The following is a 57,671-nucleotide window of genomic DNA, read 5'->3' on the forward strand; positions in this document are numbered from 1 at the left end:
AAACCCAGATCTCAAAGGTCTCGGCCCAGAAGCCCGCGCCGTACCGCCTAAGCGGTCGGCGTCGGGAGTACGTCACAGAGGGATTCTCGTTCTCGGGCGAGCCGGGTTGAATCCAAAATGGTATACTTTATTAATTTTTATACTTAATGCGAGAGAGGAGATTTTATACATAAACCGCTAGGGTGGGCAACTTGTTGCCCACCCTACGCGGCTTGCGGGGGAGGCGGAGCCTCGGGATATGCGTTCCCAGGCTGAGCCTGGGAACGAGTTTGAACGAGTTTGACGAGTTTGACGAGTTTGATTATATGCAAAGTATCAACATCAAAACCTTGTGCAAACCAAGCCGGTGGGGGAGGGGGCGAGAAACGTGGGGGATGGAAATAGCGAAGAGGCTTTTCGCGGGTCTGCTGATGGGGGCGGAGGGGTTGGGCGAGGATGCCTGGGGAGAGGATAGAAGGCATCGCCTAGGGGATCCTGCCAGGGAGGGGGTGGCGGCGGGATGCCGGAGAGGGCAGGTTGCGGATGGCCCACCCCGGGGAGAAACGGCGTCACCGTGCAACATCAACTTGCCCGGATGCGGGGCATTTCCCCTGGCAATTTTTTGTAGCAGCGGGGTGCAAAACCGCAACCGATCGCCCATCAAACTGCCCGGATAGGCTGCGCCGACAGTACCGGACCGAGGGGGTGGCAGAAAAATCATCCCCCTCCCGAGGATTTTGCATGAGCGGGCAATGGGTTAAGATATCAAGGCACAAGTGAACCGTAACGGTGCGGGGAAACGCCGGTGCAAGTCCGGGGCTGTGCGGCAACTGTAAACCCCGGGAAGAGGGGAGAAGTTCGAGCCGGTGGGATTTTCCCAGTGGCAACTGGACGCTCGAACTGCGCCACTCTCAACCGAGGTCAGCCAGAATGCCCCTCCGTTACTCGCTCACGATATTCCTGCCTTGCACGGGAAAGGAGCTCCATAGTTAAGAATGCATAACCTAAACACAACCAACTCGATCGCCGTGACATCTCAAACCCGAGACATCCAGTCTGTAAAACTGCCCCCTTTGCCGATGAAGCGTCCCCTGTTGCTCATCGGTCACGGTACGCGAAACGCCCAAGGGCGGCAGACGTTTTTGGATTTTGCTACGGCGTATGAAGCTTTAGATCCGTCGCGCCCGGTGGTGCCTTGTTTTCTCGAACTCACTGGCCCGACGATTCAGGAAGGGGTCGATCGCTGCATCGAACAGGGCTATACCGAACTGTCTGCTCTGCCGGTGCTGTTATTTGCCGCGCGCCACAACAAGTTCGATATTACCAACGAATTAGACCGGGCCAGAGAGCGCCATCCGCAGCTTAAATTTCACTACGGGCGTCATTTTGGCATTGCGCCGTCGATTTTGCAGATGTGGCGATCGCGTTTGGCGCAACTCGATAGCGGCGATCGCAATCCGCAGCAAATCGAGCGCTCGGACACTGTGGTGCTGTTTGTGGGACGCGGGTCTAGCGATCCCGATGCCAATGGCGATGTTTATAAAATGGCCCGGATGCTCTGGGAAGGCAGCGGGTATAAAAATGTGGAAGTCTGCTTTATCGGCATTACTCACCCCCGCCTGGAAGAAGGATTCGATCGCGCCCGCTTGTTCCAGCCCAAACGGATTATCGTTTTACCCTATTTCTTGTTTACCGGGGTATTAGTGGAGAAGATTTTCCACATCAGCGCCGCACAACAAGCGCAATATCCGGATATTTCAATTACCTGTTTGCCGGAAATGGGCATCCAGCCGGAATTGCTACAATTGATGCGCGATCGCGAAATCGAAACCCAACTGGGTGAAGTGCAGATGAACTGCGAAGCCTGCAAGTTCCGTCTGGCTGCAGTGGGCAACGGCAACGGTCACGCCCATCACCATCACGGCCACGACCATAGCCACGGACATAGCCACGGGCATGACCACGGACATAGCCACGGGCATGACCACGGACATAGCCACGGCAGCGAAGACCCCTATGCGGATCTCAGCGCCTACCACGATCGCATTTGGCAAACCCCCTAATCTCTCCCCATGTGAGTTTGCGTCTCTGTGCAAGTGAGGCGTAGGGCGCGATTCCCCGATTCCGGTAGGCAATTCTCCCACAGGCGGGTTCGGGGGACGCGCAGGCAACCCGTGGGGGTGGGGCGGGTTTCGCCCTAGAAGCGGGCGATCGACAGGGTGACGGTAAAGGTGCTGCCTTCGTTCAGGTGACTTTCCACTTCGATGGTTCCGCCATGCGCTTCCACGCATTTTTGCACGATCGCCAACCCCAAACCGCTTCCCCCAATTCCGCCTACATTGGCGGCGCGATGAAAGGGTTCGAAAACATGGGGTAAATCATCCTCGGGAATGCCGCGCCCCTCATCTTTCACGGTCAACATGACGTTATTCTTGTTACAATTTAAGGTAAAATAAATAAAGCGTTCTGATGGGGTATATTTTAAAGCATTGCACAATAAATTTTCCACAATATGTTTTAAAAGTTTGGCATCCAAACAGACGCTTTGGCACTCATTGCAAGGCACAAAATCAATGGCGCGATCGCTTCTTGAATGAAGAAACAGTTGTTCTCGAATCACATGGGCGCAAAACTCATTTAAATCCAATTGTGCCGGTTTAAATTCCAGTTGCTGCCTTTCTCCTTTGTCGAACAATAACGCATCTTCGAGCAAGCTGGTCATGTTGCGAATCCCGAGGCGAATTTTGTCAAACAAAGGAGTCGTTTTGTCTCTTGCGATTCCCTCATAGTAGCGTTCCAACATTTGGCACGAGAGATAAATGAGGTTGAGCGGCGTGCGAAACTCGTGGGAAAGGGTACAAATGATCCGGGATTTGAACTGGCTGACTTTGGTTTGGGTTTCTAACTGGATGCGAAAGTCTTCCAATTTTTGGCGGTCCGTGAGGTCGCGGATCGACCAGCGAAAGCCGGTTAATTCTCGCTGAGAATCGAGCATTGCAGAAATCGAAATAGAGCTGAGAAACCCTTGTTTATTGTGCGGTTGCAGCCACACTTCCCAGTCCCTTACCGCTGGGTTTTCTTGCAGGGCATGAAGTTGACGGCGAAAAATTTGGCGGTGGGATTGGGCGACGAACACGGTAAGGGGTTTTCCGCGCATAAACCTGGGGTCTGCATTCAAAAGCCCTGCTGCGGCGCGGTTGGCTTCCTGAATCTTGCCCCGAGTATCGGTGACGAGATAGCCATCTGGCGCTTGTTCGAATAACTCCCAATAGCGCGATCGCTCCACTTCCACTTGTTCCCGGGCGATCGCTAATTCTTGATTTTGCTGATGCATCTCTTCTGCCGCAACGTGCAACTCTTCTAACGCAACGGACAATTCGCTCACCACAGTTGCAATGACTTCTGGGGGCTGATTGTTTATCACGACGACAGATTTTTGAAGGGTCTCTAAGCGATTTTGGGCAGATTCGAGTTCTTCTGTAAAGTTATGAAAATCCATGAAGCCATCCGTAAGGGTGTAACTACTTTTGACATAAGCAAGGGTGCAAAATATGCATGCACATTTATTGGGGGGGAGGCGGTAGCCTCGGGAGGGACGTTCCCAGCATGGGCGGGGAACGAGTTAAGGAGTTAACGAGTTGTTAAAGTTGGACTGGGGTTGAAAGAGAATTAAATGCAGGCTTTATAAAATAAAATAAACCGGGGAAAATTGTCGCTACAATGGCCTTTGGTGCTTTCCATTCACAGCCGAGTGGGGAATGGTTTTCGCAAAGCGAAGGTTAAATCTGGTTCTGGAAGAACGCCGGGGATTTGCTGCTACAAATTGAGAAAATTGTACGCCTCAATCATTATAATCGAAAAATCCCCCAGAACTCGCCTCTGTGCTTTCCGGGGGTAGGGGTGAGGGCGAGGCGGGTACCGGGGAGAAACACACCGAGGGACGGGGCAAATACAAGGATTCACCGGCAGCGAACCGCATTCCACCCGGGAGAATCCACACCCCACAGGAGATTGTCAAAATTATCCCTCCCGGTTGTCATGGTTTTGTGACTGATGGTCTGAGGACGAGTCATCGGCGATCTGTTTTGATTTTTTTAGCTGCACTTCGGCGCGTTCTGCCAATTTCTCGCTAATGTCCCTGTGGATGCGAACCGCCTCAGAATGTGCCTCTACAGCGGCTTCATAGGCTTTATTTCCCGGTTCGCCGGCTTGTTCGGCTTTTTTGCCGTATTCCTCGGACTTTTTGGCCAGTCGGTGGATTTCCCGTGCCCCTGCCTCGATTTCTTTCCCCACCTCGGGCGATCGCGCGTCACCCTCTTGCAAAGACTGGCCGATTTGCTCTAAATGCTTGGCGTGCTTTTGCGATTGGCGCGCGTGTTGTTGGGCGGCTTTAGCGTTGCGTTGTGATGTTTCATGTTCCATAAAAAATCACCCCTGTGGGTTAAAATTGCATGTTTGCTTTCACGATAAACAAACCATCGGGGTTTTTGGCACTATCAGAAGGTAGAATTTATCGATCGCTCAGGGGATGAATTACATCTGCTCCATCATCAAAATTACCCCTTGGCATTCTCTGTTGTGGTCTCGCAGGGGATTGAAGCTGACGCAACACTGAATCGATCGCCCTCGGCGATTCACGGCATCCACGATCATTTGCGGACGTTCCTGTTCCCCGGCGAGGCATTGGCGCATGGGTTCTCGCAGGCGGTCCACGGGCAAACCGATATCCAAGCTAAAAATCGAGCGCTCTTCCACCTCATCGGCGCGCAATCCCCACAGGTCTTCTGCGGCTTCGTTCCAACTGGTAATGTTAAATTCGCGATTGACCACCACCACCCCGTTTTGCAAACTGGTGAGGATGGAATATAAAAATGCATTGGCTTGATTCAGGTCATTGGTCCGCAACCGCAACTCGTCATTAATGGTTTGCAATTCTTCGTTAGTTGAGTGCAGTTCTTCATTCATGGTTTCGAGTTCTTCGTTGGTGGATTGCAGTTCCTCGTTGGTGGTTTCGAGTTCTTCGTTGGTGGATTGCAGTTCCTCGTTGGTGGTCTCCAATTCTTCGTTGCTCGATTGCAGTTCTTCATTTGCGGTTTCCAATTCTTGGGTGGAAGAGTGCAGTTGTTCTTGCAGGTCGTGATAGCGAGTCACGTCCATAAAGGTAATGCTGGCGCCAAACAAGTCACTGCCATTTTCTTCCAACACGGCGAGTTCCACATCCAGGTATTGGACGGCATTTTCTGGCAAATGGCGAACCACATCTTTTTCCATCACGGAGGTGCGATCGCGGTAAACCCGCTCGATGCGCGATCGCAACTCCAGGGGGCGGTAGGAAATTTCCAAATCCTGCAAGGGTTTGCCGATATCCTGGAGGTCGAGGCGGAACATGGAGCGCGCCTGCTGATTGGCCAAAACCAGGATGCCGTTGAAGTCTACCACCACTTGAGCTATCGGCAGCTTGTTAAACGCCGCTTCGCGCAACAGCACGTTTGGCGAACTACGGTAGCTGACATCTTCGTCCGTCCCCTGGGCTAACACCATCAGGCGATCGCGCAGCTCGAGTTGCGCCACTTTCGTAAAGATGCGGTGTTGCAAACTCAGCGGGGTAAACAGGTTCGTGTGAGTGAGCAGCATTTCCGCCTTGCCCAGAAACAAGGCCCCGCGCTCTTTCAAGGCAAAGTGAAAGCGAGCCAAAATCCGCGATTGAGTTTCGGCATTAAAATACATCAAGGTGTTGCGACACACCAGCAAGTCCAGGCGAGAAATCGGCGCATGCTGCACCAGGTCGTGACAGCCGAAAATCACCCCCCGGCGCAGGTCGGAGTCAACCACCCACCGCTCTCCCACGGGCTGGAAGTATTTCTCTCGCAATTCGTTGGGCAGCACTTCGAGCTGTTGAGGGTGATAGGTTCCCTGACGGGCCTGCACCAAGGCATCGCGGTCCATATCCGTGGCATAGATTTTGACGCGCTGACGAAACTGCTCTACCCCGATCGCTTCGGCCAAAATCATCGCCAGGGTGTAGGGTTCTTCTCCCGAAGCGCAGCCGGCACTCCAAATGCGGATCTTTTCTTGCGGAGGTTTGGCGTTGAGAAGATTTTGCAGGGTATGACGCTCAAAATACTCCCAGGCACTGGCATCGCGGAAGAAGCTGGTGACGTTGATTAAAATAGTGTTAAATAGGGGAGAGAACTCTTCGGGATGGACTTCCAGGTAATCTAAGTAATCGCTAAAGTTGTCGATGTTGTGCGAGTGCATTTGCTTTCTCACCCGGCGCTTCAGGGTGGAGCGCTTGTAGCCGGTGAAGTCAAAGCCGCGCGATTGCCGCAAAAAGTCGAGGAGGGCTTCAAATACTCTATCGTCGTTGCTATTCATGGGGTTCGGGTGTCTACCTACCGGATCGCGGAGTGCTTGCGATCTCGATTTTACCACCAATCCTCATCCGTCGGCGGCGCTTGAATGGTAGCGCTTGTGCAGGGATAAAGACATGGGAAAAACAAGTCGGCGCGATCGGTGTGGGAGTCAGGGAAAAAAGCCGATCGCCTGCCGGCGGGATGAGCGGTGAAGAATTTGGCAGCTAGGGGATGTCAGTTGCCCAGGGTTGTTTCCGCATCCCAGGATCCCTGGGAGTTCGTCAATTTCACCAGAGTGGCAGCTACTTCCGACAAGGGCACGATCGCGTCTACTAGGCCGGTGGCGATCGCGGCTCCAGGCATGCCAAAATGTTCCGCAGTGGCTTGGTTTTGCGCGATGACGGTGCCGCCATTGCGTTTGATGGCTTCTATGCCTTTTGCCCCATCGTGACCCATGCCGGTGAGGATGGCAACCAGCGCCCGGTCTTTGTAGCGCGTGGCGATCGACTCGAAGAGGATGTCGGCGGAGGGTCGCACGAAGTTAACGCGCTCGGTTTGCGTCAGGTGAAAGGTCCCATTCTCGGCGATCGACAGATGGTAATTCGCCGGCGCAAGGTACAAGCAGCCGTCAGAAAGAGCCTGCCCTTCCTCTACGGGGTAGATCGATAAGGCGATCCGCTTCGCGAGAATCTCCCCCATCATCGAAGGATGGCGGGGATCGAGATGTTGCACCACCACCAGGGGCAGGGGAAAATCTTCCGGTAAATGCCCGAGCACTTCAATCAAGGCTTGGACGCCCCCCGCCGAGGTGGCGATCGCCACAATTTCAAATCGACGCTTAGCGGCGGATCCGGCGCGATCGTCCGTTTTGTTGTCTTCTGTTTTTGAAGAATTGTTTATCATATCATAACCTCTTTTATTAGTTCTCTACTCACTGATATATTTTTTTAAAAATTCTGTTTTTTACTATTGTCTTAAACTGTAGCATAAATAATTTTTGTTTTGTAGCCGGGAGATTGTAGTAATTTACCCTCAACTTGTAAAATACAAGGGATAGACCTGAGAAGTGTTCATCACCAGAGCAATGTCCAAAGAATTTACGATTGGGGATAAAGTCCGGGTGGTGGCTTTGCCCGCTTATGTGAAGACCGCCGAATCCATGCCGATGCTGCGTCCGCCGAATGTGATTAAGATAGGAGAAGAAGGGACTATCCTCGATCGCCAACCGGGCGGATATTGGAGCGTGCGCTTTACCAACGGAGCGTTTCTGCTCGAAAGCCAGTATATCGAATCGGCGAGGGAGGAGCAACCCCCACCGGAAACCGAATCCGATACCGGGCCAGACCCCCTGGCACCTGAAGAAAACTGATGAAAACTCATACTGCTTGCTTGATTTTTAATCCCGTGGCGGGGAAAGGAAATGCCGACGCCGAGTTAAGAACCATTTTCCAGCTTTTGTCACCGCAGATAAAGCTCGATATTCGCTATACCCAGCCGGATGTCAGCGCCACCGAGTTGGCAAAAGCAGCGATCGCCGATGGCGTGGATTTGGTGATTGCTTCTGGCGGGGATGGCACCATTTCCGCCGCCGCCAAAGCCTTAGTTCACACGGAAATTCCCTTGGGTATTATTCCCCGAGGAACCGCCAATGCGTTCGCCGCCGCTTTGGGAATTTCCGATAAGATTCCCGAAGCTTGTGACGCGATTTTAAACGGCGTGACCCGGGTTATCGATGCGGCATCTTGCAACGACCAACCCACGATTTTGCTCACCGGAATGGGATGGGAAGCCGAAGCGGTAGAAAATGCCGATCGCGAGGCAAAAAACTGGTTTGGTTTTCTTGCTTACGTGCTCTCCGGATTTGAAAAATTATGGGATATGCACTCGTTTACTGCCCAGATCGAAATCGAAGGAGAAGTCACGGAAATTAAAGCCCTTGCCGTGACAATTGCCAATGCAGCGCCGCCGAGTTCTGTCTTGGCCCAAGGGCCTGCCGGCGTGCTTGTGGATGACGGAAAATTGGATGTGACGATTATTTCCACCGCCAACGAAATCGGGGCGTTGCAAGCAGTATCGAGTTTGATGGGAGGGGCATTACTCGGCACTGCAGCGAACCGGGAAGATATCGTTTACCTGCGGGCAAAAGACATAAAAATTACCGCCACGCCGCCACAAAAAGTGGCGATCGATGGCGAGTTGAAAGATGAAATTCCCTGTTTGAACTTTCGCTGTCTTCCCCTGGCATTGCAGGTGGTGGTTCCCCAGGTTTAAGGGCGATCGCCGGTGGATTTCGCCACCGCAAAATCCACAATAATCGGCAGATGATCCGAACCAACATTTGGTCCGATTCGCATGTGGATAATTTTAATTTCTGGAGAAACCAAACAATGATCGATGGGGATATAAAATAAAGGCTTGTGGGTGGGCCAAGTGGGCATGACGCCAAATCCCTGACGGCTATTTTGCAAGTTGGCAGTTTTCACCATAACTTGATAGTAAGGCGACCACATGGTGGTGTTTAAATCTCCCACTACCATCGCCGGGGTTTTCAGGTCAGAAACATATTCGGCGATCGCGGCTAACTGTCGGTTTCGCGCTTTAAACAATTGGCGGCGAGTGGGAATATGCGGATGAGTCGCCACCAGGGATAATTCTTGTCCGTTTAAGGTGACTCGTGCTAAAATAGCCGGACGATTTTTCACCACTTGTTGGATGCTGACATCTTCGAGGGATTTCTTGCTGTACACTGTCACGCCCCCCGCCCGCACCACATAGGGAAATTCATCCTGCAAAACCGCTAATTTATCCGCCCAAGTCCCGTTAGATTCCAGGAAAACGGCAAAGTCCGGTTGTTCGTTTCGCACCAAAGAAATCGCGCGATCGTACTGTTCGTTCCTCCCCAAAACATTGGATATCAACACCCGATGCGGTGGGGAAAATTCCACCCGATCCGGGAAAGATTGCGCCGGAAAATACCACGGGAGAATCGCCCATAAATTAATCAGCAGACAAACTCCACTGAATAACAGCCAAAATCCCTGGCGCGTCAGCGCGAAATAAATCGCCGGAAAAATCGCTAAAATCAGATATTGCAGTTTGAAATGAGACAGCAGTTCAAATCCTTGATGAAAGCCTCCCAAATAGCCGGCAATGGAAGGACCCATTACCCCCAAGGTGAACAGAATAAATCCTCGGGTAAAAAACCGCTTCCACTGCGGATACCAGCGAATCGGGCGATGAAGCACTCCCCATTTCAGTTTGACTTTCAAATCAGCAGAAATAGGGAGTTTGTTGATTTCTTCTACCAGTTGTTCTATCGGTTGGGTTTTGCTGCGCTTTTTATACAGTTCGATGGCGATTCCATCCACCACCAACTTGCTCGCAAAATTCGCCAGCAATCCGATAAGGGTTAAAATGAATAATCCGCCAAATAATCCCAACGGTCCTCCCAGACTTTTTAGGGCAGATAACACCTCGTCATTCCCAATTCCCCCCCGGGCATTTACCCTCAGAAATAAATACAAGGTGGGAATGCCAATTGATGTGGCTTTGATGAAGATTTCATCCATTGTTGGTTTCCTCTAGGGTCAGCATTTTTTTGCTGGATTGGGTTAAAAAAAGCCTTATAGCTAAAGTTGGTTATAAACCGACTAGGAACTTTACATTAAAAGCATTTTAGTCGGTTTTAACCCACATCTTGCACCATTCTCAATAACCCTTTGTCACCCGACGATCCGGCGGGGATTTTAATCCCCCTCGGGTGTCGCTTTAAAATGAGAGGTTAATTCCCACAATAAGTGGAATTGTCCTAAGTAGTCGGCGAGGGAAAAGAAAGTCAGCAAAACAATACCCACTTTCAGTCCCAGCAGCAGGATGGACTGGAGTGGCCCGAGTCCTAAAAAAAGCATCGAACTTTTGCATCCGCCTAACCTCACTAAAGTGATTCGAGAAGAAAAGAAGAAGAAGAGAAGAGTTGAAAAAATTCGCCCCCCGAGGAGGGTGAAGGTAGAGACAGGTTGCGGGGAACCAAACCGAAGAGATCCGCCGCCAGAGTGGGGAAAAAGCGCCCAATGCATACGATAAATGAGGGAAATAGCAAATGGAGGGGCGATCGCGCAGCCAGTTGCGATTTGCGTCAGACCCGGTTTCGCGCTAAGTTATCAATACAGTCCCCATAGCTCATCTGAGATTTCTGAATACGTCAGCACCCCGCTCGTGCATAGGCGGGGCTTCAAGCCTCGATATGAACGGTAGCTGACCAGCTATCCCATGAACGAGGGCTGCGTTATCGGCAAGAGTTAAAATACCTACTTTGGGATGCCACGCCAGTCCCGAGCGGCTAGAACCGAGGCGAATTGAGCGAGCGAAAACTGCACCTCTTTTCGCTCTCCCCAGTGGGGGACGGCGGCTCAAGCCGCTCGTGTCGTTTTTCCTCCGCGCTCTTGCATAGGCGCGGCTTCCAAACTACCGGAGTTTTTTCGTGATTGCAATCTATCCGGGCAGCTTCGATCCGATCACCCTAGGGCACCTCGACATCATAGAGCGAGGCTGCAAGCTGTTCGATCGCGTCATTGTGGCGGTGTTAAGGAATCCGAACAAAACGCCCCTGTTTACCGTAGAAAAGCGGTTAGAGCAGATTCGCCACTGCACCGCTCATCTGTCTAACCTAGAAGTAGACAGTTTTGAAGGGCTAACGGTGAACTATGCCAAAATACGGGGAGCTGCGGTCCTCTTGCGAGGGCTGCGAGTTCTCTCGGATTTCGAGCTAGAACTCCAGATGGCTCATACAAACCAAACTCTTGCTTCCGAGATCGAAACCGTTTTTCTGGCATCTTCGAACGAATACAGCTTTTTAAGCAGTAGCGTCGTGAAAGAAATTGCCAGATTCGGCGGGCCGCTCGATCGCCTTGTTCCCCAATACGTTGCGCTCGATATCTACCGATGTTACGCCAAGACTCAGCCAGGATTGACCCCGAAGACCGATCCAGCATCCCCGAAGAATCCTCCGACACCGGAGCTGGATCCCTAGATATCCAGCGGGAACTGAACCGACTCGAAGAGATGATCCTCGATAGTCCCCGCATTCCCTTAACCGGACGTACTCTCGTAGACGAAGAACAGTTGCTCGAGCACTTAGACCTGCTGCGGCTGAATTTGCCTGGTGCGTTTCAGGAAGTGGAAGAAATTATCCGCCACAAAGACGAGATTATCGTGCAAGCGGAACAATACGCCCAGGAAATCCTCGATGCAGCGGAGCAAAGAGCAAACCAGATTCTCGATGAAATGGGCATTGTCCGCCAAGCGAAGCTAGAAGCGGACCGCCTCAGACAGCAGGTGCAGCTCGACTGCGAAGCGGCCCAGGAACAGACCATATCCGAAATTGAAAACTTGCGGCGACAGGCGCAACAGGAGCTTGACGAAATGCGCGCAAGGGCGATCGCTCAAGCAGAAGGCATCGAACGCGGAGCGGACGAATACGCCGACAGCGTGCTGCAAAACCTCGAGAGCCAACTCGGCGAGATGCTGCGGGTAATCCAAAACGGGAGAGCGCAACTCGATCGCAACCCGGGCGGCGGGTCCGCGCCACCGAGTTCCGGATCTTATCCAGAGCGATGAGAAAGACAAAAGATTGGAATTAAAGGAAGAATTTGGAATGGCAAATCGAGAGGTTCTCAGCTAAAAATTCTTCCGTATTTTTGTTTTAATTTTTAATGGTTTGCTCTGGCTTGATGGGTTCAGAAAAGTTTCGCCGTCAGTTACGAGAGTGCGCTCGCCAGTGGCGGGCAGAAGGGGAAATTTCCGAGGAACAGTACCAACACTTTGCGGCGCGATATCAGTTTGACAGCCTGGAGACGAGTACCCGAAATCGCCTGATTGCCATTTTAATTGGGTTGGGGGCGATTCTGGTGGGCATCGGCGCGATCGCCTTAGTGGAAGCGAATTGGCAAGTGTGGTCGCGATCGCTGAAGATTTCCCTGCTCATGGGGCTATTTGTAGGGATGAACGCGATCGGGTTTTACTTGTGGCGCGTGCCCGGGAAGGCATCGGAGCTAACCTGGGATTGGCAACATCGGGTGGGACAGGGATTGCTGCTATTCGGATCCGTGATTATGGGAGCCAACATGGTGCTGATCCGGGAAATGTTCCTCCTGCATGGGGCGCGCGCCGAGTGGTTTTTGATCTGGGGCCTGGGAGTGCTGGGGATGGCCTATAGCCTGCGGTTGAAGTCTGCCGGCATGGTGGCGACGGCATTAATTGGCCTGAGTTATTGGCCCGGATTGGCAGAGGTTTATTCCACAGATGGGATATCTTGGCTCAGGCCGATCGTGCAGCACATGCCCTTGATGTCGGCGTTTCTGCTGTTACCGTTGGCTTATTGGTGCCGATCGCGCTTCATTTTCTTGGGGGCGGCGATTCTGCTGATGGTGTCTCTGGAAGTGAATTTGCTGGTGGGGATGAGCCTTTTAAACCTGCCTAACCCTTGGATGCTGGCGATCGCCTATGCCTTGCCCCCCACCCTGCTGTGGAGCTACGATGACAATCGCTGGCAGTTAACCTCTCTGTTCGATAAATTCGACCCGGGGATTCGGTTTCGCCCGTTGGCGCGGACTTTGGCCCTGGTGTTTCTGACCGTGACGTTTTATTTTATGTCGTTTCATTGGTTTTGGTCGTCTCGGGTGCAGAATTTGGCGATCGCGGGAGAATTGGAAAGCTGGATGTGGACCGGTCCAGTGGCGGCGGCGCAGGTTCGTCACGGGTTGTCTTATCTGGTGGATGTGGCGATCGTGCTCGGGAGTTGGGTGGCGTTAGAGTGGAATACTCGCTTCCCCGCGTCGCCGGGGCGATGGAAGTTTGAGATCGAAGCGGTGGTGGGGAATGGGTTGGGGTGCGCGATCGCGATCGCCTCGGGGGTGCTGTTTTGGCATGTGGCGATCGAACCTCTGCTGGGAATTGGGGCATTTGTGTTTAATCTGCTGCTGTTTTTCTTGGGGTATGGGTTGATTCGCGAAGCGGTGGCGCGCGGGGTGCGCGGTACGTTTTGGTGGGGGACGATTCTGTTAGCGGTGCAGATTTTCAGCCGCGCGATCGAGTACAATATGGGATTAGGAGTTAAGGCGGTTGTGTTTCTCGGTTTTGGTGTCTGCACGATCGCGCTCGGAGTGTGGTTCGAGCATTATCTGATTCGCCGCAGTCGGTGGCTGTCTTTGGCCTCGGCATCGGTGGAGGAGAAGGGGGACAACCGAAGCGATGATGAATGAACCGCGCGATCGCAACTCAGAATCGGCGATCGGCAATTTATTCGCTCCCAAGTCGGTCTGCGCATGGCGATTTTGGATTCCTATGCTGTTTCAAGCGTTGCTGATTCTGTCGGTACCCCTACCGGCAATTTACATCCACAGAACCGGTCGGGTGGTGCGGTTGGCAACGGAACCGATGGATCCGGCGCAGATGGTAGCGGCGCGATCGCCTACGGTGTCTTATCAAATTTCTCATTTGGAAATGCTCGATAGGCTTCCCGGGTGGGAGAGGTTACCGGGGACCTCCCTTTGCACTCAGCGATCGTCGAGCGGGTCGCGGGAGTGCGAAAATGAAGTGCAGTTTTTGTCAGCCGGGATTGGAGTTTATGTGATTTTGCAAGCAGCGGAAGGTGAGCCAGAGCCGGGGTCGCCAAAGGTCTGGGAACCGGTGGGCTTAAGCCGCGATCGCCCCACCAATTTGCCCCCAGACCAAATCGCCATCGCGGCGCGATCGACGGGGACTTCACTTAAGTATGGCGTGGAGCGGTTTTATTTATCTCCGCCCCTGCGCCAGCACTTAAGTGAGCTGGCTAGGTCGGTGCCACCCCCAGAAACCGAGGAATCAGAGGAACCGAATCTGCAGGAGTTGGTGGTGGAGGTGAAGGTGGATGAGAAAGGGAATGCCCTCCCAGTGGGGGTTTGGCTGGGCGATCGCTATTATCCTTTTTAATCGATTTCTCTCCCACCCGCGCCGTTCCACGGTTGCAAATTCCCATGATTAAATGACCGCGCATCTGTTGGAAAGGCGATCGAAACCGTTCTTGAGGAACATTTATGGTAATATAGCTGCATTGCGATAAAGTAAAATAATGAGCGAGCGTTCTGCGATCGAGCGATCGCAGGCGAAAAAACATGTTGTTTCAAAATTGGAGAAGGAGAAAATTACATGACATCATCCGTGCAAACAACGCATGAGAGTTCCCAACCCTTAAAGCTGAATTGGTGGGCGGTGCTATTTTTTGCCACTTTTCATGGGGTGGCGTTGCTCGCCCCGTGGTTTTTTTCCTGGTCCGCCCTGGGGGTGACGCTGTTGCTGCACTGGCTGTTTGGGAGTATTGGGATATGTTTGGGCTATCATCGGTTGTTGAGTCATCGTAGTTTGCAAGTTCCGCAGTGGTTGGAGTACGTACTCGCCTTCATCGGCGCATTAGCCCTGCAAGGCGGACCGATTTTCTGGGTCGCCGGACACCGCCTGCATCATGCGTACACTGAAGATAAAGAGAAAGACCCCTATTCGGCGCAGCGGGGATTTTGGTGGAGCCATATGTTATGGATTTTCTATCCCCGGGGGGAATTTTTTGACTACGAGCGCTATAACCGATTTGCACCGGATTTGAGCCGCGATCCCTTTTATCGGTGGTTAAATCGGTACTTTCTCCTGCTACAAATTCCCTTAGCCGTGCTGCTGTACGTCATTGGGGGTTGGTCGTTTATCATCTATGGCGTTTTCGTGCGATCGGTCTTGTTGTGGCATAGCACCTGGTTCATCAATTCCGTGACCCACGTGTGGGGATACCGCACCTTTGAGAGCAAAGACAACTCTCGCAATCTGTGGTGGGCGGCGATTTTCACCTATGGCGAAGGCTGGCACAACAACCACCACGCTTATCCCAACGTTGCCAAAGCCGGATGGCGTTGGTGGGAATACGACCCCACCTGGTGGGCGATTTGGCTGCTCAAACGCCTGGGTCTGGCGCAAAAAGTGGTCATGCCCCCGGCACAAAGCACGAGCAAAGGATAAGATACACCTGTAGGGGGTTCGAGTCCCCCGTATAGATTCCGGTTCTCCGGAAACCGAGGGCAATGTTCGATAGCAAGTGATATAAAAGCGGCAATTGCCCTCGGCGCGATCGCCAATTAACTTACCCAATGTATGCCTTTAAACGAGCCGCCGTAGGGTGCGCGACCCCCGCACCGAGGTTGGGCAATGTGGCGCGCGATCGCCTGCGGGGGTCACGCACCGCAATCCGGTGGATGGGAATGCCACATCGTGGGTTTAAGAGAGCGAATGACCCTAAGTGAGGTGAGGTTCCCCCCGGCGGGGAAACCGGGATTACTTCAAGCGGCCCGATCGCAGAATGCTGACAATCAACCACAAACCGATAAAACTAGCCGCCGCAAACAGCACATCACTCACCCAGTAGACCTGAGAAATTTCCGTTTGAGCGGAGATAATTGCCGCGCCCATAATCAGAGAACCGACCAAGATACTAAACGAGAGACGGTTCGCCGAATCATCGATCGTGCGACGCAAGCCTTCCACCTCGCGCACCGACAAATTCCAGCGCAAGGTTTCCGAAGTTACCCGGTCTAAGAGCACCTCAAATTGCCGGGGAGATTGTAACGAGAGATTTTTCACATCCAGGGCCGTTCTGAGCAACCCTTGCAGGGGAGCTTCGCCGATGAGCTGACGTCCGAATATATCCGTCATTAACGGTTTGATTTGCTCGGCGAAATTATACTCCGGGTCGAGATTGCGAGCGATTCCTTCGAGATTGGCGATCGCCTTCGCGCACAGCCCCATATTCGAAGGCATTCGCAGGTTGTTATTCCGAGACACTTCCAGAATTTCATAAAACATCTGGCTAAAGCTCAGCTCGGACAGACTCATGTTATAGTACCGCCGCAGCAAGCGATCGTAGCTGGTTTCCAGGGTGGACATATTCACGCCCTTGCTGGTAGTTCCCGCCATTTCCACCGCAAGCTGACTGCAGCGTTGGGCATCGAGATTGACCATTGCCAACAGCATCTCGATCAGAAGCTGCTGGGTGCGCGGATCCATGCGACCGATCATGCCACAATCGATCAGCGCCACCCGCCCTTCCCCGATATAGAATAAATTGCCCGGATGGGGGTCAGCGTGGAAAAAGCCATCCACGCAGATTTGCTGGAAAAAGACCCGAGTCACCAGAGTAGCGACCTCGCGTTTTTGCAGCCTACTATCTGCATTATTGGGGTCTTTTTTATCCCCATAATCTGCCAGCAAAATGGGAGCGCCTTCCACCCATTCCATCACCAGCAATTTTTCGGTCGTCAAATTCCAGATAATTTCCGGAATGATTAACTTGCTCGGGTCGAACCAGCGACTCTTGGATAAATTGCGGCGCAGGCGATCGGTAAATCCGGCTTCTTCCGCAAAATCCAATTCCCCACGCAACGCACCGCCGAATTCATCCGCGAGCGATTCGAGATCGTAAGATTCGCCATAGTCAGTAATCGACGCCAATTCTGCCAATCCCGAGAGCAAGGCAATATCTTGCTCCACCACAGTTTCGATTCCGGGGCGCTGAACCTTCACCGCCACTTCCCGTCCATCGCGCAGGGTAGCCCGATGGGTTTGGGCAATGGATCCCGCCGCCACGGGTTGGGTATTAAAAGTGGAAAACACCTCTTCGAGAGGCTGTCGAATTTCTTTGCGAATCGTGACTTCCACTTCCTCCCAAGGAACTGGCGGTACTTCCGCTTGTAGCGCCGTCAGCTCGTCAATATACTCCTGGGGTAAAAGGTCCGGGCGGGTACTGAGCAGTTGACCCAATTTGACATAAACCGGGCCGAGATCCACGAAAATATTCCGCAGAACGGCTGGTGGCGGGAGTTTCGGCTCATCGGGTTTTCCACCCGTCAGCAGCCGCCGCATATAATCCCAACCATTGCGAAAAACGACCTCAGCGATATCGCGCTGACGACCGCTGGTTTGAGTGAGGTTTGATATCATGCTATAACTCGCCGCTGATTAAATGAAAAGGACTCAGGAAGAAGGGACAAAGATGGCGGGTCGATCCAGCGCCACCTACCGAATCGGTCCTGGGATTGCCAAACTAGGGATTGGGCTGTTCGCCGTCTCCTTCAGGACGGACGATATCTTGTTCGCCGAGATATTCGCCGTTTTGAACTTCGATGAGGACCAAAGGAATCACCCCCGGATTTTCTAGGTGATGGGGGGTACAGGCGGGAACGTAGGTGGATTGGTTTTGCACCACCAGGGATTCGTTATCGCCGCAGATCACCTTTGCGGTACCGGAAACCACGATCCAATGTTCGCTGCGGTGATAGTGGATTTGGGTTTTGAGGCGATGTCCGGGTTTGATTTCTACCCGGCTAATGCGATAGCGATCGCCGCTTTCCAACACCGTAACGGTGCCCCAATAGCGGCTTTCGGTGGTCACTTCCCGGTTGTCTACGGTGGAAGTGTTCGATGCGGACCGATCCATTGTTTTTTCTGGTTTGGTTTCGGTTTTGGTTTCGCTCATTGAGTATCTCCCGAAGGTTTGTAGCGCGATCGCCTCGGTTGCGCTGCGGCTGATGGACGTTAGCCCCCTACGCATTCCCGGACGGTTCACACGCGCGCTTTCCTACAAGATAACGCAGGGACGGCGGAAGGTGGCGAGGGTGAACGGGCCTGGGGACTTGCCCGTTTTCCCGGGCGGGTTACAATTCGCTGCGAAATTGCGGGTCTTCTTCTAAGCGCTTGAGCACTTTTTTGATGTCTTGGGTGCGGTCTTTTTTCACCACCAAGGTGACGTTGCGATCGCGCACTACCACCACATCGGACAATCCAATGGTGACAATGCGATCGTCTTCGCTGCTGGAATAGACGATCGCCCCGGTGGTGTCCATCCCGATATGAGGCGCAAGTTCCAAATTCGCTTGGTCTCCTTTGCGGAGTCGTTCCAACGCCACCCAGTCTCCTAGGTCATCCCAGCCAAACGAGGTGGGAATCACATAGGCGACGCGAGTTTTTTCCATTACCGCATAGTCGATACTGGTTTTCGGCAATTCGGCGTAGGCGGCGGCACCTTTTTCGGCTAAGGGATCCAGGATTTCCTGGGCGTGGGTGCGGAGTTCTTCTAACACCACACCGGCTTTGAAAATAAACATGCCGCTATTCCAACTGTAGCGACCGGTGGCGATAAAGTGTTCGGCGGTGTCGCGTACGGGTTTTTCCGTAAACCGATTGACGCGATAGGCGGTGAGGAAGCCATAGGTGCCGACGGATTCTCCTTGTTCGATATAGCCGTATCCCGTGGCGGGATGGGTGGGTTGGATGCCCAAGGTGACGATCGCCCTTTGGTTTTGCGCCAGATCCCGCGCCGAAAGGAGGGTTTTGCGATAAGCCGATTCGTCCCCGATCCAGTGATCGGCGGGGAAAAAGCCCACGATCGCCTCTTCCCCATGTCGCCGCGCGATTTCTAAGGTGGCCCAAGCCACTGCAGGGGCCGTATCTTTTCCCTGGGGTTCTACCAGTAAGTTTTCTACCGGCAATTCGGGTAACTGTTCTTTGATTCCATCGGCAATTTGGGCATTGGTGACTACCCACAAGCCGTCCCAACCCCCCGCAACTTCCAACAAGCGATCGGCGGTGGCTTGTAGCAGGCTTTTGCCACTTCCATCTAATGATAAAAACTGTTTCGGACGCGATCGGCGAGAAAGAGGCCAGAATCGTTCCCCTTTGCCACCAGCGAGAATTACGGGAATCATTGACTGTTTTTTTTAGCTCAATTGTTGGGTTTCATTATACCCGTTCTCGCCTCGGACTTGGCTGGGCGTTTGATTTTTCTCCCGGCAGCTTTCCCCGGGTTATTGGGTCAAAGCCCACTTCCCTTTTTGGCAATCTTATCTTTTAACATACTCAGGGGTAAATTGCAACCCCTTTTGTGGAGGAATTGCCGCAATTGTTGGGAATTCTCCATAAGTTGCCTGCGGGGGAAGCCACTGGGGCAAAGGTTGTTTATTACCCCGGCAGGTTTGGATACAATTATGACGATTAAATTTTGGTAAAATAGGCGGTAAAGATGAGATTAAATTCCGGTTTATTTCCGGCAGAATTACGGCTTTTGGGGGAAATGTTTGGGATCGCTTGGGAAAATCAACCTCGGAAAAGCAGTATTTTTTGGCAGTATTTGCGCGAAATTATTCTGTGGCATGCTCTGGCTTTGAGTGCCGGGAAACCAGAGAGGCGACTTGGCAAGGGATTGTTATCTAAGATACAAAACCCCCGGGGATCCGAAAGAAAAACCCTTTTGCGGTGGAACCGTTGAGGGCTGGGGGTCTCGGGTAAGAGAATGCTTGATGTGAAAAAGTTGTGAATTGGAGCGACTTGAGAACGGGATGCGAAGAATTGTATCGTTTTGTAAAGTTTGCTGAGAACTTCACAACTTATTCACAAAGGAATTTTACGTTGGTCATAGAAAGACGAAGCACTGTAGAGCGAGCAGGCGATCGCGCTCCGGTGGAAGGGGAAAAGTTCCACTGACTGCCGGAGGTACAGTCAATCGGTTGAGAAGCGTCGCTCCCCATCGATAACGGGTTATTGCCTAGCTGAGTGCTTCTCTTTACATTTGAGAACGAACGGTAATTTAATAAACCAGCATGGGGGATATATGAATACTTGTCCTTGTTGTTCCTACCCATTAATGCGACACATTCGCAGTCATAGTATCTACTGGTTTTGCCACCATTGCTGGCAAGAAATGCCCAACTTTGGCGAGTGTGAACCCTTAACTGTGGGAGTATCGAGTGGGGTGGATGCACCACAGGTAATGCCAATGGTACGGGATCCGTGGGAATGCGAAATCAGCTTGAGAGACAACGCGCGAGTTGTGGCGCGCAATAGTAAGTTTGACAATGCCAAACCAACACCGCAGCGGTATGAGGTGTCGAACATGTCAACGGGGCGATCGCCAATTAAGCGCGATCGGGTATTGACCGGCGTGTCCAACGTTGAGTAATCTGAAAAAATAAGTCAACAGCCAATCATCTCGATGGAGATGGCCAGTGGGTAAAAAGCGGGCGGCGCTTGTGAGTGGTGTGAATTGAGTCAAAGGGTAAAATAAAATCAACCGCCCGCCAAAGGGAAAGGCGCGGTGAGAACCATCCTGAGTCCGAGGGGGAAAATGGGTATTTTACAAGCACAGAAAAGCTGGACTGAGGATAGAGAATGTTCGATACCGTAGAGGTGTATGAAAATGCCTCTCCACCGCCGCCACCGCACCGGAAAAAAAAATCGCGAAAACGAAAGCCCACAAGAGCGAAAGCGTCATTGTCCGCGATGCTGGCGCGTCTGGTATTTTGCAGTTGTGGGTTGCTATTGCTAGGTAGCATATCGGCAACCGTGGGGGGGATTTTGGCACTGGTGCGCCCAAATGTGGCGTGGATCGGAACGCAGAGGCGATCGCTGAGCCAAGAAATGCGCGATCCCCTGCAGGGGTATGAATTATCCAGACCCATGAACGTTTTGCTGGTGGGGATTCACCCAGACTCCGAGGCGCAGAACTCCCCAGAGTGGAGAACAGAAAACAGCGATCTGATGGTGCTAATGCGCTTCGATCCCGAAACCGAATCGGTGCGGGCGCTGTGGATACCGCCCCAGACGCGAGTGAAGATTCCGCAACGGGGACGAGCAACCATTGCAGAAGCGAACCGAATTGGCGGAACCGCGCTCACCGCCCGTTTGGTGAGCGATCGCTTAAACGGCGTGGCGATCGACCGCTACATTCGCCTCAATAGCCAAGGATTTCGACAGGGAGTGGATTGGTTAGGGGGGGTAGAAATGAATCTCGCCGAGTCGATTCCCATTGTGCAGGAGGAGGACTCGGTGTCGGAAAACCGACCACCGGGATGGGAAACCTTAACCGGCTTGCGGGCGCTACAGTTTGTCGGGATGAGAGACGGCGAAGCGGATGGAGAATTGGAGCGAGTGCAGCGACAGCAAAGATTTCTGAAGGGATTGCGACATCGCCTCGCGAGTCCCAGGGTCGCACCGCAGTTAGAGCGCATGGTGCGGTTGATGCAGGAATATGTGGATACGAATTTAAGCGCCGAAGAAATGCTGGCCCTGGTGAATCTGGCCCGATCGCGATCGCCCGAGGGGTTGAAAATGGTTCTGTTACCCGGGCGGTGGCGCAACGCCGATTCCGAGGAAAACCGACAGTGGACCATCGATGAGTCCGATCGCGATCGCCTCATCGCCGAGTATTTCCTTCCCGAGTCTCGCAACGCCGATACCGAGGAAAGCGCAGAGGACAGCTCAGAGGCGCAGCGATCGCTCAAACGGGTAAAAATTGCCGTTCAAAATGCATCCCGGGATCCATTGGCGGTGGGACAATTGGTTAACTCCCTCAAAGCGCAAGGGTTAGAAAAGGTTTACCCGGTAGCCCCCTCGCCGCAAACCCAACGGCACACCGAAATTATTGCCCAAAATGGGGACTTCGCCGCCGCCAGCGCCCTGCAAACCCTGTTAACCACCGGGCGGATTGAGGTGAGTTTCACTGGGGAACTCGGTTCCGAGATGACGATTAGAATCGGTGACGACTGGCTCGAGGCTTCCGAATCCGATTTGCTAAAGTAAACCGGAGGCAAAACGCGGCTAGAAGGCAGCAACCCAGATGGCACAGAAAAAATCGAGAGCGGCGAAAGGCTCTTTAGTACGGCGCTTGTCCATCGTCATCTTAGTGGGGGCACTGGCATGGTTGTGGGTGATGCTCAGTGCCACACCGGCGATCGGAGGGGAAGGCGGATAAATCCGGGGAGGGTGGAGAAACAGCCTCCTCCCCTGTTACCTTGCTTTGTCAGGGATAATGCATTGTTTACAATAGCTGGTATCCGACAGCGGAATATCAGGGGGGAAAACCGGAGTACCGAGGGTGAAAAGCGATACCAGAGAGTGCGCTCCCCTGAGTCACTGGCCAATTCGAGTTAATTTTATCCGCTTTTCCCTGGCTTTTGAACGAGATTCGCCGCACTCTCCTTTTGTCGCAAAGCAGGGTGGTACAATGATTTCATCTCGAGCGGTACAGTAAAAGACCCAACTACCGATTCCGAGCCACCCGCAGACACGACCTCTTGAGAGATGGACTAACACCCTGTAAATCCTAGAGAGTCGGTTCATACCGGTGGGAGTGCGGGTCAAAGTTTCACTACACGCCCCATAGCGGAAACGACTTGGGGGTGTTGCTGGGCTAAAGTTTCCAGAACACGGCGAGAATGCCGCCTGTGGGGAGGGATAAGCCCTTCTAATCAAGAAGACACCACCACTTTGCGTAGCAGGTGGAGGAGCATTCGTCCACAGAAGGCAACCCTTCTGGTAGAATTTTGAAGGTTTCTATGACGCACGATCGATGGGAACGAGACGCGCAAGGATTGCAATAGATGCGATGGGTGGGGATCATGCCCCTGCCGAAATTGTCGCTGGAGCGCTTAGAGCTTCTGAAGAGCTAGGCGTTGAGGTTTTATTGGTAGGAAATCCCGAAAAGATTGAATCCTGCCTAAATGAGCGTAAAAAAGACGCGAACCCCGCCGCTGTGGAACGTTTGGAAATCGTTCCGGCTGAGGATGTGGTGGAAATGCACGAGGAACCCCTGAGTGCATTGAAACGGAAGCGCAAGGCTTCTATCCGGGTAGCGATGGGGCTGGTGAAAAACAACGACGCTCATGCTGTGGTGTCTGCAGGACACTCGGGAGCCGCAATGGCAGCCGCTTTGCTGCAATTGGGGCGTTTGCCCGGGATTGACAGACCGGCGATCGGAGCAGTGTTGCCCACCATCGACCCGGATAAGCGGGTTCTGATTTTAGATGTGGGAGCCAATGTGGACTGTCGCCCCAAGTTTCTCGAGCAGTTTGCGGTGATGGGCACGATTTACAGCCAATACGTACTCGGCGTGGAAGAACCCCGGGTAGGACTGCTTAATATTGGGGAAGAACCCACCAAAGGAAACGATTTGGCGGTTCGGACTCATCAGATGTTGCTGGACAATCCCCAAGTACCGTTTGTGGGCAATGCCGAAGGACGGGACGTGCTTTCGGGCAACTTTGATGTGATTGTCTGTGATGGATTTGCGGGCAATGTGTTATTGAAGTTCGCCGAAGCCGTGGGTGAGGTGGTGCTGCAAACTCTGAAAGAAGAGTTGACCGACGGCATCCAAGGCAAACTGGGCATGGCGCTGTTGAAACCGAGCTTGAAGCGGTTTAAGCAGCGGGTGGATCACGTGGAACATGGGGGTGGGTTGTTATTGGGAGTGGCCGGCGTGTGCATTATTAGCCACGGTAGTTCCCAAGCCCCGACGATTTATCATGCGATTCGGTTGGCAAAAGACGCGATCGAGCATAAAGTGCTTGATAGAATACAGTCGCAGTTTCAAGAAAAGGGTCAGCAATCGGCGGTTAGTTCTCAGCCGAGTGACGGCTAAGGCAGAACTTGCCTTTGACTGCGAATGAACCCAGCGACTGAGGGAGAATCACTTTGAAAGAACTAGGGGTAGGTATTGCAATTACAGGCAGTGGTTCCGCAACCCCAGCGGTTTGCCTGGACAACGATCGCTTGTCTGAGATGGTGGAAACCTCGGATGAATGGATCGCATCTCGCACGGGGATTCGGAACCGCCGATTGGCTGCACCGGATTGCTCGTTAACTGAACTGGCCGATCGCGCGGCTCGAGAGGCGATCGCCATGTCTGGAATCGCCGCCGCTGACCTGGATCTGATTATTCTGGCCACCTCCACTGCTGATGACCTATTTGGCAGTGCCAGTACGATTCAGGCAAGCTTGGGGGCGCGAAAAGCCGTGGCATTTGACCTGACGGCGGCTTGCTCGGGATTTCTGTTTGGCATGGTGACGGCGGCTCAGTTTATTCGCACTGGGGCTTATAAAAATGTACTGCTGATTGGGGCAGATATCCTCTCGCGCTGGGTGGACTGGACCGATCGCCGCACCTGCGTCCTGTTTGGCGATGGTGCCGGGGCCGTGGTGATGCAGGCGTGCGATCGCGCCGATCGCCTGCTGGGGTTTGAATTGTGCAGCGATGGCACCCAAAACAAATGTCTGCAATTGCCCTATCAGCCTCAATCCACAGAACTCCTGGAAGGAGTGGCGATCGCCCAAGGCACCTATCACCCCATTACCATGAACGGTCAAGAAGTCTACCGCTTCGCCGTCAAACGAGTGCCGGAAGTTATCGAAAAAGCTTTATTTCGCGCCGCGATCGGCGTCGATGACCTCGATTGGCTGCTGCTGCATCAAGCCAATCAACGCATCCTCGATGCGGTGGCCCATCGACTGAAAATTCCCGATCGCAAGGTGATAAGCAATCTCGCTGACTATGGCAATACCTCCGCCGCCTCTATCCCCATCGCTCTGGATGAAGCCGTGCGCGATGGCACTATTAAACCCGGAGACACGATCGCCGCCTCCGGTTTCGGTGCGGGCCTGACTTGGGGTGCCGCTATCTTTCAATGGGGTTAGCGACTGGTCATTAGTCATTTGTGCAATGACTAATGACCAATGACCAACCACCAATAACCAACAACCAATAACCAACAAAGAAGTGATGACGAAAACAGCATGGGTGTTTCCGGGACAGGGGTCCCAAAAAATTGGCATGGGAGTGGATTTGGCAGAGGAGCCAATTGCGAGCGCCAAATATGAAGCCGCCGAGAAGATTCTCGGGTGGTCGGTGCCAGAAATCTGTAACAGCGAAGACGATAAAGTATCGAACAGTCTCTACACGCAACCAACTCTTTATGTGGTAGAGAGCATTCTGGCGGATTTGATGCGCGATCGCGATCGGCAACCGAATCTGGTGGCGGGTCATAGTCTCGGGGAATATGTCGCCCTCTATGTAGCCGGGGTTTTCGACTTCGAGACCGGATTAAAACTGGTCCTGCGGCGCGCCGAATTGATGTCAACTGTTGCGGGGGGGCAAATGATGGCCCTGATCGGATTTAACCGCGAGCAACTCGAGGAGCAAATCGAACAAACTGCTGACGTGGTACTCGCTAACGACAACAGCGACGCCCAAGTGGTGATTTCCGGCACCCCGGAAGCGGTGGAAGCGGTGGCGAGCAATATCAAGACCAAACGCGCGGTGAAATTAAACGTTTCCGGTGCGTTTCACTCCCCCTTCATGGCACCCGCCGCCGCTGAATTTCAGACGGTACTCGACGGCGTAACCTTCGCCGATGCGGGGGTGCCGGTACTGTCGAATACAGATCCCACCCCGACGACGAATGGCGAGAGATTAAAACAGCGTCTCAGCAGTCAAATGACCGGTTCGGTGCGCTGGCGAGAAATTATGCAGCAGTTCTCGGAACAAAATATCGAAACTGTGGTAGAAGTCGGTCCGGGTAAAGTGCTGAGCAATCTCATCAAACGGGCTTGTTCTGGAATCAGTTTAGGGCAAGTGGGAACCCTTGCAAATTTACCGGAATAACCCAGGGTTTGTGACTCGTTCTCAGGCTACCGCTTACCCACGATGGACAAAAACTGACCCGTTAGTTTAAGCGAATTTTAATCGAAAACCTGTGGCAAAAGAACGCGAACCGATTGAGAGTTTAGTGCTCTATCATCTGTTCAAATGGACAGTGGTAAGCCCCATGCTTCACGCCTATTTTCGGGGGCGGATTTATGGTGCCGAAAAGGTGCCGCAGTCCGGACCGCTGGTGGTGGTGAGCAATCACGCCAGCGATTTCGACCCGCCGATCGTGTCGAATTGCATGAAGCGCCCGGTGGCATTTATGGCCAAAGAAGAGTTATTTCGCGTGCCGATATTAAACCAGGCGATTCAGTGGTATGGGGCCTATCCGGTTCGGCGCGGAACCAGCGATCGCACCGCAATGCGATCGGCTTTATCCTATCTGGAAAATGGATGGGCAACCGGATTATTTTTAACCGGCACTCGCACCCCCGATGCCCGCATTCGTAACCCGAAATTAGGTGCGGCATTGATTGCCGCCAAAGCACAAGCCCCCCTGTTGCCAGTCAGTTTGTGGGGAACCGAGGCAATTCTTCAGAAAGGAGAAGTGGTTCCAAAATCGGTGCCGGTAACGGTGAGAATTGGAGAGATTATCGATCCGCCCACTTCGACGAAACGCCCCCAATTAGAGGCGGTGACGAATCAATGCGTTGAAGTGATTCATGCCATGCACGATTTAGGGCGATAGTCCGACGGGGACTTAAGTCCCCGCCGGACCGTGGGGTCTACAAAAGCTTGTTGAGAATGAATGGGCAAAATTTTCCGGTACATCCCGCCGCTTATTTAAATATAGCACAAATGTTTTTTATATAGTTCCGTTCATTTGTATAGAAATACAGCAACGCGAGCGAACGGTGTGGTGGGTTTCACCCTAAAAAATGTTAGGTGAGTTAGCAGAAAATAAAAAGATAAAAGTTTCGCTGACTTACAGTTTCATCTAATAAATTTTAATAATTTATATAATAACTTGGCAAAAGCTCGCCAAAGCCGAGGAGAGGTTTGCTTGCAGAGGGAGAAAATTTCGAGCTATGATGAAATCGTGCCAGCAAAAAGCGGGATGTGATGCCAAAACCCATTAAGTAGGTAAAGTTGGCCAACCACAGTCCCTCTGGTTGTATCTGTTTGATGACGGCACCGATTTCTTTTTTAAAACGGGAGTAAGTTAATGACAATTATTCGAGAAAAAAGTGAAATGCTGCTGCAATTAAAAGGATTGTCTCCCGAGGAAGTGGAGGAGTCGCGGCGAATTTACGGCAATAATATTCTGAGTCCGCCGAAACGAGAACCCTGGTGGAAACTGCTGTTAGAGAAGTTTGAAGATCCGGTGATTCGGATTTTGATGGTAGCCGCCGCGATCGCGATTGTTGTGGGTAGCCTTGAGGGAGATTATATTGAAGGATTGGGGATTATTGCTGCCATTATTCTATCCACAGCGGTAGGATTCTTGAACGAATACAAAGCCAAACAAGAATTCGATATCCTCAACCAAGTGAACGATGAAGTGACGTATCATGTGATTCGCGATCGCAGCGTGCGAGCAGTGGCGAAAAAAGATATCGTCGTCGGAGATATCGTAGTGCTAGAAACCGGGGAAGAAGTGCCCGCCGACGGGTGCATTTTAGAAGCCATTTCGTTGCTGGTGAATGAAGCGAGTTTAACCGGGGAAGGGATTCCGGTTCGCAAACATGCCCAAAGCGAAGCGAAGGAGGATTCCCAGCGGGTTTATCCGGTGGATAAACTGCTGCGCGGGACGATTGTAGCGGACGGACATGGCACCATGCAAGTCACGGCGGTGGGCGATCGCACCGAAATCGGAGAAACGGCGATCGCGGCGATCGAGGACACCGAGGAAGAAACGCCCCTGAATGCCCAATTAGACCAACTCAGCAAAGCGATCGGCGTCCTCGGGTTAAGCGTGGCGGTGCTGACAGATTTTGCCCTGGTCTTACGCGGGGTACTCGTGGGTCATCTCACCCTCACAGCAGGTCAATGGTATTTTACCGCACTGATTGCCATCAGCGCCGCGATCGCCTTAATTCGCATCTGGTTGCCCATCGTTTATGATGCCATTGAATTAGCAAAAGGCAACCTAGAAAGACCAAATTGGTTGAAAAATGACAGGGCGATCGAATGGCTAAAAACCCTTGCCCTTGCCTTACTCATCCTGGGAATTGGCATCGGGGTTGGTGCTCTATTCCAATGGCTGCCCGCCTCGATTCAGCAGTGGATGCCCGCCGCCGCCGCCCATCAATTGCTGACCTATTTTACCATTGCCGTCACGATTATTGTAGTCGCCGTTCCGGAAGGATTGGCCTTGAGCGTGACTCTCAGTCTCGCCTACAGCATGAGAAAAATGACCCAACAAAACAATCTCGTGCGCCGGATGAATGCCTGCGAAACGATTGGCGCGGCGACGGTGATTTGTTCCGATAAAACCGGGACACTGACGCTGAACGAAATGCGCGTTAGGGAAACCAACTTTCCCAGTTTGCGGGATGAGAATATTTCCCCACTTATCGCAGAAGCGATCGCCGCGAACACCACAGCCAACTTAGAACGAAACCCCGGAGAAATGCCTTCTCCCTTGGGCAATCCCACCGAAGCAGCCTTGCTATTATGGTTAGACGAACATCACATCGATTATGCCGAAAAACGCGGCGAATTCAGCATTGTCGAGCGATGGGCATTTTCCACCGATCGCAAATACATGGCCACCTTAGGAAAGTCCCCGGAAAACGGGTTAATTTTGCACGTTAAAGGTGCGCCGGAAATACTTCTCGATCGCTGTAGCCAAATTTTAACCCCAGAAGGCATTCGACCCCTCAGCCATGCAGAAACCATTACTGCGGAACTCAAAGACTATCAAATGCGGGGGATGCGGACATTAGCATTTGCTACGGTTTCATCCCCGGAAAATTATCGGGAGGAAATGGACATTGATGAGTTAGCGCAAGAGATGACCTGGGTGGGATGTGTGGCGATCGCCGATCCGATTCGTCCCGACGTTCCCAAAGCTTTGGCTACCTGCAAAAAAGCCAGCATTCGCATCAAAATGGTAACCGGAGATAACCCGAACACTGCCAAAGAAATCGCCCGTCAAATTGGCTTAATTAGCGATAGCGAACCGTCAACCAGCTATCTTACCGGACCGCAATTCAGCCAACTGAAAGCGGAAGAGGCAAAAGCCGCCGCGCAGAACGTCAAAGTGCTGGCGCGCGCGCGCCCTGCTGACAAACAAAGACTGGTGAAATTGCTGCAAGACAGCGGAGAAGTGGTGGCGGTAACTGGGGATGGAACCAATGATGCCCCGGCATTAAACCAAGCGCAAGTCGGGTTAGCGTTGGGGAAAAATAGCACCTTTGTGGCGAAAGAAGCCAGCGATATCATTATTTTGGATCGCGCCTTCGAGAGTATCGAAACGGCGGTGATGTGGGGGCGATCGCTTTACCAAAACATCCAAAAATTCATCCTGTTTCAACTCACTATTAACGTAGCCGCTTGTGGCATTGCCTTACTCGGTCCGTTTATCGGCATCAACTTGCCTCTCACTGTCACCCAACTGCTGTGGGTCAACTTAATTATGGATACCTTTGCTGCATTAGCCCTCGCCACCGAACCGCCCAGCGAAACCGTGATGGAAGTGCCGCCGCGCGATCCGCAAGACTTCATCATCACGAAACCAATGGCGATCGCTATCTTTACCGTTGCCCCGATTTTCCTCTTCTTTCTGCTGGGATTTTTGCTTTACATCCAGGAAGATGGAACCGTCACCAAGTACGAACTCTCTTTGTTCTTCACCACCTTCGTGATGCTTCAATTCTGGAACTTGTTTAATGCGAAATGCTTCGGATTGAATAAGTCGGCATTCTCCAAGTTGTTCGAGAATAAAGCCTTTATTACAATTGCCACGGTGATTTTACTCGGTCAAATCCTGATGGTGCAATTTGGCGGTTCTCTCTTCCGAACCGTTCCCCTCTCCGTGCAAGATTGGCTGATGATTATCGGTGGCACCTCTAGCGTACTGTGGCTGGGAGAAGCCGCACGATTCTTCGCGCGCATGAAAGTGCGATCGAGCCATTAAATTGAAGCAAGGGTGTGAATGATGCCCTCACGTCGATTGCGGGCGGCGGAACCTCGGGTGGGGCGTTCCCCCCGGGGGGGAAACGAGTTAAAGCCGTTAAAAGTCAGCTGACAGCTTGCCGAAAACGTATCGTATCCAAGGCTTCTCACTGCTCGGCGATAAATTCCCCGAGAATGTGATAACATTCGGCTACCGGAGTGCGTTTTTCCATTGCGGTGACTAACGCTTCATAGGCGTCTAGATGGGATTCGATTAGCGTTTTGGCTTGCAAGGTTGCCCAGCGTTCTTTGAGTTGAGCGTCGGTTGCCGAGCGGCGATTTTGGGCTAAAATGGCACGTAGTTTGGTGCGGTCTTCTGCGCCGCCTTCGGCGCTGTCATACATCAAGGTTTCTGCGGCAATTCCCGCCATCCAGATGGTGCAGTAGCGATCGAATAATTGGGCAGATAAGGTACCGCGTTCGAGTTCGGATAGCAGTTCGCTATCGGCGAACCGAACGCCGCCTCGGGCGGGGTGTCCTTGTTGGAGGGATTCCCAGGCATTCAGGGCATAGCCGGTGATGGGAATGCCTAGGAGATGGGCGACGAGAAAGTGTCCGGCTTCGTGGCGCACCACGCGCGATCGATATTGAGGAGAAAATCCGGCGAAGGTATCGACTAACAAGGTGGCACCGGTGCCTTTCAAGCTTACCGAGTCGATGGTAAAAAATCCCAATAGGCTAAATGTGGCCACGGCGGGAATCAGCGGGGAGAGGTTAAACATCGGCCCGAGGAGGGTCGAAACTGTCATGGCGAAAACGGAAATGGAAATTAGATTGAGGGCGGTTTGACTCATGGGTAAATGATGATTTGAGTTTCGTTTTTGCCGATCGCGGCTGTGAATGTTAAAAAATGTTAAGGCGTGTTAGGCCATCCTAACACACCTTTTGGTAGTTCTCAGGGGCGATCGCGCCGCCCAGGGCTTTCGCAGATGAGGGGAAATCGATCCGGAGGAGACTATTCCTGACCACGCGCCTTGTAAAAGGTTTCTAAGCTGTGGCGATCGCCCACGAAACGCCAGTGCCAGGGTTCGTAAGCCACCCCTTGCGGATTGTCCTTGGGAAAAGAAAGCTCGAAACTAAAGTACGCCGCATTCGCTTCCAACCACTGAAACGCCGCCGTATTTTCAAAATTCTCATTGACATGGGTTGCCGGCACATTCGCATCGCCGATATCCACCGCATAGCCGGTATGATGTTCGCTATATCCGGGCGGGGCGCTGACTTCGGCGCGTTCCGATGCCACCTGTCCCCGTTGCGCCTTGATTTCAAAAAATAAATATTGTTGGTCTTCTACGGTTCTAAATCCCGAAATCGGCACTAGATAAATGCCTTCGGCGCGGGCAGCAGCTTGCATGTCTAAAAATGCCTCCGCCGCCGTTTGTCTTAATTTGATGCTACCATCACTGACGATCGCCTGCAGGTCTTCTGGGGATGCTTGCTCGTAAGGCAAGTGCCCCAGGAGGCCCTCATCGGTTTCCGAAGGCTCCCCATTTGCCGCCGTCGGCGTTGGGGAAGCTTCGGCGGTGGGCTGTTCCGTTTGGGGTGCTTCGGGAGTGGGCGAGGGGCTTTGGGTGTTTTCCGGCGCTTCCCCCACTGTCGGGGGTCCCGCTTGCAAGGCAAACCAAACTCCCGCCAACAGGGCGATCGCGCCGGTGGCTAACAATCCCAAAATTAACCCCATCGGTTTTGACCCACTCGGGGTCTCGGGGTTGGGCGTATCTCGAACCGCCTCCGGAATATCCTCTGCCATAACTGCCGAGGTTTTCGACTTGTTTTCAGACAGACCTGCTTTATCCAATGGATCGACTCCTGCACTTAAAGTCCAACTTGCACCATACAAATTTTAGACTGCCACACATCGCGCTCGTCGTTGCGCGCAGAAATTCCAACCATTGCCTCGGGACACCTTTCTCTAAAAATGTGGCATTCTGCTTGCATCATGTTTCTTTCTGCTTTCTCCGTATCAGGATTGACAGACGCAGCCGCTGTTTTTATGGGTGAATCGGATGGAGTATCGCAACTGCTCGCTCGCGCTCAATCCAGGATTTTCTACGATAAATTTCCCCGATTCGATTTTAGACGCTAAAATTTTAGCGCTACCCTGGGAAAAAGCGATCGCTCTTTGGTTATCCCGGTTTTCCACCCTGGAAAAGTTGCTTTTTATCCGGCTGCAACAATTAAAATTGCATAGTCATGTTGGAAACTCATTCATGCTCTTTTTTATTGGGATTTTCTTCAATGCTTATCCTTGGCAACCGATTTCAGACATTTGTTAATTAAAAACAATAAAAGTTTCTAAAAAAAATCCTAATGTTAGTGCAAAAGGCTCGATTTTTATGGCTCAAACAATAGCCTCAAAATTTTGAAAAATGAAGTTAAGTTAGGAGTGGTTTATGGCATCGGATAACGAGCTTTTTTATCGAGCGATCGCACTCAGGAGAGAAATCACTAGGGTTATTTTTTCATAAATCCTGCATTTTATCGAGTTGAGAAAATCACAGTTGAAACCATGCCCAGTTTGGGAACGAAACTAATCGAACTCTACACGCAGCTTGGCGGATTGGCGATCGTGGGACTTATCCTGGGACGTTTCTTGCCGTCAGTGGTGCCTTTGTACTTGGGAAAATTTTTATTTTGGGCGGGGATCCCGATCGCCGTGGTGGGATTCGTGCGCCGCAGCGACCTTTCCGGGGCAATTTGGCTGGCCCCGGCGATCGCTTGGGTGGCGATTCTCCTGGGAGCTTTCCTCAGTTGGGGATGGCTGAAAATCATGGGTAAGCGCCCGGAAAACAGTAGCGACGCCGATGCCCTTCCCGAACCTGCCGAGGAGTCCTGGAACACACCGCGACAAGGCAGCTTTCTGCTCTCCTCAATGGTGGGCAACACTGGCTATATGGGCTATCCGGTGATTTTGGCATTATTTGGCGATCGCTATTTCGCTTGGGCGCTGTTTTACGACTTGTTGGGCACTGTGGTGGGCGCTTACGGACTCGGAGTGGTTCTGGCGGCGGAATTTGGCGAAGGCGGGCATAAAAGCCCGGGAGAGCTGGCGCTGGCGATTGTGAAAACCCCCACCCTGTGGGGCTTGGGTCTGGGCTTGCTGATTCGCGATGTCCCTCTATTTCCGCCCCTGGAACAGAGCCTCGCCAGCTTTGGACGATTGGCGATCGCCGCATCTCTGGTACTCCTGGGCATGAGACTGAGCCAGTTGCACAATTGGAGCAGCATCAAACCCGCTTCGGTGAGCTTAGCCATCAAAATGCTCCTGGTGCCGTTGGCGTTAGGCATCGGTTTATTTCTATTCGACCTCCCTAGCGCCCCTCATTTAATCTTGGTGTTGCAGATGGGAATGCCCCCGGCGTTTGCTACCTTAGTGATTGCAGAAGCTTATAACCTCGATCGCGATTTAACCGTGACCGCTCTGGCCCTCGGCTCGATGGGGTTTTTGCTGCTTCTTCCCTTTTGGTTGTGGCTATTTGGCGTTTAATGGGGGCTAGTCGGTTCGTACTGCGCGGCGAGTTCCGCCGGAGTCATGCGCTCGTAGGGTTCAAACGGCTGGTGAATCCACGGATTATCGGGCAAGTAATCTACATAATAATCCGGCTTGACGATGGAATTGGCTTTGTACCAAATCACAGCAGTGCGGATTTCTTCAATCTCATCGCCATAGCGATCCCACAGCCATTTTTGCATTTCGCGCAAGGAAATCCCCGAATCTACTAGGTCATCTACTAATAACACCTGAGTGCCCAGGCGATCGCGGGTGGCGGTCAAGGTGGGGGCGATTTTTAGCGCTCCGCGCTCTTGTCCGCTCGGTCCGCCGTAGGAAGAAGCGGACACAATGGCCAAGGGGCGATCGTAAATCCGCGCCATTAAATCCCCCACCCGCAGTCCGCCTTTCGCAATGCAGACAATTTGGTTAAATTCCCAACCCGAATGATAGATTTGAGCCGCTAGACGCTCAATTTTTTGGTGGTACTCCGACCAACCGATGTAAAGGTCTGCCATAGCTAAGGCAACAATTCAACACCAGGACATGATAAAACAACAAAGGCAATAAACCAGCATAGCATACCCGCAAAGCGCCATTCTGTATGCCAAGATACGGATTGTCATATGGTAACAGGTCATGTGGTAACAGGTCATTGGTCATTGGTCATTGGTCATGTGGTAACAGGTCATTGGTCATTGGTCATGTGGTAACAGGTCATTGGTCAAATGACAAACCACAAATGACAAAGGACAAATGACAAAGGACAAAGGACAAAGGACAAAGGACAAATGACCAATGACAAAGGACAAATGACAAAGGACAAAGGACAAATGAAAAATGACCAATGACAAAGGACAAACTTCCGACTCTGCTGCTGAAAACGCCATCGCTGAGAAGCTGAGCTTTGGGACGAAATTGGCGTTTGGTGCCGGGGACCTCGGCACGGCGATGACGGCGAATATTATTGTATTTTACCTGCTGTTTTTCTTAACCGATGTGGCGGGATTGTCGCCGGGGTTGGCGGGTAGTATTCTGACGCTTTCCAATATTTGGGATGCGATTAACGATCCGATTGTGGGAGTGCTGAGCGACAAGACGCGATCGCGGTGGGGACGTCGCTATCCGTGGATGATATTTGGGGCGATTCCGTTTGGCATTTTCTTCTTTTTGCAATGGATCGTGCCACCGTTGAGCGAATGGGGTTTATTTTGGTACTATATCGCCATTTCTTTGTTGTTCAATACTGCCTACACGACGGTTAATTTACCCTACACGGCGTTAACTCCAGAATTGACCGAAGACTATGACGAACGGACGAATCTGAACAGCTTTCGCTTTGCCTTTTCCCTCGGGGGAAGTATTGTTTCGTTGCTGATCGGCAAAATTATTTTCGACCTGGTGGAAGATTCCCAACTGCGCTACATCTTGTTGGGGGGAATTTGTGCGGTGATTGCCGTATTGCCGATTTATTGGTGCATTTTAGGAACGCGCGATCGCCTGCAGCAAATGCAGCGGCAAAAACCCGAGGCGGAAGAACCGGTTTCTCTGCCGTTATTGGAGCAATTCCGCATTGTATTAAATAACCGTCCGTTCCTGTTTGCGATCGGAATTTACGTTTGTTCTTGGTTAGCATTGCAGGTGACGGCTTCGATTATTCCCTATTTTGTAGTCAGTTGGATGAACCTCCCGGAAGCGGCATTTCCTCAAGTGGCTCTAGCGGTGCAAGGAACGGCGTTGGTGATGCTGTTTTTTTGGAGTAAACTGAGCGATCGCTTGGGTAAAAAAGCAGTTTATTTTATGGGAATGAGCCTCTGGTTAATCGCCCAATTTGGCCTATTTTTCGTCCAACCGGGACAAAATCTCTTGATGTATTGCCTAGCAGTGATGGCGGGATTTGGCGTAGCAACCGCTTATTTAATTCCCTGGTCGATGGTTCCGGATGTTATCGATTTGGACGAATTGCAAACCGGTCAGCGTAGGGAAGGTATTTTCTATGCGTTTATGGTGTTGTTACAAAAAATCGGTCGCGGGTTGGGGTTATTTTTAGTGGGACAAGCGTTGGAATTTGCCGGTTATCTCGAGCGAGTGCCCGGGGAAGCGATTCCCCAACAACCGGAATCAGCACAGCTTGCCATTCGGATCGCGATCGCGCCCATGCCGGCGTTAGTGATTATCGGCGGTTTAATTTTAGCCTATTTCTATCCGATTACCCGCGATGTCCACCACAGTATTTTGCTGCAATTGCGCGAACGCAAACAGAGCAACGAACGAGCGTAGTGTAAAAAAGTATAGTAACTTCAACAAGCAGGCGATTGAAATCGCGCCTTCGCAGACACTAGGGTAGCCATGCCCGTTAGGGCTATAGCCCGCGTAGGCGGGCTAGGATCGTACACAGGTTCAGGGTACCGTGAGTGGTGGTTTAGAACGCCAACGGCTCACCCGGGAAAGATGGGGAACAATTAGACAATTGACAACCCCCTTACGATCGCCAAGGTTCCTCCCAAGGACCGCCGCCAGTTTCCACCCCACAGAGAGAACTTTGTGCTTGCAACAGGGTGCGCCATTGTCCCCCCACCCGCGATCGCAGAGTCAGCATCACCTCACCTTTCATGGTATCGCGACAGGCGATCGCCAACCCCTGTTGAGTCGGGGCACGCAGGGGAGTTCCCGGCAGATCCGCGTTCGCCCTCACTTCCACCTGCAAATCCCCCTTCGTCGCCTGCATTTCCCAGCGTCCCCAAGGGTCGATATTCCAACTCACCTGAGAATTCCAGGGGACGAACTCGTAGAACGCACCGCGATAGTGGAAACAAATCAACGCCACCGACTCCATCCACCACAGCACCCCGCGCCGTCCCCCACCAGCAGTTAGGGCCAGATCCGGTTCCTCATCAAAACAATTGCAATTGATCCAAAACCATTTTTCCGGAAAAGCGCCGCCCCAGTTTTTCTCGCTGTACGCCGGGGCCTCAGTAAATTCATAGCGGCGATCGCCCCACTCGATCCATCCCGTAGCCAAACCATGCGCCATCAAAATTTGCCATCCGGGTTCAAAAATCGGGAAAAACGAGAACAGACCCGCCGTAGAAAGCTGACCGCGAAAGCGATCGCCCCACCCATAAATCGGTTGAATCGCATACTCCCACTTGCAGCGCCGTTGAGTACCCGGATCGAATAACTGACCTTGATGCCACCTCGCCGTCGCTTGATACCCTTGTTCCAGATGACGCGCGAACTTTGTCGGTTCCAAATACTGCGGTTTGAGCCTTAAATCCGTTTTCCCCCAGTGACCCAGCGCCAGAGCGGTAGCGCTCGCCCAAAACCCCCGCACATCGGGAAAAGTCCGGCACAGATATTCATCATCCGGACCGAGAATTTGCGCCCCGCCGCCACTGTAAGGAGAATTGCCCGCCGGGTCTTCAATCGAATACATAAACGCAAACGTTTGGCGATCGCGCGGTAACGTCACCCGATAGTACCATCCTTCAAAAAAACGACCCTCAGAGCCATCCCAGTGATAGCCGCTGTGGGGAGTTTGTCGGTTCAGCATAGGAATTAATTGACCCAAAACTGGGCACAGAATCACAACAAAACGCCAGGGTGCCGATGATTTTGCTTGCCTTTTTGGGGAGAGGCGGAGCCTCAGAAAGAGCGTTCCCAGACGGGAGGGAACGAGTCAAACGAGTCAAAATAGCCCGCCTAAGCGGGCTTAGTCCCCACCCGCGCCAGCAAATCCAGCAAACCCAAAGCACCTCAACCACTATAATGATTGACAAACCGTTCCATCAGATAGAATTTGGGATAGAACCGTGACCGAAGCCAAAAGCTATAAAGATACCGTAAACCTGCCCCAAACCGGGTTTCAAATGCGGGCAAACGCCGTCAAACGCGAGCCAGAACTCCAGGAATTTTGGGCAGAGCATCAAATTTACCGAAAACTCTCGGAAAACAATCCGGGCGCACCCTTCGTGTTGCACGACGGCCCCCCCTACGCCAATGGTGCCCTGCACATGGGGCACGCCTTGAATAAAATCCTCAAGGACATCATCAACAAATACCAGTTATTGCAAGGGCGAAAAGTGCGCTACGTCCCCGGGTGGGACTGTCATGGTTTGCCCATCGAACTGAAAGTCCTGCAAGCGATGAAGTCCAAAGAGCGGCAAAATCTCACCCCCCTCAAACTGCGGCAAAAAGCCAGAGACTTTGCCCTAAAAACCGTAGAAGAACAAAAACAAGGCTTCCAACGCTACGGCGTTTGGGGAGACTGGGACAACCCCTACCTCACCCTCAAACCCGAATACGAAGCCGCACAAATCGGCGTCTTCGGTCAGATGGTACTCAAAGGCTACATTTATAGAGGACGCAAACCGGTTCACTGGAGTCCCAGTTCCCAGACAGCCCTCGCCGAGGCAGAACTGGAATATCCCGAAGGGCACACCTCTCGCAGTCTTTATGCCGCATTCCGGGTGACGAAACTCTCGGAAACCGCCGCCGCACTCGAACCCTACATGAAGCAACTGTGGGTTGCCATCTGGACCACCACTCCTTGGACGATTCCGGGCAACCTCGCCGTCAGCGTCAATCCGAAGCTGGAATATGCCGTGGTGGAAACCGAACCGGATTACAAAGTCGGATCCGGTAAATTCCTGATCGTCGCCGCCGAATTGGTAGAGCGCTTGTCCGCCACATTAGGTACGGAACTCACCGTCAAAACCAAAATTTCCGGTCAGGCGTTGGAACATTGCACCTATAAGCATCCGTTGTTCGATCGCGAAAGCGAAGTGGTCATCGGCGGCGACTACGTGACCACCGAATCCGGAACCGGGTTGGTTCACACCGCACCGGGTCACGGGTTGGAAGACTATCAAGTGGGTCAGCGCTACGGATTGTCGGTTTTAGCCCCAGTGGACGAACGGGGGAATTTCACCGCAGAAGCGGGGGAATTTGCCGGCTTAAACGTCCTAGACGAGGGCAATGCAGCGGTGATTGAGGCCCTGCAAAAGGCGAACTCCTTGCTGAAAGAAGAGCCATACGTTCACAAGTATCCTTACGATTGGCGCACCAAAAAACCCACCATTTTTCGGGCGACGGAACAGTGGTTCGCCTCGGTGGATGGCTTCCGGGAAGCGGTAATGAAGGCGATCGCCGACGTGCAGTGGATTCCGCCCCAAGGGGAAAACCGCATCACCTCAATGGTTGCAGAGCGATCGGACTGGTGTATCTCCCGTCAGCGCAGTTGGGGCGTTCCCATCCCGGTATTTTACGAAGAAGATACCGGCGAAGCCCTGATGAATGAAGAAACCATCGCTCACGTGCAGCAAATCGTGGCCGAACGTGGCTCCGATGCCTGGTGGGAACTGCCGGTGGAAGAATTATTGCCCGCATCTTATCGCCAGAATGGCAAAACCTACCGCAAAGGGACGGATACAATGGATGTGTGGTTTGATTCCGGGTCCTCTTGGGCTGCAGTGGCCGATCGCCGCTCGGAATTGCACTATCCGGTAGAGATGTATTTGGAAGGCTCGGACCAACATCGCGGCTGGTTTCAATCCAGTTTGCTCACCAGCGTGGCGAATAACGGTTTCGCTCCTTATAAAACCGTGCTGACTCATGGGTTTACCCTGGATGAAACCGGGCGGAAAATGAGTAAATCCCTGGGGAATGTGGTAGACCCTTATACTATTATTAATGGCGGGAACAATCAGAAAAAAGAGCCGCCTTATGGTGCGGACGTGCTGCGTCTGTGGGTGTCTTCGGTGGATTATTCCTCCGACGTGCCAATTGGGAACAATATCCTCAAGCAGTTGGCGGATGTGTATCGCAAAATCCGCAATACGGCGCGGTTTTTGTTGGGGAATTTACATGATTTCGACCCGGAAAAACATGCGGTTCCTTATGCGGAATTGCCGGAGTTAGATAAGTATATGCTGCATCGGATGACTGAGGTGTTTGGAGAAATCACCGAGGCGTTTAATAGCTATCAGTTTTTCCGGTTCTTCCAAACAGTGCAGAATTTCTGCGTGGTGGATTTGTCGAATTTTTATTTGGATATCGCCAAAGACCGTTTGTATATCAGCGGCGCAGATGCCTACCGCCGTCGTAGCTGTCAGACGGTGCTGGCGATCGCGGTGGAAAATCTGGCTAAAGCGATCGCGCCGGTCTTGTGCCACATGGCGGAAGATATCTGGCAAAATCTCCCCTATCCGACGCCCTCTCGGTCCGTGTTTGAAGCCGGTTGGGTGAAGGTAGATGCCGGCTGGAAAAATCCCGAGTTGGCGTCACACTGGCAAAAATTGCGGCAAATTCGCGGCGAAGTGAACCAAGTGCTGGAAAAAGCCCGTCAGAATAAGGCGATCGGCTCGTCGTTGGAAGCGAAGGTGCTGCTTTACGTTCCCGATGAGGAACTGCGGGAGCAATTGGTGCAGATGAATCCGGATTCTCGCGCCAGTCTCCTCCCACCCCCGCCGACTATCGCCGACGAGACGCCCGAACCACCCGCGCCGCCGGACACGCCGCAGCAATGGCAGGAGGTGTTGCAAAAGGTGACGGCATTTTTAGCCGAGTTTCCCCGCTATTTGAGTGAGTTTTTCTCCGGGTACAAGCGTCCCTTGGTGACGGTGGGATTGATGTTCGCCGCGATTGTCTCGGTTCTCGTCCTCGGGGCGATTGTGGATGCGATCGATGACCTTCCCCTGCTTCCCGGAATCCTGGAACTGGTAGGTATAGCATATAGTGCCTGGTTTGTCAAGCGCTATCTGTGGCGTGCGGCAAATCGTCAAGAGTTATGGGAAATGTTGGCATCGGCGAAAACCTATGTCATCGGAGAGGCAAAACCCGGTGAGGACCAGGAGGCGATCGCGCCACCTTCCCCCAAACTCACCGAACCCGTCACCCCAGAAGTGCCGCACATTCAGCCCGCGATTCGGGGGAATGGCGTGGACGAACTGCGCTATCTGTTTATCGCCTCCCAAGTGGAGGTGGTGGATAGTCCAGAACCCTTGAAAGGGGTGGAGTATCGTTCGGAAGCCGATTTCTTGGGGGTTGCTGTGGTCAAAGCAGAGGGCGAAAAATGCGATCGCTGCTGGAACTACTCCACCCACATCGGCGAATCTCCCGAAGACCCCACCATCTGCGAACGCTGCGTCGCCGCTTTAGCCGGTGAATTCTAAATCCTCGGGTGGGCATTATTGCCCACCTTACTCCCAATCAAGGGACGGGAAATGCCATCAATGAAGGTCTCTACAGGCGCAATTCCCCCCAAAATCCGCCTAGAGGCGCTATGAGATTGAGCGGAGAGGTTCGCATTGCCCACACCCTACATTGATTTCTACCTGCAAGGGCGATCGCCTTTTCCCCAAGTGCCCCCCATCTTGGGGTAAAATGTTCCCGCTCATTCCTTTACCTGAAAATCACCCCTATGCTTGGCGCGATCGCTGGTGACATCATCGGTTCTATCTACGAAGGTCACAATATCAAAACCAAACAATTCCCCCTGTTTGCCCCACAATGCCGGTTCACCGATGACACGGTACTCACGGTGGCGGTTGCGGATGCCATCCTCCACCACGCCGACTACGGATCTCTCATCAAATCCTACTACCGTCGCTATCCCTATGCCGGTTATGGTGGCAATTTTACCCGCTGGGGTCAGTCCGATACCTGCGCCCCCTATTACAGTTGGGGCAATGGTTCCGCAATGCGCGTCAGTCCCGTGGGCTATGCCTTCGATGACCTGGATACCACCCTCACACAAGCCAAATCCAGCGCGGAAGTCACCCACAATCACCCAGAAGGCATCAAAGGCGCACAAGTCACCGCCGCCGCTATTTTTCTCGCCAAACAAGGCGGCACAAAATCAGCAATTAAATCCTACATCGAGCAACATTTCGGTTATAATTTAACTCAAACTTTGGCAGAAATTCGCCCCTCCTATCGCTTCGATGTCTCCTGTCAGGGTTCGGTCCCCCAAGCCATTATTGCATTTCTCGAATCCACGGATTTCGAGGATGCGATTCGCAATGCAATTTCGATTGGCGGCGATAGCGATACCATTGCCTGCATTACTGGCGGCATCGCTCAGGCGTTTTATGGCAGCGTCCCAGACCCCATTGCCCGGGAAACGTTGCAGCGTCTGGACGACCCCCTGCGCCAGGTGATTTTTAGCTTTCAAAATCACTATGGCGGATGATGGTAAAATCCGCTATTTTAATTCGCGGTTCCTTCGTTCCCAGCATGAGCTGGGAACGCCCATCCCGAGGCGGATCATCTGCGCGATCGCGCGATCGCCTATCACTCCAAATTCACCAAATTTAACTTGTTCTTTTGCTGCTTCATATCCAGGATAACATTGAGTTTCTCCATCATTTCTTGGGTGAATTCTGCAAATGCTTTTGACCCGCGCGCGGTGGGATGAGTCAGCAATACGGGCAGGAAACTATCCACGGCTTTGGACACATTCACGTCAATCGGTATTCGGGTTTTGAAAATGCGGTTTTCGCCAAAATCCTCATACACCCGCTTCATTACTTGCCGATAATATCTACCGTTTAATAAATTGGCAGACATGGTAAAACCAATCCCCAGCATTTCTAAATTAATCGGATATTCTTCCTTATAACTTTCTCGCAATTGATTGATGCGCCGTTCGAGCAATTGGATGCCAATCAAGGAAAGGGGTTCGGGTTTCGCGGGCAGCAGGTAGAAATCACTGGCCACTAACGCACTGCGGGTTAACAGATTGTAACCGGGGGCGCAATCGAGAATGATAAAATCATAGTCTTTATCAATTGGCTGCAAAATGCCTTCGACTAAGATGCGCTCTAGCTTTTTCCAGACTTCTTGAAAGTTGTCTTTTCCCAGTTTTATTGCCTTGCGGTGCAGGACTTCGGAAACCATAAATTCATCGTACAGTTCCAGGTCTCCGGGCAATAAATCCAGCCCTTTGAGATTGCCAATGTAGGGTTTGATGATATCTTGAATCGGCAGGGTATTTTGAGGAAGGGGTTGGATAAAGTCGTTGACTAGGTATTTTAAGGTGCGCTTTTCTTTCCGCAGTTTAGAAAAGTCGTGAGGAGACACTAAACTCAGGGTGGCGCTGATTTGCGTATCGAGATCCACGACTAACACCCGCTTGTGAAAATCTTTAGCGAGAGACGCCGCTAAGTTCACGGTGAGGGTGGTTTTGCCCACGCCCCCTTTCATGTTAGCCGTTGCAATGATATGTGCCATAATTTCACTCCTCAGCCAGTTAGATGCACGAGCGGTTAACTTCGCCCCATTATGCGATATCGATAACAACTATAACGGAGCAGCAATGGGGGATCCTCGTCTGGGGTGTTTTCCCTCATCCGGAAATGTTCGGAGGGACTCCCGCAGTGGGATACCTACAGGGGGTAGCAAACCTCCCTTCCCGGTGGCGCGATCGCCTGAAAAATTCCGACTATCCTAACACATCTGTTCGATCGCCCTTTTCTTTCCCCCCGATCGCTCCTGCTCACCCAAATAGAAAACCCTCGGGGCTTCCCCCAGGGTTCCTCTGTTCGACCCACCCCCCTCGCCAGCGGGCAATCCCACTGGCACCTTTACGGCTTAAATCTGGCTAAATTTTCCCGGTTCGATGCTGAAGCGATCGCGTGACCCCTCACCTATCCCCCGGGGAGGACTGTGGTGGCTTTCCCCCACCTCGGGCTTAATGATGGCCCTGGGAAGCATTGGACATCCTCTGCACCGACTGGCGATCGCCGCCTCGCAGTCTGGATTCTTGCTTCACCCTCCCCGACATCGCCGCATGTTGCAAGGTCATAAACGCATTCAGGTCTTCGAGGTCATATTGGCTGCTGAGCAATTCTCTGAGCTGTTCTTCCGCTTCTCGGGTCAAATAACCGAGGGACAGCGCTTGTTCTACTAGCTCGCGAATTCGAGTCATGGTGATTTCCCCTTTGCTTGGCTTATAGCCGTAGTATCGCTTCTGTGGCCAAATTCCTCAGTGACCCGAATTTCCCGATTCCTGTGATGATTCTCGTAATGGCTTGTGAGGCTTTGGCGGGTTCTCAGGTGACGTTTTGCGGCGCTTTGGGTGATCTCGATCGCGCCGAATGCAAACGGTTTCGCGATCGCACACCGGCTGCACCCCCTGCGATCGCCCCGATTGGCGCGGGTGGATCCTCTCACCGGTGGGTTCCCCCCCGGGAGTCCTCTTCCCTGTCTATCAAATTTCCCTGACTTTGGCCCGGGATTTCATTCCCGCCCTGGGGTCGGCTCGCGAGTCGCTTCTGGGTATGCTAAAATCAGGATAGCTTTGGGGCTGTGGCTCAGTTGGATAGAGCAAGCGCCTCCTGATGAATCGGGCACCTTGGAGGAAACTCCAAGCGTGAATGTGGTCAAATTCAAGAAAGCCTACGTCCCCGGAGACGGTTTTTCTCAATTCTGTCTCCCGCCGATAAGGTAATCTTGAGCCAAGCCTGCCCTCGTCCCCCCGGTTGGGGTTAACAATCCCTGGCTTTCTCGGGGAACGCTAGTGCAGGAAGGTGCAGAGACTGGTTTGCAGGAGCTATTGCAGGATGGACTACGATGTCTCATCCAAAGTAGAGCAACGTGGCGTTCTGGCTGGCATGCTTTTGGGGAAGGGACGAAGAAGAAATCATAACTTCTTTATCCAACATTCCTCCACTCAAGAGAGCTATGTTTTATTCAAACAGCAGCTTCTCGAACAAATCACGCGATCGCCAGTCAAACTCCAACGCCGCCGGACAAAACAGGGCTACCCCCTGCTTCGTCTGGAACCGAAGTTGATTCCCCTGACCCGGGTTTTGGTGAAAAAACTGTATCGCGGTGGTCAACCCACCATCTCGCCGCAGTTCCTGAACCTGTTAACCTTGCAGGGAATCGCAATTTGGTTCCTCGATGAGGGGTCGAAGTCCTTTAAAAAAACAGACGGGAAAATTCATGCCCTCGAGGTTTACCTGAATACCTATCTGCCTAAATCGGAAAATGAGGCGATCGCCGCTTACTTTTCTCAGGTTTGGGGCATCCAGTGGGGACTCAGTAAAGCCTCCCGCGCTTACCGTCTGCGAATGGGAACCAAAGAATCGCGCCGATTTTTCGAGCTGATTCGCCCCTGTGTCCCGGAACCGATGCTCTACAAAATTAACCCCTCCGCAAACGGAACGGCCACCACCTACGGGCATCAAACTCCGCCTACGGTGAAGGAATAGTCCAGAAAGTGAGGAAACTCACACCAATCTGAAGCGCTAGGTCGCCGGTTCGAATCCGGCCAGTCCCGTTCTCTTCTCCCGCCCGAGTCTGCTACTCTTAAGAACGACAACTCGACTATCCGGGTGGGTCGCCGATTTTATCGCGCGATCGCCCCCGGGGGAAGGTTGCTCCTCTGCCCAGAATATAAACGGTTGGTAATTTGAGATATGGTCTGGAAGATCGGTCTGCACCGAAGACATGAGGCTAAATCGCGAACCTGGGGATCGAAAAGCAGATCGGCGATCGTGTTGCTATTAGGACTCGCGGCGGTGGGCTGGATCGGCTACAAGCAGCTCAGAGCTTATTTTGACGACCCCGACGCATTGCTAGTATTGGGGGGTGCCGTAGAACGAGAAGAATTTGCAGCAGAGTTTGCGCGACGACATCCAGAACTCGAGATTTGGATTTCCGGAGGAAGCAACCCGGAATATGCGGAATGGATTTTTGCCGAAGCGGGAATCGATTTGAATCGGTTGCATCTGGACTATCGGGCGGTGGACACGGTAACGAATTTTACCACCTTAGTGGATGAATTTAAAGCCCGAGGAATCGATCGGGTGTATTTGATTACCTCAGACGACCACATGCGCCGCGCCAGAGCGATCGCCGAAATCGTGCTTGGGAGTCGCGGGATTACCTACAAAGCATTGCCCGTCACCTCCGGGCGATCGCCCGAACCCCTGCAAAAAGCAATTCGCGATGGGGCGCGCGCCATTTTATGGGTGACAACCGGATATACCGGCGCGAGTTTTGGCCAACCGAAACTCCCAGAATCGGAAGAGGAGAATTGAGACCCGAGCAATTTTCAAGTGAGAATTGACAGAGCGATTGATTCTTCATTCTTCTCCTCACCGTAGGGTGGGTGACGCCGCCCATCCTATCCCGCATTTATCGCACAAGTGAAGCGCGGCGTCACCCACCCAGACGCGGGCGGCATATCATATCACAATTGTTCCTTGGCGAACCACCGTATTAATCCTTAAATTTTAATTGTTTCTCTCCGTTTAAGCAAAATGGCTGAAAACTCAGCCAAGAAATTGCCGATCGCGATTTAAACGCCTATAATAAAATTAACTTTTATTGAACTTTGAGGCACCATTTGTTGGAATTAAAAGGCCAATTCTGCGTGGTCTCCCATAGCTTTAACCTACCATGATTGACCCCAACCTCGTTACGGCAAACCGCGTTAACTTGACCAACTGCGATCGCGAAGCGATCCACATTCCCGGTGCCATTCAACCGCATGGGGTGCTATTGGTCTTTTCCGAACCAGAATTGCAGATTCAAAGACTCAGCAAAAACACGGAAGACCTACTCGGGATTCCAGCGGAAGAATGGCTCGATCGCACCTTAGCAGAGGTTCTGGGAAACGAGTGTGCCGAAACCATCAAACGATGCTTGTCCCATGACTTTTCCCATGTCAATCCCCTAAAAATCCATTTAAACGCGCCCAAACCGCAAACCTTTAACGGAATCGTGCATCGGTGGGCGGGGAATTGCATACTGGAACTCGAGCCGATCGCGGGAGAAACCCAGCGCGACTTTTTCCAATTTTATCAGATGACGCGAGGGCCGATCGTGCAAATCCAAAAAGCGGCGAACTTGTCAGAATTGTGCCAAGCGATCGCCGAAGAAATCCGCCAGATTGCCGGATTCGATCGGGTCATGGTGTATCGATTCGATGCCGACAAATCCGGAACCGTGATTGCCGAAGACAAGGAAGAAGATTTACCCAGTTTTCTCGGCTTGCACTATCCCGCCACAGACATTCCCGAACCCGCGCGCAGACTCTACGAACTGAGTTTACTGCGATTAATCCCCGATGTCAACTATCAGCCCGGGGAACTGCTCTCATCTGCTGCAGTGGCATCCGAACCGCTGGATCTGAGCTTATCCGGATTGAGAAGCGTTTCCCCCATCCATATAGAATACCTGAAAAACATGGGCGTTGCCGCTTCCATGTCCATTTCCTTGCTAAAAAACAAAACCCTGTGGGGATTGATTGCCTGTCATCATCAAACCCCCAAAATAGTCCCTTATGAAATTCGCACCGTCTGCGAATTTTTAGGGCAAGTCATGGCAATAGAAATTCCCGAAAAAGAACAACGGGAAGGATTGGACTATCAAATGAAATTAAAGTCCATTCAATCGCGGTTTATCGAAAAGATTTCTCAAGCGGACAACTTAGGAACTGGCTTAGTCGCAGATAGAAACGCCTTACTGAGCTTAGTGGGAGCGCAGGGAGCCGCCCTGTGCGTGGAAGGAACCTTAACCTTAGTGGGGAAAACGCCACAGGAAAGCGAAATTCAAGAATTAATCGAATGGGTGAAACCGCAAATCGAGAACGATATTTTTTGCACCAACGCCTTACCGACCCTGTATCCGGAAGCGGAAAGGTATAAAGAAATCGCCAGTGGCGTGCTAGTGCTGTGGATTTCCAAACTTCAAAAAAACTACGTAGTGTGGTTTCGCCCGGAAGTGCTAAAAAATGTGAATTGGGCGGGGAATCCAGTAAAAAACGGCAAAATTGAAGCCGATGGGAGCCTCACCTTATCGCCGCGCCAATCCTTTGAAAGATGGCAAGAAACCGTGCGATCGCATTCCTTACCCTGGCAACCGTGCGAAATCGAAGGAGCCGTAGAACTGCGAAGTGCTATTGTGGGAATCGTGCTGCGAAAAGCCGAAGAACTGGCGATGATAAATTTAGAATTAGAGCGGAGCAACAACGAGCTAGATGCCTTTGCTTACATTGCCTCCCACGATTTAAAAGAACCCCTGCGCGGGATTCATAACTATTCTAATTTCTTGCTAGAAGATTATGCCCCAGTGCTGGACGAAGAAGGGGTGACTAAATTAGAAACCTTGGTGCGGTTGACCGCGCGCATGGAAGATTTGATTAACGCCCTGCTGCATTTTTCTCGGTTGGGACGCGAAGAACTCTCGATGGAGCAAACCGATTTGAATAAAGTAGTAGAGAATGTGGCAGAAGTCTTGAGGATTAGCAAACCCGAGACCCAGGTAGAGCTGTGCATTCCCCGTCCGTTGCCCAAAATTTGCTGCGATCGCGTCTTAATTGAAGAAGTATTGAGTAACCTGATTGGCAATGCACTTAAATACAACAAAAATGGCGAAAAACGAGTCGAAGTGGGGTGGTTTGTCCGGGAAGAAAATCCCCCCGGGGGCGATCGTGAAGACGCCGGGGCGCAGTGGGATACCGAGGAAAGTGCCATCGGGTTTTACGTCCGAGACAACGGGATTGGGATTCGCGAACGGCATATTGACAGCGTGTTTCGCTTGTTCAAGCGCCTGCACGCCCCGAGCAAATACGGCGGGGGCACGGGAGCTGGCTTAACAATTGTTAAAAAAATTATCGAACGTCACGGGGGCAAAATCTGGGTAGAATCGACATACGGAAAAGGCAGTACCTTTTATTTCACCCTAGCCCAGTAACGAACAATGGTAGAGTTGAATGGCGATCGCAATCTCAGCGCCCCCCTGCTGGTCGTAGAAGACAGCGACGAAGATTTTACGGCTTTAACCCGGGTCCTCAACAGTTGCGGATTTACCGGGGAGATTTATCGAACCAGCGATGGGGATGAAGCGTTAGATTTTCTCTACCATGAAGGAGAATACGAAAATCAGGCCAACGCTCCCCGTCCGGCGTTAGTGCTAATCGACTTGAATTTGCCCGGAATCGATGGACGAGAGGTGATTGAGGAAGTCAAGCAACATGAGGAACTGAAAACTATTCCGATGGTAGTGCTGACCACTTCTTCGAGTCCGAAAGATATCGAAACTTGCTACAGATATGGGGCGAATAGTTATATGCTCAAACCCATCGGCACCCAGGCATTAAAACAATCGATTCAGTGTTTGATGGATTACTGGTTGAAAACGGCAATTTTACCAAATGGGGTGCAGAAATGACCGAGGCGACGCGCAGCATTTTGCTTGTGGATGATTCTCCCGAAGACCGGGAAATGTATCGACGGTATTTGCTCAGAGATGACCGATATAATTATCGCATTTTAGAGTGCGAGTTGGGGGAAGAGGCGCTAGAATTATGCGCCGCACAGATGCCCGATGGGATTGTCCTGGACTTCAGGTTACCGGATATCGATGGGGTGGAAGTCATCGAAGAATTAAAAGCGCAAACCGGCGAAAGGGAACTGCCGGTGGTGATGCTAACCGGGCAAGGAGATGAAGCGATCGCCGTGCAGGTGATGAAAAGCGGTGCCCAAGATTATTTAGTGAAAGGAACCCTCACGCCGGAGAATTTGCGGCGGGCCATTCACGGTGCCGTCGATCGCACGCGCCTGAAGCGACTACTGCAAAAACAGCAAGAAAAACTGCGGTTAATCGGCGCGATCGCCCTGCGGATTCGCTCCTCATTGAATCTTAACGAAATTCTGCAAAATAGCGTCACCGAAGTGCGGGACATTTTAGCCTGCGATCGGGTGGTGGTTTATCAGTTTAACCCCGATCTGAGCGGCACCATCGTTGCCGAATCCGTGGAGGCGGGCTATTCCTCAGCAATCCATTGCCAAATTAAAGACACTTGCTTTCAAACTGGAGCGGGAGCGTCTTATCGCCAGGGAAAAAAGCAGGCCATTTCTAACATTTACGAGGCGGGATTGACCGAGTGCCACATTGAATTGCTCGAACGATTTCAAATCAAAGCCAATCTGGTAGTGCCGATTTTAATTCTTGCCGATGTCACTGCATCCACCCCACAGCTTTGGGGATTGCTAATTGCCCATCAATGTCGAGACTTTCGCCAGTGGGAAGCGGAAGAATTGGACTTGCTCGATGAATTGGCGGTGCAAATTGCGATCGCCATTCAACAAGGGGAACTGTTCGAGCGATCGCAAACCGAAATCGCCCAGCGCCAGCAAACCGAAACCCAATTGCGACAGGCGCAACAGGACCTTTTCCAGGTCAACGAAGCGTTAGAAAATCGCGTGGAAGAGCGCACCCAGCAATTGCAACGCGCCACCGAAAACCTCCGCTTTCATATAGAAAATTCTCCCCTGGCGGTTATCGAATTGGATCGGGACGGTAGAATCGAGCGATGGTCGGAACAAGCAGAACTGATGTTTGGTTGGAGTGCTGCTGAAGTGGTGGGCAAAACCCCCTGGGACATTCCCCTGATTTACCCAGAAGATGTAGAACAGGTCAATACCAATATAGCCACACTACTCAATCGAGAAATCCCCCGACTGGTTCACCACCACCGCAATCGCAAAAAAACCGGAGAAGTGATTCATTGCGAGTGGTACGTCTCTGCTTTGTTCGACCCGCAAGGGAATTTAATTTCGATTTTATGCCAAGCTCAGGATATCACAAATCGCCTACGACTGGAAGCGAAAATCCGCGAGAGCGAGCGAAAATTTCGCGGAATTTTCAATCAATCCTTTCAATTTGTGGGATTGCTGCACCCGGATGGTACGGTAATCGAAGCCAACCAAACCGCTTTAGACTTTGCCGGGATTGCCCTGTCCGATGTAGTGGGTCGGCCATTTTGGACAACCCGATGGTGGCAAATTAACCCAGAAACCCAAGCGCAATTAAAAGCGGCGATCGCCCGAGCGGCTCGGGGAGAAACGGTCAATTATGAAGTGGATGTCATCGGAAAAAACGATAAAATAATCGCCCTGGATTTTTCCCTAAAACCGATAAAAGATGAGTCGGGTAAATTGGTATTATTAATTCCGGAAGGTCGGGATATAACCGAGCGCCAACAGGCCGAAAGTGCCCTGCGCGAAAGCGAAAGACAACTACAGGCGATTCTAGATAATTCCACTGCCGTAGTGTATCTTAAAGATATGGACGGGCGATTTTTGAAGGTAAATCGAGAGTTTTTGAACCTGTGTGAGAAGCGCGAAGCCGAGGTAATTGGGAAAACCGATTACGAGCTTTTTTCCCGGGAAATCGCCAATGCATTTCGAGACAATGACGGCAAAGTATTGCAAGCGCGCAAACCCTTGCGATTTGAAGAACAGGCTTCCCATGCCGATGGCAGGATTCATACGTATATGTCCGTGAAGTCGGTACTCTACAACGATCGCGGCATTCCCTATGGCATTTGCGGGTTGTCCACAGATATTACCGAAGCCAAACAAGCCGAAGAGGCATTGCGCCGCAGCGAAGAACGATTTCGCTTGTTGGTGAATCAAGTGCCGGTGGGGATTTTTCAAACCAACGCCGAAGGCGAATGCGTGTTTGTCAATTCCCGGTTGGTGGATATGATGGGAGTTTCCGCCGCAGCAGTGATGGGGCGGGAGTGGGAGAAGATCCTGCATCCGGACGATCGCGATCGCGTCATGGCTGAGTGGTTCGCCACCTTCGCCATCAGCGGGGAATTTGCCACAGAATATCGCTTAGCGAGACCGAGCGGGACAATTGTGTGGGTAGTGGCCTCTGCGGTGCCCCAGCGCGATGGTGCCGGGGTGGTAACGGGCTATTTCGGCACGATCGCCGACATCAGCGATCGCAAAGCCGCCGAAAAAGAACTGCAAGAGGGGGAACTCGCCCTGCGCTCTTTGTATAAAGTCGCTTCCTCTAGCTCCCTCACTTTCGAGCAGCGCCTGCAACGACTGTTGGCGATGGGACGGCGGCACTTCGAGCGCGAAATTGGCATGTTAGCCCGCATCCAGGGAGACAGTTACGAGGCGATCGCCGTGCAAGCAAGTCAGGACTTTCCCTTGCCCCTGCAAGCCGGAACCCGGTTTCAAGTCGCAGCGGATTTGGATGGCGAAACCCTTCTCACAGTGCCCGCCACTGCCATAGAAATCCAGTCTGATGCCGTTCTCTCCGATAGCACAACCCCTGACAATCCACCCACCACAACAATTAAAATCAAAGGGGACATGAATGCCAGGGCGAGGGTCGCTGGTGAAGAACGGGCGATTTTGAGCTTTTTCAGCCTGGAAGACAAACCCCCGCCGTCCCGGCGAGATATCCAACTGTTAAAATTAATGGCACAGTGGGTCAATAACGAACTAGACCGCAGCCACGCCAAAACCGCCCTCGAAAATCAGATGAAACGAGTGTTGCTGCTGGAGAAAATTAGCCGCAAAATTCGCTCCAGTTTGGATATACAGCATGTTTTTACCACCGCAGCCAAACAACTTGGCGAAGCGTTTAATGCAAGTCGCTGTCACATTCACTGGTATCAAGAACATCCTCACCCAATCCTGCCAGTAGTAGCAGAATATTTAGCGCCGGGATGGGATTCCACGAGGGATTTTGTCGTTCCCGTGGAAGGAAACGTTCATGCAGAAAAACTGTTAGCCCAGGATGCAGCGATCGCCTCCGATAATGTGTATGCCGATCCGCTGTTAAAAGCAATGGAACCGATTTGCCAAAAGGTAGGTTTGCACTCCATACTAGCGGTGCGAACTTCATACAAAAATCAGCCCAATGGCGCGATCGCCTTGCAACAGTGCGGAGAATTTCGCCACTGGACGGTGGATGAAATCGAACTGCTCGAAGCAGTAGCCGATCGCCTGGGAATTGCGATCGCTCAAGCCAAACTTTTAGAACAAGAAAAACAATTTAGCCAAGAACTTGCCCAGCAAAATGCTGCCCTAGAAAAAGCCCGCCAACAAGCCGAAGTCGCCAACCAAGCGAAAAGCCAATTTTTGGCCAATATGAGCCACGAATTGCGAACCCCGCTCAATGCCATTCTCGGCTTTACGCAAATCCTGCTGCGCGACGCTACCCTGTCCGCAGAACAGGACGAAACCCTAAAAATTATCAATCGCAGCGGCGAACATTTGCTCTCCTTAATTAATGACGTGTTGAATATGTCAAAAATTGAGGCAGGACGAGTGACGCTCAACGAAACTAACTTTGATTTGCATCATCTGCTCGACTCGATTGAAGATATGCTGAAAATCAAAGCCGCTGGGAAAGGATTGCAATTGATTTGCGATCGCGCTCCCGAGGTCCCGCAATACGTGAAAACCGACGAAAGCAAACTGCGCCAAGTGCTGATTAATCTGCTGAGCAACGGGATTAAATTTACCGAAAGCGGCGGCGTTAGCCTGCGAGTCGGCGTGGTAGAATGGCCGAGGGAAACTGCAGATTTGGAACCGACTTCTGCCACTGTGGGTTCGCAAAATCACTCGGGTTTTTCATCGCCTTCCCAGTATCGGTTGCGGTTTGAAATCTCCGATACCGGTCCGGGAATTGCCCCGGCAGAGATTAACAGTTTGTTCGAGCAATTCGTGCAAACTGAAAGCGGTCGCCAATCTCAAGAAGGTACCGGATTGGGGTTGCCCATCAGCCACGAATTTGTGGCATTAATGGGAGGAGAAATTCAGGTGAGGAGTACCCTGGGAGCGGGCAGTACCTTTACCTTTGATATCTCGGTTGAGCAAGTTTGCGGGGGGGATATCCTCGGGAAAACTCCCCCCAAGCGAGTGACAGCCCTGGCCCCGGAAAGCAGGGGGTATCGCATTTTAGTGGTGGAAGATAACCCCGAAAGTCGCGAATTGCTGGTAAAGTTATTGCAGTCGGTGGGCTTCCAGGTACGCGATGCGGCAAATGGTCAAGAAGCGATCGCAATTTGGGACAGGTGGTCCCCCCATTTGATTTGGATGGATATGCGGATGCCCGTGATGAACGGCTATCAAGCCACTCAAGCCATTAAAGCCAGCACCAAAGGTCAGGCAACCACCATCGTCGCCTTAACCGCCAGCGCGTTTGAAGAAGAACGGGCACTGATTTTGTCTGCCGGCTGCGATGACTTTCTGCGAAAGCCATTCCGAGAAGCGGATTTGTTTGAAAAGATGGCAGAACATCTCGGCGTGCGGTATATCTATGAGGAGGAGGATTTATCGGCGTTATCCGAGTCCCAGGCGATGCCTGTAGACTTAAACCGGGAGGCGATCGCGCTCATGCCCGAGGAATGGATCGCTCGGGTTTACGACGCCGCGTTTCGCGTCGATGAAGATCGCATTTTGGAATTGCTCGAAGAAATTCCCGAATCCCAGTCTGCTTTAGCCGCCGCTTTAGCAGATTTAGCCAACAATTTTCGTCTGGATAAAATTATTGAATTAACTCAACCGGAAACACCATGAATGGCAACCTAGAATCTAACTCCGTAACTGCCAATATTTTAGTCGTCGATGACAAACCGGATAACCTGCGGTTGCTTTCTGCCCTGTTGGGCGATCGCGGTTACAAAGTCCGACGGGCGATTAACGGCCAACTGGCATTAAATGCCGCATTTGCCGAACCGCCCGACCTGATTTTGCTCGACATTATGATGCCAGAAATGAATGGCTATGAAGTCTGCCAGCAGCTCAAATCCGACCCGCGCACTAACCCCGTGCCGGTGATTTTTCTCAGCGCGTTAGATGATGCATTTGATAAAGTGAAAGCCTTTGAAGTGGGCGGAGTAGACTATATCACCAAACCCTTTCAATTTCCCGAAGTTCTCGCCCGGGTGGAAAATCACTTGAACCTGCGACAACTACAGCAGCAAACTGAGGAGCAAAAGGAACAATTAGAATCCCTCAATCGCGATTTGGAAGCTAAGGTAGAAGCGCGCACTGCAGAACTCAAACGCAAAAATGCGGCGTTACTCCAGTTAGAGGTGCAGTTGCGCGACGCACTCGCCCAAGAAAAAGAACTCAGCGATATGAAAACGCGAATTATTACCACGATTTCCCACGAGTATCGCACCCCTTTAACTACCATTGCTTCTTCCGCCGAACTGCTAGAAGCCTATCGCCATAAATGGGACGAACAAAAGCAGCTCAAGCATTTTAATCGGATTCAAAGCGCCATCAAGCACATGACCAACTTAGTGGAAGAGGTGCTGTTTATCAATCGCGCTGAATCGGAAAAGCTCGACTTTTATCCGGTGGATTTGAACTTGGAGAAGTTCTGTAGCGAAATTGTCGAAGAAATTCAACAACCGAATCGCGAGAAATATCAAGTCAAGTTTATGCCGGATGCAGGAGAGGTCAATGCCCAATTCGATGCCAAACTCCTGCGGCAAATTCTGACGAACTTGCTGTCGAATGCAATTAAATATTCTCCCGAAGGGGGTGTGGTGGAATTGCACCTCTCTCGCGACCCCGAACAGGTGGTTTTCCAAGTCCGAGATGAAGGCATCGGCATTCCTCCAGAAGACCAAGAAAAGTTGTTTCAGTCTTTCAGTCGCGCCAGTAATGTGGCCACGATTCAGGGCACCGGTTTGGGACTGTCAATCGTGCAAAAATGCGTGGAGTTACATGGAGGAAAAATTTCTGTGGACAGTCAACTGGGGGTGGGAACGACTTTCACCGTCTGCTTGCCGGTGAGTTAAATTGGTCATTGGTCATTGGTCAATTGTTATTGGTCAATTGTTATTGGTCAATTGTTATTGGTCAATTGTTATTGGGGTTTTGGGATAGGTTAAGTCCGATAAAGGATTGTGGTTTGGAGGGGGAGGGAAGTGCTGCGTTCTGATGTCTGAAGGATAAAGTAAGTCGATAAAATGGGAATCAGAGAATTGGGCGAGAAGCGATCGATTTTTTTTTAACCCCCAATGCTGTTGACATGGGGGAGAAAACAGGGTACAAAACTAACAACAGGAGGCAACGAACGTGAGCGATCGCGAATTTCAAGCCCTATCCACGCAACGCAATGCCAATCGGGCGATCGTGCTCGGGCAAATTATCGAGTCGGAATGGTATCGCATCCTGCGAGAATTGGATGGACTCGATGTGGACGCCGGGGAAGTGGCAAAAGCTGCCAGGTTAATCGGGCAATATGAGATATTAGATAAGTTAATGGCAGCATTATCGGAAGGAAGTTTGGCATCAGATTATGAAATCGAAGCCCAATGGCGTTCCGAACTCATCGAACGAGTGGTGGAAGCATTTGAACTGAATGCCAAAACCACATCCGAACCGCGACGCTATCGCAGTTTGGCGCAACAGGTAGCGGAAGCTTGTGGTTTAGAGGCGATCGAAGAATAAGGTGAGTGGGGTCATTGGTCGATGACCAATGACCGATGACTAGCGATCGGTAGCACACCAATGGCCTAAAGGTTCCACTGTGGCGCGATCGAGTAATTGTGCAATTTGCTCTGCAGCACATCCATATTGAGACGATAATAATCGCTCAGCTTCCTCGGTTGCTGCTGCAGCAGAAACCCCAAAGGTCATAATTTCTTCATTTTGATTACCCGTGAGGCTTTCAATGGGAACAATGCAGCTATATTGCGGTTCGTTTCGTCTGACCTCTTGCACCATGTTTGTCTCCTCAATTCACGTAGAGTTTTCAGGCATTTTAACACAGAAAAATTCCCACCTCCTCCCGCTTCCCCCGAGATTAAAAGAATCGGAAAGCCGATAAAGTGAAAACAACCGGATTTCCGAGTAGCGGAGAGAAGCGCCGAAAAATCATTCGGTGGGCGCGCCTTCTCCCACGGGATTTTCTGCTTCATTTACCTCGATTTCTGACTCGGATTCAGCGGAAGTTTCCGGATCGGTTTGCGCCTCGGTTTCTGAATTAGCGGAAGTTTCCTCATCAGTTTGCGCCTCGGTTTCTGTCGCGGCGGAAGCGTCTTCCTCGGTGTCCGCTTCTGCTTCTTCCACCTCGGGTTCGGGGTCTTCTAATTCGATATCCAGTTTAGCCAATTCTGACTCAGAGAGTCGATCGCGCAACAACTCAGCCACCCGTTGGCGCACTTCCTGATGGCGTTCTACCCCTTCATAGGTCAATCGATTGTAACCGCCGCCTTCGATGAGGGTTTCGAGATAGGTAATCCGCTCTTTTGTGGGGGGGTGAGAGGACATAAACTTCCAAAAGGAACTGCCTTCCCCATACTCTTGTTTCAGCTTCACCATCAGATTTCGCAACCCATCCGCCGCATAGCCCGCCGAAGTGAGCAATCGAGTACCGAGAACGTCTGCTTGTCGTTCCATATCGCGGCTGTAATCGAGAACTAGCAGATTGGTTAACGTGCCGCCAAAGGGAAAATAGCGCGTCATGCTGCCCAGCAAGTTACCGTGAGTCACCATTTGGAAGCCGTGAGAGAGAACGGTGTGAGCCAGTTCGTGGGTAATCAAGCCGGCTAATTCGGCTTCCGAGTCGGAATGCAATATGGCACCGGCATTCACGAATATTTTGCCTCCGGGAAGGGCAAACGCATTCAGGTTTTTATCTTTGATGACGTAGAATTCGTATTCAAAATCATCGCGCCCCGTGACTTTGGCCAGTTTGTGACCCATTTCTCGCACGTAGCTGAGGACTTCTTCATCTTCCACCATTTCCAGGTGTTCGATCGCGTCATTGGCCACACTTTCGCCGATATCCGATTCCCCCCGGGCCAGCATGACCAAGGTTTCCACCGCCGACAGCGCGCCGAGGGGATTGCCAGTGAGTGCCACACCGATCGCCCCGGTGACCACATTGCCGATCGCATTGCCGGCAATTAACTCCCGAATGTGCGAGCGGAATTTCCCGAAGTTATCGTCGGCTAATTGCAAAAACTCCTCAGACTCCGGATGTTCCGGGTTGAGTACCGCAAATTGTCGCGCTGCGATCGAGGCTTCCAGCCATTGTTCCGTATTTGCCAGGGCGGAAACTTTGGCGCGGATGAGTTCGGGGCGATCGGGATACAAGGTGGTTGCCCGTTCTAGCACTTCCACCGCTTTTTCCGGTTCTTCATACTTTGTATGGGCTTGTGCGAGTAACAGATGACCGGGAATGAATTCCGGTGATTCTTCCACCAGGAACTCTAAGGGTACGAAAATCCCCGATTCGAGATTTTTTTCCCATCCCGCTTGGGCTTCGCGCCAGTAAACTTGCCCCGCCGGGGAGAGTTGTTCGCTCTGTGTGGTGGCGTCTGGAAGGCTGGCGATCGCATCGTGTTCTCCCGTTTCGGAAAAAGACGGTTTCACCTCGCGATACAAGGCTTCCGCCGCCG

48 protein-coding genes (1 of these 48 running past the window's edge) are annotated in these 57,671 nt (G+C 52.0%); 30 read left to right on the plus strand and 18 right to left on the minus strand.

What is annotated here, in order from left to right; all coding sequences use genetic code 11:
• The first annotated feature begins 374 nt into the window (after nucleotides 1-374).
• Together LKK83_RS16235 and LKK83_RS16240 are read left to right on the plus strand one after the other, a co-directional pair.
• The gene (locus tag LKK83_RS16235) at nucleotides 375-656 is read left to right on the plus strand and encodes a hypothetical protein (RefSeq protein ID WP_324632265.1); all 282 of its coding nucleotides are present in this window, start codon (nucleotides 375-377) and stop codon (nucleotides 654-656) included.
• A gap of 351 nt (nucleotides 657-1,007) precedes the next feature.
• On the plus strand, nucleotides 1,008-2,042 hold the full coding sequence (locus tag LKK83_RS16240) for a sirohydrochlorin chelatase (RefSeq protein WP_324632266.1): 1,035 nt from the start codon (nucleotides 1,008-1,010) through the stop codon (nucleotides 2,040-2,042).
• Nucleotides 2,043-2,176: 134 nt separating this feature from the next.
• Here the strand turns inward: LKK83_RS16240 and LKK83_RS16245 are convergent, their stop codons facing one another.
• From LKK83_RS16245 to LKK83_RS16260, 4 genes are all read right to left on the minus strand, one after another.
• Nucleotides 2,177-3,478 carry a PAS domain-containing sensor histidine kinase gene (locus LKK83_RS16245; protein ID WP_324632268.1) on the minus strand — a complete coding sequence of 434 codons (1,302 nt, stop codon included), beginning with the start codon at nucleotides 3,476-3,478 and terminating at the stop codon, nucleotides 2,177-2,179.
• Nucleotides 3,479-3,820: 342 nt separating this feature from the next.
• Complete coding sequence (locus LKK83_RS16250) at nucleotides 3,821-3,997, minus strand: hypothetical protein (protein ID WP_324632269.1); 177 nt, start codon at nucleotides 3,995-3,997, stop codon at nucleotides 3,821-3,823.
• A gap of 2 nt (nucleotides 3,998-3,999) precedes the next feature.
• Entirely contained in the window at nucleotides 4,000-4,401 is a 402-nt protein-coding gene (locus tag LKK83_RS16255) for a hypothetical protein (protein WP_324632270.1), read from the minus strand.
• A 111-nt stretch (nucleotides 4,402-4,512) separates the two neighbouring features.
• Nucleotides 4,513-6,354, minus strand: coding sequence for a CheR family methyltransferase (locus LKK83_RS16260; protein WP_324632271.1), 1,842 nt, complete (start codon nucleotides 6,352-6,354; stop codon nucleotides 4,513-4,515).
• Nucleotides 6,355-6,386: 32 nt separating this feature from the next.
• On the opposite strand from LKK83_RS16260, the gene LKK83_RS16265 reads away from it, so the two are divergent.
• Nucleotides 6,387-6,560 carry a hypothetical protein gene (locus tag LKK83_RS16265; RefSeq protein WP_324632272.1) on the plus strand — a complete coding sequence of 58 codons (174 nt, stop codon included), beginning with the start codon at nucleotides 6,387-6,389 and terminating at the stop codon, nucleotides 6,558-6,560.
• Nucleotides 6,561-6,566: 6 nt separating this feature from the next.
• On the opposite strand, the gene LKK83_RS16270 is transcribed toward LKK83_RS16265, so the two are convergent.
• Entirely contained in the window at nucleotides 6,567-7,235 is a 669-nt protein-coding gene (locus tag LKK83_RS16270) for a chemotaxis protein CheB (RefSeq protein WP_324632273.1), read from the minus strand.
• A 181-nt stretch (nucleotides 7,236-7,416) separates the two neighbouring features.
• Here LKK83_RS16270 and sipA point away from each other — a divergent pair, with 181 nt between their 5' ends.
• Together sipA and LKK83_RS16280 are read left to right on the plus strand one after the other, a co-directional pair.
• The gene (sipA, locus tag LKK83_RS16275) at nucleotides 7,417-7,701 is read left to right on the plus strand and encodes a regulatory protein SipA (RefSeq protein WP_324632274.1); all 285 of its coding nucleotides are present in this window, start codon (nucleotides 7,417-7,419) and stop codon (nucleotides 7,699-7,701) included.
• On the plus strand, nucleotides 7,701-8,603 hold the full coding sequence (locus LKK83_RS16280; RefSeq protein WP_324632275.1) for a YegS/Rv2252/BmrU family lipid kinase: 903 nt from the start codon (nucleotides 7,701-7,703) through the stop codon (nucleotides 8,601-8,603). The genes sipA and LKK83_RS16280 overlap by 1 nt, the downstream gene beginning before the upstream one ends.
• Here the strand turns inward: LKK83_RS16280 and LKK83_RS16285 are convergent.
• Nucleotides 8,600-9,901 carry an endonuclease/exonuclease/phosphatase family protein gene (locus tag LKK83_RS16285; RefSeq protein ID WP_324632276.1) on the minus strand — a complete coding sequence of 434 codons (1,302 nt, stop codon included), beginning with the start codon at nucleotides 9,899-9,901 and terminating at the stop codon, nucleotides 8,600-8,602. The two genes, LKK83_RS16280 and LKK83_RS16285, sit on opposite strands and share 4 nt — an antisense overlap.
• Before the next feature lie 177 nt (nucleotides 9,902-10,078).
• Nucleotides 10,079-10,240 carry a hypothetical protein gene (locus LKK83_RS16290; protein ID WP_324632277.1) on the minus strand — a complete coding sequence of 54 codons (162 nt, stop codon included), beginning with the start codon at nucleotides 10,238-10,240 and terminating at the stop codon, nucleotides 10,079-10,081.
• Between the two features lie 572 nt (nucleotides 10,241-10,812).
• On the opposite strand from LKK83_RS16290, the gene coaD reads away from it, so the two are divergent.
• The 5 genes from coaD (at nucleotide 10,813) to LKK83_RS16315 (ending at nucleotide 15,371) form a co-directional block, all read left to right on the plus strand.
• Nucleotides 10,813-11,361, plus strand: coding sequence for a pantetheine-phosphate adenylyltransferase (gene coaD / locus LKK83_RS16295; RefSeq protein ID WP_324632278.1), 549 nt, complete (start codon nucleotides 10,813-10,815; stop codon nucleotides 11,359-11,361).
• A complete protein-coding gene (locus LKK83_RS16300) occupies nucleotides 11,274-11,948 on the plus strand; it encodes a DivIVA domain-containing protein (RefSeq protein WP_324632279.1) in 675 nt (224 codons plus the stop codon). Before coaD ends, LKK83_RS16300 begins: the two co-directional genes overlap by 88 nt.
• 95 nt (nucleotides 11,949-12,043) lie before the next feature.
• Nucleotides 12,044-13,591 carry a DUF2157 domain-containing protein gene (locus LKK83_RS16305; RefSeq protein ID WP_324632280.1) on the plus strand — a complete coding sequence of 516 codons (1,548 nt, stop codon included), beginning with the start codon at nucleotides 12,044-12,046 and terminating at the stop codon, nucleotides 13,589-13,591.
• Entirely contained in the window at nucleotides 13,581-14,300 is a 720-nt protein-coding gene (locus tag LKK83_RS16310; RefSeq protein ID WP_324632282.1) for a GDYXXLXY domain-containing protein, read from the plus strand. Before LKK83_RS16305 ends, LKK83_RS16310 begins: the two co-directional genes overlap by 11 nt.
• Before the next feature lie 228 nt (nucleotides 14,301-14,528).
• On the plus strand, nucleotides 14,529-15,371 hold the full coding sequence (locus LKK83_RS16315) for an acyl-CoA desaturase (RefSeq protein ID WP_442957324.1): 843 nt from the start codon (nucleotides 14,529-14,531) through the stop codon (nucleotides 15,369-15,371).
• Between the two features lie 312 nt (nucleotides 15,372-15,683).
• Here LKK83_RS16315 and LKK83_RS16320 read toward each other — a convergent pair whose 3' ends face one another.
• The 3 genes from LKK83_RS16320 to LKK83_RS16330 all read right to left on the minus strand — a co-directional run bounded on the left by LKK83_RS16320 (nucleotide 15,684) and on the right by LKK83_RS16330 (nucleotide 19,108).
• Nucleotides 15,684-17,345 (minus strand): ABC1 kinase family protein, encoded by a 1,662-nt coding sequence (locus LKK83_RS16320; RefSeq protein ID WP_324632284.1) that lies wholly within the window; start codon nucleotides 17,343-17,345, stop codon nucleotides 15,684-15,686.
• Between the two features lie 103 nt (nucleotides 17,346-17,448).
• Complete coding sequence (locus LKK83_RS16325) at nucleotides 17,449-17,841, minus strand: phosphomannose isomerase type II C-terminal cupin domain (RefSeq protein ID WP_324632327.1); 393 nt, start codon at nucleotides 17,839-17,841, stop codon at nucleotides 17,449-17,451.
• A 217-nt stretch (nucleotides 17,842-18,058) separates the two neighbouring features.
• Nucleotides 18,059-19,108: a mannose-1-phosphate guanylyltransferase gene (locus tag LKK83_RS16330; protein ID WP_324632286.1), complete on the minus strand. Its 1,050-nt coding sequence runs from the start codon at nucleotides 19,106-19,108 to the stop codon at nucleotides 18,059-18,061.
• Between the two features lie 935 nt (nucleotides 19,109-20,043).
• Between LKK83_RS16330 and LKK83_RS16335 the strand changes: the two genes are divergently transcribed.
• The 8 genes from LKK83_RS16335 (at nucleotide 20,044) to LKK83_RS16370 (ending at nucleotide 29,956) form a co-directional block, all read left to right on the plus strand.
• On the plus strand, nucleotides 20,044-20,358 hold the full coding sequence (locus LKK83_RS16335) for a hypothetical protein (protein WP_324632287.1): 315 nt from the start codon (nucleotides 20,044-20,046) through the stop codon (nucleotides 20,356-20,358).
• A gap of 209 nt (nucleotides 20,359-20,567) precedes the next feature.
• On the plus strand, nucleotides 20,568-21,977 hold the full coding sequence (locus tag LKK83_RS16340; RefSeq protein ID WP_324632288.1) for an LCP family protein: 1,410 nt from the start codon (nucleotides 20,568-20,570) through the stop codon (nucleotides 21,975-21,977).
• Nucleotides 21,978-22,014: 37 nt separating this feature from the next.
• Nucleotides 22,015-22,149, plus strand: a complete 135-nt coding sequence (locus LKK83_RS16345; RefSeq protein ID WP_324632289.1) for a hypothetical protein — start codon at nucleotides 22,015-22,017, stop codon at nucleotides 22,147-22,149.
• A gap of 597 nt (nucleotides 22,150-22,746) precedes the next feature.
• Nucleotides 22,747-23,814: a phosphate acyltransferase PlsX gene (gene plsX, locus LKK83_RS16350; protein WP_324632290.1), complete on the plus strand. Its 1,068-nt coding sequence runs from the start codon at nucleotides 22,747-22,749 to the stop codon at nucleotides 23,812-23,814.
• Between the two features lie 53 nt (nucleotides 23,815-23,867).
• Nucleotides 23,868-24,866: a beta-ketoacyl-ACP synthase III gene (locus LKK83_RS16355; RefSeq protein WP_324632291.1), complete on the plus strand. Its 999-nt coding sequence runs from the start codon at nucleotides 23,868-23,870 to the stop codon at nucleotides 24,864-24,866.
• An 85-nt stretch (nucleotides 24,867-24,951) separates the two neighbouring features.
• Nucleotides 24,952-25,833, plus strand: coding sequence for an ACP S-malonyltransferase (gene fabD, locus LKK83_RS16360; RefSeq protein WP_324632292.1), 882 nt, complete (start codon nucleotides 24,952-24,954; stop codon nucleotides 25,831-25,833).
• A 91-nt stretch (nucleotides 25,834-25,924) separates the two neighbouring features.
• Nucleotides 25,925-26,563 carry a lysophospholipid acyltransferase family protein gene (locus LKK83_RS16365; RefSeq protein WP_324632293.1) on the plus strand — a complete coding sequence of 213 codons (639 nt, stop codon included), beginning with the start codon at nucleotides 25,925-25,927 and terminating at the stop codon, nucleotides 26,561-26,563.
• 477 nt (nucleotides 26,564-27,040) lie between these two features.
• Nucleotides 27,041-29,956: a calcium-translocating P-type ATPase, PMCA-type gene (locus tag LKK83_RS16370; protein ID WP_324632294.1), complete on the plus strand. Its 2,916-nt coding sequence runs from the start codon at nucleotides 27,041-27,043 to the stop codon at nucleotides 29,954-29,956.
• A gap of 145 nt (nucleotides 29,957-30,101) precedes the next feature.
• Here LKK83_RS16370 and LKK83_RS16375 read toward each other — a convergent pair whose 3' ends face one another.
• Together LKK83_RS16375 and LKK83_RS16380 are read right to left on the minus strand one after the other, a co-directional pair.
• Nucleotides 30,102-30,788, minus strand: a complete 687-nt coding sequence (locus LKK83_RS16375) for an ATP-dependent Zn protease (RefSeq protein ID WP_324632296.1) — start codon at nucleotides 30,786-30,788, stop codon at nucleotides 30,102-30,104.
• A 161-nt stretch (nucleotides 30,789-30,949) separates the two neighbouring features.
• A complete protein-coding gene (locus tag LKK83_RS16380; protein WP_442957325.1) occupies nucleotides 30,950-31,792 on the minus strand; it encodes a D-alanyl-D-alanine carboxypeptidase family protein in 843 nt (280 codons plus the stop codon).
• Nucleotides 31,793-32,503: 711 nt separating this feature from the next.
• Here LKK83_RS16380 and LKK83_RS16385 point away from each other — a divergent pair.
• A complete protein-coding gene (locus LKK83_RS16385; RefSeq protein ID WP_324632297.1) occupies nucleotides 32,504-33,481 on the plus strand; it encodes an AEC family transporter in 978 nt (325 codons plus the stop codon).
• Here the strand turns inward: LKK83_RS16385 and LKK83_RS16390 are convergent.
• Nucleotides 33,478-34,002 (minus strand): phosphoribosyltransferase, encoded by a 525-nt coding sequence (locus tag LKK83_RS16390; protein ID WP_324632298.1) that lies wholly within the window; start codon nucleotides 34,000-34,002, stop codon nucleotides 33,478-33,480. The genes LKK83_RS16385 and LKK83_RS16390 overlap by 4 nt on opposite strands.
• A gap of 322 nt (nucleotides 34,003-34,324) precedes the next feature.
• Between LKK83_RS16390 and LKK83_RS16395 the strand changes: the two genes are divergently transcribed.
• Nucleotides 34,325-35,764, plus strand: coding sequence for an MFS transporter (locus LKK83_RS16395; RefSeq protein WP_324632299.1), 1,440 nt, complete (start codon nucleotides 34,325-34,327; stop codon nucleotides 35,762-35,764).
• A 202-nt stretch (nucleotides 35,765-35,966) separates the two neighbouring features.
• On the opposite strand, the gene LKK83_RS16400 is transcribed toward LKK83_RS16395, so the two are convergent.
• On the minus strand, nucleotides 35,967-37,037 hold the full coding sequence (locus LKK83_RS16400; protein ID WP_324632301.1) for a tocopherol cyclase family protein: 1,071 nt from the start codon (nucleotides 37,035-37,037) through the stop codon (nucleotides 35,967-35,969).
• A gap of 259 nt (nucleotides 37,038-37,296) precedes the next feature.
• On the opposite strand from LKK83_RS16400, the gene ileS reads away from it, so the two are divergent.
• Entirely contained in the window at nucleotides 37,297-40,656 is a 3,360-nt protein-coding gene (ileS, locus tag LKK83_RS16405; RefSeq protein WP_324632302.1) for an isoleucine--tRNA ligase, read from the plus strand.
• Between the two features lie 248 nt (nucleotides 40,657-40,904).
• Nucleotides 40,905-41,675: an ADP-ribosylglycohydrolase family protein gene (locus LKK83_RS16410; RefSeq protein WP_324632303.1), complete on the plus strand. Its 771-nt coding sequence runs from the start codon at nucleotides 40,905-40,907 to the stop codon at nucleotides 41,673-41,675.
• Between the two features lie 101 nt (nucleotides 41,676-41,776).
• Here the strand turns inward: LKK83_RS16410 and LKK83_RS16415 are convergent, their stop codons facing one another.
• Entirely contained in the window at nucleotides 41,777-42,715 is a 939-nt protein-coding gene (locus tag LKK83_RS16415) for a ParA family protein (RefSeq protein WP_324632304.1), read from the minus strand.
• Nucleotides 42,716-43,175: 460 nt separating this feature from the next.
• Complete coding sequence (locus LKK83_RS16420) at nucleotides 43,176-43,412, minus strand: hypothetical protein (protein ID WP_324632306.1); 237 nt, start codon at nucleotides 43,410-43,412, stop codon at nucleotides 43,176-43,178.
• Between the two features lie 83 nt (nucleotides 43,413-43,495).
• Between LKK83_RS16420 and LKK83_RS16425 the strand changes: the two genes are divergently transcribed.
• From LKK83_RS16425 to LKK83_RS16460, 8 genes are all read left to right on the plus strand, one after another.
• Entirely contained in the window at nucleotides 43,496-43,708 is a 213-nt protein-coding gene (locus tag LKK83_RS16425) for a hypothetical protein (protein ID WP_324632307.1), read from the plus strand.
• Nucleotides 43,709-44,046: 338 nt separating this feature from the next.
• On the plus strand, nucleotides 44,047-44,700 hold the full coding sequence (locus tag LKK83_RS16430) for a DNA endonuclease (protein WP_324632308.1): 654 nt from the start codon (nucleotides 44,047-44,049) through the stop codon (nucleotides 44,698-44,700).
• Nucleotides 44,701-44,907: 207 nt separating this feature from the next.
• Nucleotides 44,908-45,531 (plus strand): YdcF family protein, encoded by a 624-nt coding sequence (locus LKK83_RS16435; RefSeq protein ID WP_324632309.1) that lies wholly within the window; start codon nucleotides 44,908-44,910, stop codon nucleotides 45,529-45,531.
• 361 nt (nucleotides 45,532-45,892) lie between these two features.
• Nucleotides 45,893-48,190 carry an ATP-binding protein gene (locus LKK83_RS16440; RefSeq protein WP_324632311.1) on the plus strand — a complete coding sequence of 766 codons (2,298 nt, stop codon included), beginning with the start codon at nucleotides 45,893-45,895 and terminating at the stop codon, nucleotides 48,188-48,190.
• A 6-nt stretch (nucleotides 48,191-48,196) separates the two neighbouring features.
• Complete coding sequence (locus tag LKK83_RS16445) at nucleotides 48,197-48,667, plus strand: response regulator (protein ID WP_324632312.1); 471 nt, start codon at nucleotides 48,197-48,199, stop codon at nucleotides 48,665-48,667.
• A complete protein-coding gene (locus LKK83_RS16450) occupies nucleotides 48,610-53,826 on the plus strand; it encodes a PAS domain S-box protein (protein ID WP_324632313.1) in 5,217 nt (1,738 codons plus the stop codon). Before LKK83_RS16445 ends, LKK83_RS16450 begins: the two co-directional genes overlap by 58 nt.
• On the plus strand, nucleotides 53,823-55,061 hold the full coding sequence (locus tag LKK83_RS16455; protein ID WP_324632314.1) for a hybrid sensor histidine kinase/response regulator: 1,239 nt from the start codon (nucleotides 53,823-53,825) through the stop codon (nucleotides 55,059-55,061). The genes LKK83_RS16450 and LKK83_RS16455 overlap by 4 nt, the downstream gene beginning before the upstream one ends.
• A 280-nt stretch (nucleotides 55,062-55,341) precedes the next feature.
• Nucleotides 55,342-55,716 carry a hypothetical protein gene (locus tag LKK83_RS16460; RefSeq protein ID WP_324632315.1) on the plus strand — a complete coding sequence of 125 codons (375 nt, stop codon included), beginning with the start codon at nucleotides 55,342-55,344 and terminating at the stop codon, nucleotides 55,714-55,716.
• 39 nt (nucleotides 55,717-55,755) lie between these two features.
• Here LKK83_RS16460 and LKK83_RS16465 read toward each other — a convergent pair whose 3' ends face one another.
• Both LKK83_RS16465 and LKK83_RS16470 read right to left on the minus strand, forming a co-directional pair.
• Nucleotides 55,756-55,992 carry a hypothetical protein gene (locus LKK83_RS16465; protein WP_324632316.1) on the minus strand — a complete coding sequence of 79 codons (237 nt, stop codon included), beginning with the start codon at nucleotides 55,990-55,992 and terminating at the stop codon, nucleotides 55,756-55,758.
• A gap of 150 nt (nucleotides 55,993-56,142) precedes the next feature.
• Nucleotides 56,143-57,671, minus strand: partial view of a M48 family metalloprotease gene (locus LKK83_RS16470; protein WP_324632317.1) — the 3' portion only. It continues 376 nt past the right edge of the window; only the last 1,529 of its 1,905 coding nucleotides appear in the window; its start codon lies off the right edge, out of view; it ends in the stop codon at nucleotides 56,143-56,145.

The sequence above is a fragment of the Phormidium sp. CCY1219 genome, from assembly GCF_035615515.1.
Classification (GTDB): Bacteria; Cyanobacteriota; Cyanobacteriia; order Cyanobacteriales; family Laspinemataceae; genus CCY1219.

Excerpts from the sequence above, each read along its gene's own strand:
- LKK83_RS16385 (WP_324632297.1), top strand. The coding sequence starts at position 32,504 with ATGCCCAGTTTGGGAACGAAACTAATCGAACTCTACACGCAGCTTGGC.
- LKK83_RS16325 (WP_324632327.1), bottom strand. The coding sequence starts at position 17,841 with ATGGATCGGTCCGCATCGAACACTTCCACCGTAGACAACCGGGAAGTG.
- LKK83_RS16430 (WP_324632308.1), top strand. The coding sequence starts at position 44,047 with ATGGACTACGATGTCTCATCCAAAGTAGAGCAACGTGGCGTTCTGGCT.
- LKK83_RS16440 (WP_324632311.1), top strand. The coding sequence starts at position 45,893 with ATGATTGACCCCAACCTCGTTACGGCAAACCGCGTTAACTTGACCAAC.
- LKK83_RS16415 (WP_324632304.1), bottom strand. The coding sequence starts at position 42,715 with ATGGCACATATCATTGCAACGGCTAACATGAAAGGGGGCGTGGGCAAA.
- LKK83_RS16270 (WP_324632273.1), bottom strand. The coding sequence starts at position 7,235 with ATGATAAACAATTCTTCAAAAACAGAAGACAACAAAACGGACGATCGC.
- LKK83_RS16340 (WP_324632288.1), top strand. The coding sequence starts at position 20,568 with ATGTTCGATACCGTAGAGGTGTATGAAAATGCCTCTCCACCGCCGCCA.
- LKK83_RS16310 (WP_324632282.1), top strand. The coding sequence starts at position 13,581 with ATGATGAATGAACCGCGCGATCGCAACTCAGAATCGGCGATCGGCAAT.
- LKK83_RS16445 (WP_324632312.1), top strand. The coding sequence starts at position 48,197 with ATGGTAGAGTTGAATGGCGATCGCAATCTCAGCGCCCCCCTGCTGGTC.
- LKK83_RS16455 (WP_324632314.1), top strand. The coding sequence starts at position 53,823 with ATGAATGGCAACCTAGAATCTAACTCCGTAACTGCCAATATTTTAGTC.
- LKK83_RS16345 (WP_324632289.1), top strand. The coding sequence starts at position 22,015 with ATGGCACAGAAAAAATCGAGAGCGGCGAAAGGCTCTTTAGTACGGCGC.
- LKK83_RS16320 (WP_324632284.1), bottom strand. The coding sequence starts at position 17,345 with ATGATATCAAACCTCACTCAAACCAGCGGTCGTCAGCGCGATATCGCT.
- LKK83_RS16290 (WP_324632277.1), bottom strand. The coding sequence starts at position 10,240 with ATGCTTTTTTTAGGACTCGGGCCACTCCAGTCCATCCTGCTGCTGGGA.
- LKK83_RS16285 (WP_324632276.1), bottom strand. The coding sequence starts at position 9,901 with ATGGATGAAATCTTCATCAAAGCCACATCAATTGGCATTCCCACCTTG.
- LKK83_RS16280 (WP_324632275.1), top strand. The coding sequence starts at position 7,701 with ATGAAAACTCATACTGCTTGCTTGATTTTTAATCCCGTGGCGGGGAAA.
- LKK83_RS16260 (WP_324632271.1), bottom strand. The coding sequence starts at position 6,354 with ATGAATAGCAACGACGATAGAGTATTTGAAGCCCTCCTCGACTTTTTG.
- LKK83_RS16335 (WP_324632287.1), top strand. The coding sequence starts at position 20,044 with ATGCGACACATTCGCAGTCATAGTATCTACTGGTTTTGCCACCATTGC.
- LKK83_RS16235 (WP_324632265.1), top strand. The coding sequence starts at position 375 with ATGGAAATAGCGAAGAGGCTTTTCGCGGGTCTGCTGATGGGGGCGGAG.
- LKK83_RS16245 (WP_324632268.1), bottom strand. The coding sequence starts at position 3,478 with ATGGATTTTCATAACTTTACAGAAGAACTCGAATCTGCCCAAAATCGC.
- LKK83_RS16370 (WP_324632294.1), top strand. The coding sequence starts at position 27,041 with ATGACAATTATTCGAGAAAAAAGTGAAATGCTGCTGCAATTAAAAGGA.
- LKK83_RS16400 (WP_324632301.1), bottom strand. The coding sequence starts at position 37,037 with ATGCTGAACCGACAAACTCCCCACAGCGGCTATCACTGGGATGGCTCT.
- fabD (WP_324632292.1), top strand. The coding sequence starts at position 24,952 with ATGACGAAAACAGCATGGGTGTTTCCGGGACAGGGGTCCCAAAAAATT.
- LKK83_RS16375 (WP_324632296.1), bottom strand. The coding sequence starts at position 30,788 with ATGAGTCAAACCGCCCTCAATCTAATTTCCATTTCCGTTTTCGCCATG.
- plsX (WP_324632290.1), top strand. The coding sequence starts at position 22,747 with ATGGGAACGAGACGCGCAAGGATTGCAATAGATGCGATGGGTGGGGAT.
- LKK83_RS16390 (WP_324632298.1), bottom strand. The coding sequence starts at position 34,002 with ATGGCAGACCTTTACATCGGTTGGTCGGAGTACCACCAAAAAATTGAG.
- LKK83_RS16435 (WP_324632309.1), top strand. The coding sequence starts at position 44,908 with ATGGTCTGGAAGATCGGTCTGCACCGAAGACATGAGGCTAAATCGCGA.
- LKK83_RS16395 (WP_324632299.1), top strand. The coding sequence starts at position 34,325 with ATGACCAATGACAAAGGACAAACTTCCGACTCTGCTGCTGAAAACGCC.
- LKK83_RS16300 (WP_324632279.1), top strand. The coding sequence starts at position 11,274 with ATGTTACGCCAAGACTCAGCCAGGATTGACCCCGAAGACCGATCCAGC.
- LKK83_RS16305 (WP_324632280.1), top strand. The coding sequence starts at position 12,044 with ATGGTTTGCTCTGGCTTGATGGGTTCAGAAAAGTTTCGCCGTCAGTTA.
- LKK83_RS16420 (WP_324632306.1), bottom strand. The coding sequence starts at position 43,412 with ATGACTCGAATTCGCGAGCTAGTAGAACAAGCGCTGTCCCTCGGTTAT.
- sipA (WP_324632274.1), top strand. The coding sequence starts at position 7,417 with ATGTCCAAAGAATTTACGATTGGGGATAAAGTCCGGGTGGTGGCTTTG.
- LKK83_RS16330 (WP_324632286.1), bottom strand. The coding sequence starts at position 19,108 with ATGATTCCCGTAATTCTCGCTGGTGGCAAAGGGGAACGATTCTGGCCT.
- LKK83_RS16465 (WP_324632316.1), bottom strand. The coding sequence starts at position 55,992 with ATGGTGCAAGAGGTCAGACGAAACGAACCGCAATATAGCTGCATTGTT.
- LKK83_RS16255 (WP_324632270.1), bottom strand. The coding sequence starts at position 4,401 with ATGGAACATGAAACATCACAACGCAACGCTAAAGCCGCCCAACAACAC.
- LKK83_RS16410 (WP_324632303.1), top strand. The coding sequence starts at position 40,905 with ATGCTTGGCGCGATCGCTGGTGACATCATCGGTTCTATCTACGAAGGT.